Source organism: Adhaeretor mobilis, assembly GCF_007741515.1.
GTDB lineage: Bacteria > Planctomycetota > Planctomycetia > Pirellulales > Lacipirellulaceae > Adhaeretor > Adhaeretor mobilis.
Genome location: NZ_CP036263.1, coordinates 4,296,686 through 4,354,356 on the forward strand (window position 1 = coordinate 4,296,686; position 57,671 = coordinate 4,354,356).

The following is a 57,671-nucleotide window of genomic DNA, read 5'->3' on the forward strand; positions in this document are numbered from 1 at the left end:
TTGTCAGCCAAAGCCCAGCATCTCATCGCTGCTAGCGACACTAACAAATCGACGTTGCTCGATGAAGCACAGGCCCAGCTCGATCATTGTGTTGATCAAGCACGTAAGATTGGCGTCGCCGCAGAAAGCAAAGTCATCGTTGGAAGAAGTTGGTTAGAACTGATTCACCAAGTCATTCGCGGACAGCAAGACTTAGTCGTTATCGGCACTCGCCATCTGGGGGCCGTGGAGGGGGCATTGCTGGGAAGCACAGGAATGAGGCTCCTCCGCAAGTGCCCCTGTCCCGTTTGGGTGACCCAGCCGCTTACGGACGGGGCCTTTGATTCTATACTTGTCGCAGATGATCTGCGCCCCGTTGGCGATCTCGCTAGAGAGCTCGGCACTGCGATGGCACAGTTATACAACGCGCAGCTCCATATCGTGCATGCCGCAGATCCTCGTGAGCTAGGCCATGTACTTTTCGCGAACAGTTACACGGATAACAGCGAAGAGTATCGCCGCAATGCAGAGAACCGCATTCGCGCCAGCCTTGCGGGCGTTGAACTTGCTCTGCCGCCCCAGGTGCATGTTGTCACGGAGCGCCCCGACCTTGCTATTTTGAATTGCATCGCAAAGAACAATATCGATCTAGTTGTCATGGGTATGATCGGAAGGACTGGAATCCCAGGATTTCTCATTGGCAACACGGCCGAGCGACTGCTGCCAAAGATCCCCTGCTCCCTGTTAGCCGTCAAACCGGCTGACTTCAAGAGCCCTGTAGTACTGCCCTCTGATCGGTCCGAAGACGAATTGGCTAGCACATAAGATACGTAGTCCCCGCCTGAGAGGAGCGATCACAAATGCATCCGGAGCGGTTACGTAGTTTGCGTCTACACGTTAAAAGTCTACGACGAGACGGGCAGTCTCTGAACTATATCGCGCCGTTACGCCGAAGTTTAAGCGATTGCTTTAACCGCTGAGAGTCCCAAATTACATCCGACCCGATGGGGATGCTGCCAGGTCCAGCGACTGCGAACTGCGATCTTTCGGCTTTGCATACTGCCGTAAAATTCAGTTGGCCATTTTCCCAGAACTGCGTGTAACGCCAATTCGATAATCGCCATACTCTGCATCGGTCCTCCAGCGGTACGTTGGCTTCGTCTGCCTTATGTCCGAACTGGGGCCTATCGAATAAGACAAGATAGGCTAGGCTCCTTTCTACCTTTGACCTACTGCCCCAGATAAGGAAATGTTCGAGAGCACTCGCTGCGTCCTTAAGCATTACGAATCTCAACCAGGGGGAGACGGATTTCCGTTTGACTATCTCCAGAAACCAAACTACACTTCCTGATTCGTATGTCCCGAACAACCCTAAAACATGTGATCCTCTATTCAGTTGTCTGCCTGTGGGCAACTGAGTCGACGCGAATCTTCGCGAGCGACCTGTTCGCTACTTCAGACGTCTATTCGTCTGAAGCCGAAATGGACCTGGACCAAGACGAGCACGAAACTAAGTGCCTGCACGTCAGCTCGCCGAGTAGCATGAAGGGATTTGTGTCGTTCCTCGACGACGCGGAACAGTACATTTCGACTTCTCAACTGCTAAGCATTTCTCGCTGGCATCTTCGGGGTCCCCCGGTTGGCTAGTGCACTGTGTTCGGCAAGAGCCCTGCATACAGACGATCTTCGTCGGTATCCGAGGCTCAAACGCCGTTGTGGTGCGTTGCATCGTCCTTTGCTGACTAGCCTTACCCCATAGCGTTTGCCCTTCAGCCAACCGCCCACACGCAACCACCCTGCTAAGGGAGACTGCGCTTTCGGGCATTGACCATTGGAGTGCGCACCTGGGTTGACCGAGAGGGAAGAGTACCGGTCTTGAACACTAAAACCACGCCAAAGAAAAGTTCCCCGTCCGCATTGCCCGTTCAATTCGATCTTGAACGGTTACGAGAGACGATTGAGCATGCTGCGCACTTGCTGCCGGCCCAAGGTCCGATCACTGCTTTCGTGCATCACAACACCTTACATGCTTTCGAGGACTTGCCATTCAAGGAGGCAGTCGTGAAAGGCGCCGACACCTTCGGCTGTCATCCCTATCTGCCAGAGGAACGCTACCGTCAGAAACTTAGCCGTGGGCGAATTCTACCCGAGGACGTTGAAGCTGTCCTCATGGAAGAACTGGAGGACCAAGGCGACGATTTACTTGGATTTTTCGGAACGCGTTTCCAGTTGCGTATGGCCATGCTTGCTCATCCCTTGAGGACTGGTACCGCAAACGAGTTGCGCTGGATTATTGCAGAGACTGATGCGCTGACCACGGTGCGTGAGGAAGTCCCTTCGAATCTACGAGACCAGTTGTTGGCAGGCACGACTCGCTGGATCATGCGTGATTTTCGCAATGGGCAAGCACGCAACCAGAAAGGGCAACGGATTCGTGCGTCACTCGACCCATTATTCGAACTCTTTGATAAACAGAACATCGAATCCTGGAGCGAAGCGACTTGGGAATCATTTTCACTGCACGCACTCTGGATCGCTTGCCGCGATGGTGCCATGCAGTGTGCTGTTCAATCAAAGTCCCATCGAACGTACACACGGCACCGAGACTTGTTATTAGCTAAGACGGGGAGCGATACGGATGACTTGGTGCATGATGTTCTAATTCGCTTGACTGCCGCTTTTCTTGACCAGGGCTTCGCTGACTGGACGCTCCCAAGTAGGGAAGCAGGGCTGTATCAAGCGTTCTTGAGATTGTACAGCGATCATGCGGGTGTGACTGACCGCTGGACACGCGGGCTTGCAACGGAGGCGCGCCGTCTTATCGAGGCGGGAATAAGTCCACTGGAATCCATCGACGAATCGCTTCAAATGCTAGGAGTCGAGGAAGGGCAAGAACAAGTCTTCATTGCTGATACGCTGCTTGCTTTACGTGGCTATGCGGGCATGATTTGGCAGCTAGAGACACGCGGGGATCGCGCTGCAAGACAGATTCCCCCAGGAAGTTTAGTGGAGTTCTTGGCCGTACGACTCATTTTAGATCGCACGGCTTTAGGCTATGTCGCTCGTGAAGAATTCGATTTTACGGGCGCTCTTAACACGCTACTTCCTCAATTGCGAGCTCAGGAAAACAAAGGAACAACCACAAGTGTGGACCAGCGTGCTTTCGAAGTCTTCCAACTTGCACAGGTGGTAGGTTGGCTTCCAGAACATCTGTTCCGCCTATCGGCAGACGAGTGGACGCAACTGTTCGAAGAAATCGATGCGTTCCCTAGCCTAGAGCGACGCTGCATCTATCACCTGGCATTTGAAAGACGGTATCGCATCCAAGCTTTGGATGCTGTGGCGAATCACTGTCGTCGGATAGCCTCGGGCGATACTGCTCAGTCGCCGAATAAAGCTACGCGTCCTTCCATGCAAGTCATTACCTGCATTGACGATCGCGAGGAATCATTTCGACGCCACCTAGAAGAGGTTGAGCCTGCCTGTGAAACCTTCGGAGCAGCAGGCTTTTTTGCCATTGCCATGTATTATCGCGGGGCCGCTGACGCTCATTTCACTCCTCTTTGCCCAGTAAGCATCAAGCCTCAGCAGTATGTCGTGGAAAAGACGGTCTATTCGTTCGCGAAAGCAGGTCAACAGCGACGTAATCGTCGTCGTATCATCGGTACGGTGACACGACATGGGCACAATAGTAGCCGGACCTTTGCTGGTGGCTGGCTAGCTGCCTTGCTGGGATCTCTTGCTTCGGTTCCGCTGGTGATGCGAATTGTCTTCCCTAGAACGACAACCCAGCTTCAAAAGTTTTTTGGAGACTTTGTACTGCCACCAGTGCTGACAAACCTGCACTTGGAACGGACACAAGCTGAGCCAGGCCCAGAACCAGATCAAGTTGGCTATAGCGTGACAGAAATGGCAGCAATAGTCGAGCGAGTGCTACGCGATATCGGACTAACTCAAAATCTGTCACGAATGATTGTGCTATGTGGCCACGGCTCTTCCAGTTTGAATAATCCGCACGAATCGGCTTATAACTGTGGAGCTTGTGCTGGCGCACGAGGTGGACCCAACGCACGTGCCTTTGCCCAAATGGCCAATGATCCGCGTGTCCGCGAACTCGTAGTAGCCAATGGCATTCCGCTCCCTGACGATTCTGTGTTTGTCGGTGCCTACCACAACACGTGCGATGACAGCGTCGAGTTCTACGACCTAGATCGCTTGCCAACAACACACAGTAGTGATTTCGAGCAGGCGAGCGACGCTATTCAGACAGCCCGTGGTCGTAACGCCCATGAACGGTGTCGCCGCTTTTATTCTGCCCCACTCAGTCTGACCGACCAGGATGCGCTGAAACATGTAGAAGGGCGGGCGAATGATCTGTCGCAGGCCCGACCCGAATACAACCATGCAACCAATGCACTGTGCTTCGTGGGCCAACGTGAGTGGAGTCGAAATCTGTTCTTAGATCGCAGAGCTTTCCTGCAGTCTTACGACCCCGCTCAAGATGATGCCGATCACTCAATTCTAACTCGCGTATTACAGGCGGCCATTCCGGTCTGCGCAGGAATCAATTTGGAATACTACTTTTCGTGCGTCGATCCTGTTGGCTGGGGAGCAGGAAATAAGTTGCCGCACAATATCGCCGCTCTATTGGGCGTAATGGACGGTGCCTCCAGCGATCTGCGACCGGGACTCTATCGTCAGATGATCGAGATACATGAGCCCATGCGTTTGCTTTTTGTGATTGAGACGACGCCTGCGGTTCTGCTCAATATCATGGCCGCGAACGAAGGAATGGACAGACTAGTACGCGGCAGCTGGGTGCAAGTTGCGACAGTCGAGCCAGAGTCGGGGACCATCATGCTGTTCCAGAGCGGCGAATTCGTTCCGTACTATCCCTCCACGAACCCATTGCCTATCAGGACGACCTCGCTGGATTGGTACCGGGGTTGGAGAGACCACCTTGGCTTCGCCTCGATCTCAGCAGATGCGGTGTCAAACGACGAGCCCGTTGTTCAACATTTGAGAAAAGGCCACTAAGACGATGGAAGTTACCTGGGAAATATTTGTACTTGGGCTCGTTGTGATCGCGAGTCCCTTAGCGCTCGTCGCGGTGCTAGGGACGACAGCGCTCATCGGAAAGCCGCTGTCTGAATCTAAAACTCAAAACTGGACGTATGCCACAACGATCATTGGGCTTATTGCAGCGCTGGCTATCCTGGCGATGATGCTTGCCGACGATAAACGGTATATCCCAATTGAGCTGGGGAACTGGGTCGCCATTCCAGACCAACATTTTCACTTTAGTTTAAAATTTGTATTTGATCGACTCAGTGTTCCTTTCGTCATTCTGTCGTACGTCTTGTGTGGCACAATTGGCGCGTTTACAAGTCGCTACCTACATCGCGAACCTGGCTACCTGCGGTTTTACGTTTGCTACTCGTTCTTTGTGCTGGGAATGATTGTCAGTTCGCTGGCAGGCACGATCGAAGTCCTGTTTCTGGGCTGGGAGTTAGTGGGGCTCTCTTCGGCATTACTAGTCGCTTTCTTCCATGATCGCAAATCACCAGTTCGAAATGGGCTCCGGGTTTGGAGTGTCTATCGGGTTTCTGACGCTGCGTTTTTAGTGGCGGCGGTCGCCCTACACCACCTGACCGGTGGAGGCGACTTTGGCGGATTGATGGGAATTGGCTCTTGGCCAGACGGCATAGCAACCCTGACTAGTGAACAAGCCATGTTCGTTGGCCTGCTGCTGCTGGTCGCTGCCGCTGGGAAATCGGCACTCGTGCCGTTCTCCGGGTGGCTACCACGCGCAATGGAAGGACCAACTCCATCTAGCGCCATCTTCTATGGTGCGCTTTCGGTCCACCTGGGAGCGTTTCTCCTGCTGCGAATCAGTCCCATTCTCGAGTTGTCGTTGATCCTCTCTGTGACGGTCGTAGCAATAGGTTTAGTGACTGCGATATTCGCCTCAGTTGCCGCTCGAGTGCAGACGGACATCAAGAGCGCGTTGGCCTATGCCTCGCTAACTCAGGTAGGGATCATTGTTGCTGAGATTGGATTGGGACTACGGTACATTGCGCTTATTCATATTATCGGGCATGCATGTCTTCGCACATTGCAGCTACTACGTGCACCAACACTATTGCACGATTACCAGGTGCTAGAGAACGCCATTGGGCAACAAGATGCCACACCAACTGCGGCGGGAGGGCACTGGACACCCACTTGGCTTCGCGAGCGAGTCTATCGATTTGCCAGTGAGCGTGGGCACCTCGATAGCTTAATCGACTCCTATGTCGTTTACCCCATACGCCGTGTTCTGCTTCAATGCGATGCCTGGGAGCGTGCGTGGACCGATTTTCTGTCAGGAACTCAATCGCGCGAATCAGATGCCGTGCCAGTTCATGATGATGTGGTAGAAGAATTAAGACTCTAGCCTTCTCAGAAATCCTCTCAAACGCTGAAGCACCTGGAATCAATATGCTTGAGTTGCACTTACCTTGGCTTGAATTAGCCATCCTCACACCAATGCTGGGCGCAGTAGCTATTGCTCGCTCACGTGATCCCGAACGGGCACGCAGTTGGACGATTTATGCGACGGGCTTAACGTTGCTGTTTGCTCTAGCTGCCTGGGAAGACTTCAACACACTTGGTGCCTTTGAGGCTCACGATCATTGGGACGTAGTCTCGAGAGTACTCGGCCCAAACGCCATTGTCATCGACGAGCTGAGCGCTCCGCTGTTGCCACTTGCAGCTCTGTTGTTCTTTCTGACCACGTTATCCACTCTCCGAACGAAGGTGCGGCGGTTTCCTTTCGCATGGAACCTCGTTTCACTTACTTTCTTGCTTGCGATGCTGAGTTGCCGCGAACCTTGGGGCATCATCCTACTGTTGGGATTGCAAGCCATACCGCCAGCCATCGAATTGCATGCACGCGGCCGCTCGATAAAGGTATTCGGAATACACATGGCACTATTCCTAGCACTCTTAGCTGCTGGCTGGGCAATGATCGACGCCGAAGGAGACAAATCCAGCCATTCCATCGTGGCGATCAGCATGCTGATTGCGGCAGTATTGATTCGCAGTGGCTGTGTACCTCTGCACTGTTGGATGACCGACCTATTCGAGAACGCCACACTGGGAACGGCCTTGCTTCACGTTACGCCCATGGCCGGTGCCTACGCCGCAGTTCGGTTAGTGCTGCCAATCGCCCCAGATTGGGCTTTGCAGGCGATCGCCTTGATTTCACTAACGACTGCGGTCTATGCCGCAGCAATGGCTCTTGTGCAGCGGGAGTCAAGACGTTTTTTTGTCTACCTTTTTTTAAGTCATTCGTCACTCGTATTGATCGGCTTGGAAGTCGCTACGCCTATTGGGCTGACAGGAGGTTTGTGCGTATGGCTTTCGGTAGGTCTATCGCTGGCAGGCTTAGGGCTAACACTCCGTGCCCTTGAATCGCGCACCGGACGACTTTCCTTGGCTGACTATCACGGACTTTATGAACATGCCCCTGCATTGGCTTCGTTCTTCCTGTTGACGGGTTTAGCAAGTATCGGCTTTCCCGGTACTGTCGGATTCATCGGTGCAGAACTCATTGTCGAGGGAGCCGTCGATGTCTATCCGATGGTAGGCACACTGGTGGTGATTGCCGCAGCACTCAATAGCATTGCAATCATGCACGTCTACTTTCGACTCTTCACCGGAACACAACATACCGCGTCCATCTCTCTCAATGTTCGTACACCAGAAAGAGTGGCCATCCTAATTCTATCGGCTTTAATTATCGGCGGCGGGCTCTGGCCGCAGCCAGGAGTGGCATCTCGGTACCATGCGGCACAGGAAATTATGTCACGACGAGATCGAGTCTTGATAGATCCGGAAAACCTCGACCCTGCAACCAAGACGTCAGGCCCGCAGCAGCATACGCAGACAACTCAGCAAGGCGGTTAGTCGCTATCGAGTAACAGCCATTTTCCCAGGAGAGAAAAGTGTTAGCAGACAACAACGGTGCCCAATCAATGGCTCCAAGCGAGACACCGCGAGGAGATGTCGCGGGATTTAAGCAGTATTTCAAACAGGACGTTCTCTCTGGGTTTCTCGTCTTCTTGATCGCGTTGCCACTTTGCTTAGGCATCGCTTTGGCATGCGGCTATCCGGCGATCGCTGGAATTTTCACAGCCATTATCGGTGCGATAGTGGCCACTTTCATTAGCGATTCAGAATTGACCATCAAAGGTCCTGCCGCTGGATTGATCGTCATCGCAATTGGTTGTGTTGAAGCATTCGGAGGTGATGGGCCAATGGGCGGCTTTAGCGAAGCAGATATGAGCGCCTATAAGATGGCGCTTGCTGTCGGTGTAGCCGCTGCCATCTTGCAGATCATCGCCGGGCTGTTTCGTTCCGGCATTCTGGCGGAATTTTTCCCACTGGCCGCCGTTCACGGCATGTTGGCTGCGATTGGCGTCATCATCATGGTGAAGCAAATCCCGATCGCCCTTGGCGTGCGAGGCGCGAAGGGGGAACCGCTGGAAATGATTAAGGAAATCCCCCATTTCTTCAAAGAACTCAATCCTGAGATCGCCCTGGTCGGCGGGATAAGTCTCTTAATCATGTTCTTATGGCCGTGGGCAAAGAAGCTTCATCCCCTACTCAAGGCTATACCGGCTCCGATGATTGTGCTACTCGTAGCAGTGCCGCTCGGCATGTTATTTGACCTGCAACACACTCACATCTACACATTCCACGGGCACAAGTACAAAGTAGGCGAAGTCTACCTAGTAACCATGCCAGATCGAGTCTTTGGCATGTTCGACTACATTACCTATCCTGATTTCTCGGCACTCAAGCAGCCCACGGCATGGAAGTGGGTGTTTATGTTTTTCATCATCGGCAGTCTAGAATCGTTGCTCAGCGCCAAGGCCATCGATTTGCTTGATCCTTGGAAACGCAAGACGAATTTGAACCGAGACCTTGTCGCTGTTGGGGTAGGAAACTTAGCATGTTCCTTGGTGGGCGGTCTCCCAATGATCTCCGAGATTGTGCGCAGTAAAGCCAATATCGACAATGGCGCTCGCACTCGCTTCGCCGACTTTTGGCATGGAATATTTCTACTGCTTTGCGTGGCGCTCATTCCCACAATCCTGCATTTGATACCACTCGCAGCACTAGCCGCGATGCTCGTCTATACAGGTTTTCGATTGGCTCACCCAACGGAGTTCTTGCATGTGCTGAAAGTCGGTAAGGAACAACTGCTAATTTTTGTCGTAACGCTGGTCGCAGTGCTGGCAACGGACTTGTTGATTGGTATCGGCATAGGCGTAGCAGTAAAAATGATGATTCACCTAGTTAACGGTGTGCCGCTACGATCACTATTCAAGCCGTACCTAGACGTGGAGAACCAAGATGGCGAGACAGTTATCATTGCCGCTCAATATTCCGCTGTTTTTAGCAACTGGATTCTATTTCGCAAGCAGCTGGTCGACCTCGGATTGATGCAGCGAAAGAATGTCATTCTTGATTTGGCGCAAACTAAGCTTGTCGACCACAGCGTGATGGAAAAGCTGCATGAAATTCAAGCAGATTTCACTGCAGCAGAGCTCGACCTTCAAGTCGTTGGCTTGGAACATCACCACGGTCTTTCGAGTCATGAATTGTCAGCCCAGAAACTAAGCGCCATAGGCAACTAGCACAAGCGCAGACAAGACTTCCCTCCTAAAACCCTGAGTTCAATAGGCAGGCAAACCGCTCTAGCGACGTGCAAGCGATGGAACACAGCGAAGCAGGAGTCCATATGACGAAGGGCGCTAGGATCCCCCAGCCATCCCTGACGTCGATGCTCGACTTCTGGCTGCTTTCTGGCTACAGCAAATCGAACCACCGGGAGCCTACTAATTCGAATGCTATCACTGAGCAGCACGCGGGCACCGACAAGGTAGGTCTCGACAACACCACCGAGGTGGCTGTATTGGCAAACCAAAACCGCGATCTCTGTACTGAGCAAGTGATCATCAAAGCCCCTGCACTTTCTTGCCTTGTTTTATCAGGTAGCGGAGTGACAGGCGGAACTGTCGGACCTCTAGAGCAGTCGCATGAAGTTGTTCTTGAACCTTCTAGGGACTACCATCACCACAGAGGGTCTCGCCAAGTCAAAGGGTCTTGCGAAGTCGGAATGGTTGCTCCTGAAAGAAATGCTCGTGGTCAATGACGCTTTGAAACATCTTGAAGAACAGGCCATCCAGCGAACAATATCAGATACTGGTGCAGGAATTGAAACTGCAACAGGCCGACCAAATTCAGAAACAGCCCGATGCAGTCAAGCAATGTGCGGATGAAAATCTACAATTGCACATCTCGGTCAGGGGTGACTAGACAGTGCAAATCGCGAGATTTGACACCACGCAGGTCAATTTTGCTTGCCCTTATCAATCAAGTGGTCGACCCAAGTACTCAGCTTTCACAATCAAGCAAAATCGGTACAATCAGGAAGCAGTAGCCACCTTAGAGCTCCTCGAATTACTGATCTGGATTAGTAAATGCGCTTCTTACCAGAGTTAATAGAGAACAACCGCACCTGGGCAAGTGATGTTCTGGATGAAGACCCTGAGTTCTTCAATAAGTTGGCCCAAGGACAAAAGCCCGAGGTCCTCTGGATCGGCTGTGCAGATAGTCGAGTACCGGCTAATCAGATCATTGGGCTCAAGCCTGGCGACGTCTTTGTGCATCGCAACATCGCCAACGTGGTCGTTCACAGCGATTTCAATTGCCAAAGCGTAATCGAGTACGCTGTCAGCGTCTTGAAGATCAAGCACATTATCGTGTGTGGGCACTATGGCTGTGGTGGTGTCAAAGCAGCAACAGAAAATCATCACGTCGGTCTCATTGATGGATGGTTAAGACACATCCGCGATGTGCGTCAAAAGCACGATGCCGTATTGCGCATGATCAGTGACGAAAAGGAGCTGATTGATCGGCTTTGCGAACTTAACGTCGTTGAGCAGGCTTTGAATGTTTGTCACTCAACAGTCGTGCAAGAAGCCTGGGAACAAGGCTACGAGCTCGCGGTTCACGGCTGGATATACGCGGTAAAGGACGGGCTCCTACGAGATCTGAACGTCACCATTGGCAGCCCAACTGAGATCGCCGAAGCATATCGCGTCGCAGTGAACATAACTGCGTAGCGTCGGGTTCAGAGAGCGTTGCGTCAGGCACTTCTTACCGCAATTGCACCGATACTGTTCCTGCAGTTCGAAAGTGTTGCTTCATCGAAGAACTAACTTCAAGATTGTTGCCAGCTTTATTTTTTCTTGTAGCCAAATTCCCTGCGATGCTAGGCGGACCTGCAGGCTGAAACTCATTCGTTGGCAAGGTGCAGCGGAGTAGTCGCCCACCTGTAGAAATGGAAGCCAATTCGCAGAGGTGACGGTTGCCACTGCAGCTGCGCCTTCACATGCACATTCAAGTGGTCTTCTTCCTGAATGACTCACTCGAAGATAGCTTGGTGACCAATCACGGTGTGCTATTTTCCATTGGCCTAGATGTCACCCCCAACGTATTGCCAGTTCCTAAACCGCCTCAATCCGTCACTCCCAAAACAATCCGGAACACCAGCTGTGCCTGTCTCGGGTAGTACGCTAACTCCGGTTTTCACAGGCAATGAACCGCTCGGGCAGCACCAATACCGGGCAATGCGTCAAACCCACGATGCATTATTCCAGAGAATACCGACGAGTATTTCCACAAGCCTTACGACTCTTCCGGTTCTTTCTCAACAGTTACACCCTGAATAGGCTCCGCAGGAACATCTTTGATCTCCGGCGGATCCGGAGCACGCAATCGTAGAGCCATCGCTTGTGCTTGGCGGCTGTAGTCAATCGACTCGCCCAGGATGCGAGCCGCTTCCTGGTCGGCGTGAAAACCACGTGAGTTCTCGCTGCTGATGAAGTCGAGCCGCCACATCGCTTTGCGCTGTAGCTTCATCACCTCGGCGAGTTGGTCTTCGCTAACATCCGCAGCTTTAGCTTCTAGGATCGAGTCGAGCATGTCGGTCATTGCTAGGGCCGCTCTTTCCAGCAGGGCTGCATTGTTTGACTGGATCGTTTCTATTCGATCCCTGAGCTGGTCCTCGCTGCCACGATGGCAGTTCTGGCAGGCGGCGTTGAGATTCTCCATAGGCGAGCGAACATGGTGATTGCTCAATTTCGCCGCACCAACTCGTTCGTAGGGCATGTGACAATCCGAACAACTGACACCGCTGCGGGCGTGGATGCCTTGACTCCAAAGTTCGAACTCGGGGTGCTGTGCTTTGTAAACAGGTGCGCCGGTCTCGCCGTGGATGTAGTCGTAGAACTCGCTGCCGTCAGGGAAAGTGGTCTCTTCCCAAGTCTTCTCCAAGTCCTCCATCTTCAGGCCGTTCTTCCACGGAAAGGTAAGCGTCATTTTGTTCGCGCAGTAATACTCGACGTGACACTGTCCGCAGGCGAATGAACGCATCTCCTGACGGGTTGCAAGTAGGTTCGGATCGTACGCTTCGCTGCGATCTCCCTTGCGCCATTTTTCGATACTGGGTAGATGCGGTACTGGAGCATCACCCGCCGCAAGCGCTGCTATCCCGTTGACAAACCCTGGGCGAGTGACGCGAATCGCCATCGTATTCGGATCATGGCAATCGATGCACGTCACAGGATGTGCTTCGCCCAGATCCACATGGCCTTCTGGCAATGGTTGGCCCGCCATCTCGCTATCGAAGCCGCCAGCGGGTGCTGCTGGGAATACGGGTTGGTTCTCGTCCGGGGTGCCGTCAGGCATCTGTTTTAGTAGAGCAAGAACTTCCTGATAAGTCTTGGTACTGGCTTCCTCAAAACCTCTTTGCACTGCCGCCATGTTGAATTCAGCAGCCAGCGTTTCATCATCTGATTTCTGGCCCATCGCTACGAGTCCCAGCTTACGATAGAGCACAGTTGTTGAACCATGACAATGCAAGCACGCTCCAGCCTGTGGCTTCTTAGTGACCCGCTCGGTAACTCCTTGGTCATACAGCATGTAAGCGTGCCCGCGTGCTTCGCGGTAGTCGATGCTGAAGGCATACCCGGCGTACAAACGTTTAAGCCACGGTTGCGTTTCAAGCTTCGATTGCGGCATTGCGCTCGATCCACCGTAAAACTTGTCACCGGCTGTCGATTTCCATCCATCGAAGTGATGCGGCCAGTTCAATCCCCACGGTTCTGGGTCGGTCGAAATTTCAGAGACCTCAGCGATGCGGACGAACGGTGTCCGCGCCTCTTGCTTACGACCATAAATATTGATCAGTACATAAGCCACCAGAGCAGTAGCAACCGCGGCAGCTAGAAAAGCCAGAATTAAGATCCTGGCTGAGCCACTTCGACGTTTTGTGCGTTGGTAACCATCGATCGCATTCTTTATGGGATTACTCATGGCAAGTGACTCGAATTACGTTGGGGAGCAATCGATTGGGCGTGGCCGACACTCGCATGACAATGAACGCACGAGAGCATGTCGCCTCCCTTATCGACCGGAAGCATATGATTGACGAGATCCTGATGGCAGTGCAGGCAAGCGTTTTGCACCACTTGGCTATTGCGCGGCTTGATTTGGATTGGGTCTTTGAAATCGCCAGTGGTAAACGCTAGCGAGTGGAAGAAACCGTTGTCAGCCTTAGTAACCCACTTGCCGACGGGGTCGTGAGAAAGGTGACAGTCATTGCAAGTGGCGACATCGTGATGGCTCGACTTGATCCAACTGTCATACTGCGATTGCATCACGTGGCAATTGGCACAAGAGGCGGGGTTATTGCCAAGATAGGCATGACCTCCGCCATATCCGAAGGTGAAAAACCCCATGCCGCCACAGACTCCGCAAATCAATGCGACTGCCAGTGCGAGGCCCTTCGTGTGAGTCCGCATTGGCTTCCTGGTAGTCGCTTTGCCCACTGAAAGTAACTCCTAAGCACGGATCGGGTGCGGGTTTGCCGTGCCGTCAGTTTTAGTGTCTTCCCTGGCTATTATCAATATCTCCAAAAAGCAACTTAACTCACGGACGAATACGTTCGAATACACATAACTCGAAATGGGCTAGTGCCGCAGTACCAACACAGGGCAGTGTGCCAGGCGTAAAACGCGTTCTGCCACCGAACCGAGCAGGATACGCTTGATCCCCGTTCTACCGTGCGAGGGCATCACGATCACATCGGCTCCGATTTCCTCGGCAAGGCTGGCGATTTCATATCCTGGGTCGCCAAAGGAAACACGAAAATCGATTCCGCGATACCTTTCGTCCGCGAAGTTCTTCCAGAAAGCTTCTTTGATGTGTTCGCGTTGCGACTGCTCGGTAAGTGCTCCCCACACCGATTCTGGAGAAGTGACAGAAAGGTTCACTCCCACGTTCACAGCACATACATCCGTACCCATCCCCAACGCCGTGTCTAGGGCACGATGCGAGTTCTCGCTGAAGTCGATTGGCACCAGCAGTTTCTTACCTTCGAACCAGTTCATGCTATCCTTCCTTTCCTACTAGTCTTTGCCAAGCGCCAGTGCTTGACTATCAGAGATCGCAACTGCTATGAGCCACTACTGCTTTAAGGACGTCAAAAGTGCTGATGACTCCTGCCGGGCGTGAGCTGACGTCGACGACAACTAGGCGGTGAATATGACTTCCAAGCATGTACTCCGCTGCATCAAGTAGCGACAGTTTTGCACTAATCGTTTGCGGTGCTCTACTCATGTAACTTTCTACGAGGTCCTCTGCGCCGAATTCGGTCCAATAACGTTGGTTGAGATCCTCGCTCGTCAGTAGAGATTCTTCCGCCATTACACCGTTTCCGCAGGAGCCACCTCTTGGCCGGTCGCGCCGCATAAAGTCGTAGTTGCTAATGACGCCGACACAATGCCCAAATTCGTTCACGACAGGGGCACCGGTAACACCAGCCGTGGTCAGCAACTGTGAGGCCTCTGGCATGGTGGCATGCTCTGACACGGTGAGCACGTCGCGCGTCATGACGTCAGCAACGCGAATCTCCTGCAAGTATTTCGCAGCAACGTTCATGGCCTAGCTACCTCCACCTTCCCCCGCGATTGGTTCGTCTTCTAAGGCGATTGGCATTTTCACCGTCATAACCGGGCACTTCGCTTGGCGAACGAGAGATTCTGCAACACTACCCATCAGAACCCGAAACGCGCCGGTTCTCCCGTGAGTTCCGATAACAATGACGTCCGGCAGTTCTTGAGCAGCCAGCTGAAGAATCTGCTCGGCCGCTTCTCCACGCATGAACACATGCTCGTAGGGCACTTGAGGAGAGGCCGGTCGAACTTGCAGCAGTCGGTCGTATTGCTGACGGGCAATCTCATCGACTTTTGGCACGTAGCCATAGCCGACATTTCCGAACACCAACCCCGGTGTCTCATCATCAACATGGACCACCAACAACGTTGCCCCCGTAGCAGCCGCCAAAGTACTGGCGTACTCCAAGGCCAACTCGCTACTTGCGGAAAAGTCCGTAGCGTAGAGAATCTTGCCAAGTTTCATGACATTCACCTCTAGGAAGGGGAGGGTGGGCAAGCAAGCGAGAACTAGTGCAGGCTAAGCTTCGACTCGATGCCGGGCCCTCTATGAGTTGCCTGTTCTTGCTCTGCCTCGCTTTTTTTCGAACCTTCCTCAGAAGCCTCTGCAGGCGTAGGTTGCTTGACTGTCAGCACGGGGCACTTCGCATTGCGCAGCACGCCTTCAGCAATACTTCCCATGAGCAGACGAGAGAGACCAGTTCGCCCGTGAGTGCCCATCACAATCAGATCGACCTGCTCACGATCGGCAAGGCCAACGATTTCCTTCTCCGGTGGACCATTCAGGAAGCGGTGTTCCACTTGAACGTTTGACTTGGTTGGCTGGACCTGCTCAAGCAGTTTACGATTCGCTCTTTCAACCTCTGGTGAATAGTCCGGCATTGTCGCCATCCCAGCATATCCCGCCAGATAGATAGGAGTGTCGTTGAACACATGCGCGATGATGAGCTTCGCTCCTGTTTCAGCAGCCAACGTCGACGCGTAACCAAGAGCAGCTTTGCTTGACTCAGAGAAATCGGTCGGTAGCAAAATTTTAATAATGTTCATGGCTTTTCCTTCATGTTGATGTGGCAGTGACGACAAGGAGGGACTTGTCTTCCCAAGTCCGCCCTGCCTTGTTGACTACCAGAGCAAGAAACATGCCAAGCCACGCTGTACTCTTTCTACGAATTGGATCAGAATTTCCAAGAGCAAGAACGCACTTTGCACATCTATCCGCACAGTGCAGGTGTGCACTTCCGCACACATGTCCGAGTTGTGCTTAACTCGAAGTCGGATTTCCGCTGGTGTTTGGCAGGCTGCAGCTCCCTTCTAGGAATCCGTGCCAGTTGGAACACGGTTTGCCTTCTCTGTGGCTGTTCGCAACTTTGCAGGTACCATACAAGCCTCAGGAGCCACTGATGAAAATTGCTATAGCTGGGTTGGTCGCGTTTTCCTTTGCTTTCTTTACTCAGGTCGTGGGTCAGGATCAGCCCACCGGAGATGATGCGAAGGGGACGACCAAGGCAGTCACCAAAGAGATTGATGAGCCCATTGAGTTTAACGTCTGGATGGATGTGAAGCTCGAGCAATCTCAGCAACTTCTAGCTGGCTTGGCTCAAGGTGATTTTCCAGCGATTGCGAAGAGTGCTCAGCAACTTCAGGCGCTGAGCAAGATCGAAGGGTTTGTGCGTCGCGGATTTCCAGGCTACGGAACGCAACTACGTTCGTTTGAGTTCGCCGTCGAAGAAATCGAACGCCAAGCCAAGAAAGAGAGCATCGAGGGAGTTGCCCTAGGTTTTCAGCAACTCACATTGAGCTGCGTAAATTGTCACAAGCAATTAAGGCAGCCTGCAATGGATCCCAATGAAGTTACGGCCGAATGACACTGACCTGTTGTGACACTACGGTCCGTGGAGATGGCCTGGAGGTTGAGCGTGTAAGGCAACCGACATTCACCTGCAGGCCTGGCCATAAACATTTGTCATAAAACAACTTATGAAGTGGCGGGCATATTCTCTTCGCGGACGCATCCCTGTTGACGCCGATGCAAGAAATTTCTTGCTTTCCCTGCGGCATGCCGCTACAGTAACCCGCATGCCTTCAGCGGAAGGCCGCATGCCCTGCAGGCCATGAATTGAGGAATTGGTCATGACTCGTCTAATTGCAAGTAGTCTCTTCGTTGGTCTCTTCTCCGTCTTGGCGACCACAGTCGGCCTTAAATCGGCCACAGCGGACATCGTGATCGACGGCAGCCCGCCAGCATCTGCGCCGGGTACGGTACCTTTTGGACTCGCAGGAGGATCCGGGCTAGATGTACTGGACAATTATATAATCTCCTATACCGGGATCAATCTCGCGGCCACCGAAAACCTTTATTTCGGCATCGCTAACCACTCGGTCAAGACTGGATACTCAATGGATGGGGGAGGGATTACTGGCGATGAGATTTTTAGGTTTGTTTCAGCCAGCGGTAATTCGCTCGTTTACTCCGGGGAAACGACTATTAAGTTTGATGGCTCAAACCCGCCGGCAGACTATGCTTCGCCGACGCGATTTACACTTACTTTCACTGGAACAGGGTCGTTCGTAGAAGACGGCACAACCACTGGCTTGTCGAATCCAAACGGCGATGTGGGTGCGCTGTGGCATGTCCAGGGTGATTTCTCTGTCAGTCTCTTAATGGAGGCAACGGCGCCTCCTGGTGATACAAATGCCGGCAATTTCGAACCTGGCCGCGATCTATTCAACCGATTGGGGACATTGAGCACCACCGAAACTGATTCGTCAATCGATTTCGGCTTCTATTACGAAAGCGTCGCGGTCCCCGAGGCGTCTTCATTCCTTTGCCTAGGCCTCGTGGCATTGGCGGCAGGTGGTTGGCAACAAATGCGGCGAATACCTCTACCGCGTTAGTCGAGGAATAGAAGGGGCGTGCGGTGCCAGACGGATCTCTGGGCATCACACTCGGCCAAACCCTAGAATTTGGTCTAGGAGGAAGGCTTGCCAGTTACGTCGATACGGCTAAAGATGGTTAGCTGTGCAGTTTATGACTCGGGTCTAGACTGCTTCAGCTTGCGCATCTCTCCGATGTCGCGTTGTTTCCACCGACTGGCCAACTATGGACCCTTCCTCAACTGAACGAGAGTTTGGGCGCATTCTCGAAGAATCACTCAATGAGATCTTTATTTTCGATGCTGTTACTTTGCAGTTCTTGCAAGTCAATCGAGGAGGTCGAGAGAACCTGGGCATGACGATCCAGGAGCTGCGCGAGCTGACTCCGGTCGATATCAAGCCTCATATGACTCGTGAATCGTTTGAGGCACTGATCCAGCCGCTACGCAATGGCTCCCAGGAGACTCTTGTCTTTGACACACTCCATCGACGTAAGAATGGATCCGACTACGAAGTTGAAGTGCATTTGCAATTAGCGTCGTTTCATGACCTACCAGCCTTTGTCGCGACCATACTTGACACGACCAAACGCAACCAAGTGGCCAATGATTTACGCGTGCGAAACCGCGCTATTGAGTCCGTTGGCGTAGGAGTGGTCATCAGCGACGCTTCGCAGCACGACATGCCCATTATCTATTGCAACCACGCGTTTGAGAGAATTACAGGCTACGGAACTCAAGAGGTGATCGGTCGCAATTGTCGATTTCTACAACAAGACGACCGTGACCAGGAAGCTCGGCATACGATCCGTGAGACTCTACACAGTGGCGAAGAGTGCCGCGTACTCCTCCGTAACTATCGCAAGGATGGCCAACTTTTTTGGAATGATTTACTGATCTCTCCAGTAAAAAACTCGGCGGGTGTCGTCACTCACTACGTCGGTCTCTGCAATGATCTCACTCAGCGAATTAGAGCCGAAGTAGAAAAGTCCGATAGAGAAACACGCCTGCAGGCGATCCTCAACACGGCAGTCGAGGCGATCATTACCATCGACGAGTGGGGAGTCTGCGAATCACTCAATCCTGCAGCAGAGACTATGTTTGGTTATAGCGTGAAGGAGGTCATTGGTCAGAATATTTCTATGCTCATGCCTTCGCCCTACAGGGAAGAGCACGACCAATATCTACAGAACTATCTGCGTACTGGTGAAAAGAAGATCATCGGAATCGGTCGCGAAGTCGTTGGGAGGCGAAAGAGTGGCGAAGAGTTTCCTATGGAGCTGTCCGTAAGTGAAGTGCGGCTTAAAGAAACGCGACTGTTTACAGGGATGGTCCGCGATGTCACAGAACTCAAGCATGCGCAGCAACAGCTTATTCAAGCGGAACGACTTACTGCCCTAGGTGAAGCGACGGCTCGCCTGGCACACGAGAGCCGCAATTCATTACAACGCATCCAGATCGCCGTTGAGACGGCACGGCTCCACTGCGACGAGCATCAACTGCTCGTAGACCAACTCAATTCTATTGAGAATGCTAGCGATAGACTTCATGCCTTACATGAAGAGGTGCGCAACTATGCGGCACCGTTAAATCTTGAGTTTGAAGAGACGACCCTCGCGAAGGTATGGCGAAGCGCCTGGAGCGCAACCCAACACCTCAGGCAAGGCCGGCAAGTCCATCTCATAGAGCAAATTCCCACAGACCAAATATACTGCCGCGTCGATCGGTTTCGATTCGAGCAGGTGTTTCGCAATCTATTTGAGAACGCTCTTGTCGCTTGCTCCGACCCGGTGGAGATCGCCATTAGTGTGACAGAAACGCACACCCCACTGGGCGATAAATGGCGCCTCTCGATTCAAGACAACGGCGTTGGCCTCGATGAGCAGCAAAGGCGTCGGGTCTTTGAGCCCTTTTTTACAACGAAGGCAAAAGGCACAGGGTTGGGCATGGCAATTGCCCAACGTATCGTCGAAGCTCATGGAGGCACGATTTCCGTGGGCTCGGGTTTCCTGGGCTCTGGGCAGCGGAACGGGGCAGAGTTCATCATTGAAATTTCTCGATAGTCGCCACCACCATTCTCTTCAGAAATGTGCAAGTCCCTAAGAATCGCCATTGCAGACGACGAGCCGGAAGTACTGGAGTACTTTTCCGGGGTCTTGCGTAGCCTAGGCCATCAAGTTGTGATTCAGGCGTCCAACGGACGTGAACTATTAGATGCCTGCCGGACAGACCGGCCACAATTGCTAATCACGGACATCGGGATGGACAAAATTCCAGGCATTGAGGCGATGCGTGCACTATCAGCGAATGTTCCCATGCCAACCATTCTTATCTCAGCCCTCTCGGAAGGGGACGAGTCACTATCAGAATCTGACGCTCAGGTTCTCGCATTCCTCAGTAAGCCCGTCAAACTTGCCACTTTCACAGGTGCTGTCAAAGTAGCGGTTGATCACATACTGCAGTAGACGATCCTCTGCAATGTTGCCCGAGTTTCTGTGCTCAATCGCTCAGAGTTACGCGATATCGCACATCTTCTTGGGTACTGCGATCCGGGAAATCAGCAGTCATAGCCATCTCGTGGGCAATCGTAATTGGCGCAAAACTTGCGATTGTTCTGGACGGCCTACCTGATGGTCCTTCTGGGTCGATTAGCCATATTCGGCTCACACAAACAGATTGCCGAGCGAAAGGAACTTGCCGTATGATTGCCCAATCTAGTCAAACTAAAATTGCTGTAGAGCCTAACGTTCCCGCCTCCCCAGTCGAGGACCGGTGCTTGATTTCGGAAGTGTTACGTCGAAACGGTCACCACGGCCTAATCGATGTTAACTGCGACCTTCGCGAAGGCATGGCTATCCTGCACGGTAGAGTGTCTCGCTACTACCTCAAGCAAATGGCACAGGAGATCGCCAAGCATTCAAATGGAGTGGAGGCTGTCGTGAACCGAATTCAGGTGTGCTCTGCCTGACGATTAGCGGCCATGAATATCATCCCTCCATTACTCCTGCGAAGGCTACAACGGAGTAATGCCTTATCGTGAACCTAACGAGAAGAGAAATGTCGAAGAATCTTTCCCTCCTTATCGTGGATAGTAACCGCCGTACCCTCGACACCATGACAAAATGGTTTCTGCAGCGTGGCCACCAGGTGACGGCAGTAATGCACCCACGCCAGGCGCTCGAAGCGGCCACATTTCGGGATTATGATGCTGCCGTAATTGAGCAGGCGCTCCCAGAAAAAAGCGGGCTGCAATTGATGCGTAAACTGAGAGGCTTAGTCGGTGACCTGAGAGTAATCCTACTTTCTAGCGACCCCAACAGCCTAACGCGACAAGAGGCCTTGCAGTGCGGAGCTCATGAACTCCTTTACAAGACTTGCCAACTGCGAGAGATCGACAGTTGCCTAACCGATACTGCTCCGGCTGTTGAAGAGTTCGAGGTCACTTAGGACAACATCAACTTGCTGGTGGTTTAAAAGCCTGACCGGAGGCTGCAAATAACATTTACTCCAGCATAACCCTCTAGGCGATTCCGCCGAGTAACAAACCGACTCCATAAGCCAGCACTGCTGCTCCGCCTCCGATCGCCAACGTTTCGATTCCAGCTCGATACCAAGATTGGTCGACAAACCACGATTTGGACGCACCAACTAAAAAGAACGCAAAGGCGGTCAGAAGCGTACTTGCCGCGTAAGGGTTGGCAATTTCAACGGAAGACACCGAATTAAAGATAAATGCTAAGAGAGGTATCAATCCCACTACGATGAAGGCTATGAAAGTCATGATTGCTGCTCGAAGCGCTGAGGGTCCTTCCAATGGCAGGCCTAGCTCCTCAACTAGCATCGTATCGACCCACCGCTTTCGATCCGCGGTGATCACATCAACGACCCCTTCAAGTTGATCTCCTTCGAACCCCTTGATGGCGAAGATTTGACGGATCTCTTCGCGTTCTCCTTCGGGGTAATCCGTGATGTGACTCTCTTCAACACGGCGAGCTTTCCGACGAAGCTCTTCTTCCGTCTTGGTACCTAGGTAATTGCTGGCTGCCATACTGAACCCATCGCCAACAAGGTTAGCCAGACCTAGGACAATGATTACACCAGTCGATAGCCCGGCCCCAGCGACTCCAGAGACGACGGCAAAAGTAGTCACCGCCCCATCAATCGCGCCATACACGAAATCCCGCAGATAACTATGAGTCGCAGGTGCTGCGAGACGTTCGTGAATCAGCTCGGGGGTGTGCGAGGCTGCCAAGTCGTCGGACCCTGGCGCAGTCGTTGAGGGCACCATTAGTGACTCTCGCTATGAAGTTCGCTCGGCTTGATATTGTACTTTTCAATCAAGCGGTACAAGCTGCGGCGACTCACGCCTAACGTTTTGGCAGACTGCAGCTTGTTGCCGTTTTCTTCCTGGAGCGCCTGAACGACGCGAGCCCGAGTGAGCGAAGCAAGATCGGCATCGGACCGAACTGCCGCTGATTGCAGAGAATGCGGTGCGTTTAGCACTTCTGGCGGAAGATTCTCCTGCCTTAGAATTTCATCGTCCGCTAACAGCTTGGCACGATCGATGGCATTTATGAGTTGCCTCACATTTCCCGGCCACGAGAACTCTGTAAGGATCTTGCAGAACTCGGGTCCGAACTCCCAACCGTGCCCGGCGAAATGGTTAGCCAGCAGAAGCACATCATCGCCGCGCTCTCGCAGTGGCGGCAACACGAACGACATCACGTTAATACGGTAGTAGAGATCTTCTCGAAACCGCTTCTCCGCGACTTCTGTGGCCATGTCACGGTTGGTTGCTGCAATAATCCTCACATCGACACGTCGCTCCTTGAGCGAGCCTACTCTTCTTAGTGAGCCGTCTTCCAAGACACGCAGTAGCTTGGGTTGCAACGCTGGTGCAAGCTCTCCGATCTCGTCAATGAACAACGTCCCGCCATCGGCGACCTCAAACAAACCTGGCTTGGTGTTCGCTGCTCCCGTAAACGCTCCCTTTTCATGACCAAAGAGTTCGCTTTCCAAGAGTTGCTCTGGCAACGCAGCGCAATTGACCACGACGAGCGGGTGGCTGGCTCTGCTACTGGCTTCGTGCAGGGCACGGGCGACCAACTCTTTGCCAGTGCCACTCTCACCTTGGATAAGAATAGGCTTGTCACTGGGGGCAACGCGGGCAATAAGCCTAAAGACTTCCTCCATTGCAGCCGATTCACCAACCATGCTGCCCTTTGGCGCATTCCGTTCGATGAGTGTGCGTAGCCGTCGGTTTTCGTTGCGCATTCGACCTGCTTCTGCCGCCTTGCCTATCACTGCCTCTAGTTGGCTGAGCTTGGTAGGTTTGGTTAAAAAGTCGTATGCACCCATCTTCATCGCGTGGACAGCCTTTTCCACGGTTCCTTCGCCAGTCAGTAAGACGACTTGCGTTTCGGCACTGTCTGCACGAAGCTTTTCTAATAGCTCAATACCCGTCATCCCCGACATGACCATATCTAACAGCACCACGTCGAAGGCATGATTCTGCAACTTCTCCAGGGCAATCTCTGCGCTCTCCGCTTGGTCAACGTGATGCCCGAGTTGGAAGAAATAGTTAGCGAAACCTTGGCGAAGTTCGTCGTCGTCATCGACGAATAAGAGATCAAGACTAGCACTGCTCATGTTGGAATTTCAAATGACGTAGATTGGTTCTGGGAAGGACTACCGAACGGCGACCCCTTCATCGATGTACGATGCAAGTGTCGCCGCATAGTTGGCTCGTTCGAAAACGGCTGATGATCCACAGGACTTCCTGCTCATGGTTCCGATCAGCTGTCGAACTTGCTTGTACTCATGATACGCTAGCCAGGCGAGCATCTCATCCCGAAATTCCTGCATGAAATCCACTCCATTCTGTAAGAGCGTCGAAGCTAACATGACAACATTCGCACCAGCGGCCATGGCCTTGAGGGCATCGGTCCCGTTGTGAATGCCACTAGAGGCTGCTAAGGAGAGCTGTAATTGGTCGTGAAGAACCCCCAGCCAGCGTAGTGATAGACGTGCTTCACTAGGATGACTCAGTTCAAGGTGCGGCGCGACTTTGTGAGATTCCAGGTCGATGTCCGGTTCTAGGAATCGATTGAATAGCACAAGACCGTCCGCGCCAGCTTCCTGAACCTGCCGAGCAAAGTAGGGGAGGCTCGAAAAGTAGGGCCCGATCTTCACGGATAGCGGAATCTCCACTTTCTGCCTGACTGCAGCAATCACATCGAGGTACCGTGCCTCGACCGTTGTGGACGATGCACTCGGATCGATTGGCACGAAGTAGAGATTGAGCTCGATCGCATCGGCACCGGCATCGCGGATACGACGAGCGTATTCGATCCAACCGCCCAGTGAGGCCCCATTCAGGCTGGCAATGATCGGCATAGTGACCGCCGCTCGCGCTTTCTCAACTAACGAGACGTAGTTCTCGGGACCCGAGTTGTAGTGGTTGAGCGTTGGAAACTCTGCCATTGCTTCAAGTGCTTCGTGAGTTTTTGTATCCCGGGCTACCTGTTCTTCGAACAGCGAAGGAAGTACAGCAGCCCCAGCACCAAATTCCTCCATGCGGCGCAGCACATCAGGTTGCCCTGTGCAGGGAGACGAGGAGGCGATGATCGGACTGCGGAGTGTCATCCCTAGGTATTCCGTGGAGAAGTCAACAACGGACATGGCTCTTCCTCATTGCAGGTGGCGTGGAAAACTGATCAAACTGTGAAGCAATTTACGGGCCAATCGTGTCGTCTCTCAAACCAACAGGTAGTCGAAAGGAAGTTCACGACGGATCCTTGATGAAGTGTGCGTTCCTATCCGCAAGTGTGCGGATCCGCACAAGGTACTCCCTGTGCAATACAACCTTTCTAACCAAGCCTGCCGCTAGAGAGCTCTGCCACTTCGGCGCAATTGTTGCCCCATATTTGGGAAGAGGCTTGCTCACAAGGCGTTCCTTGCTATGCACCTACCATAAACCAAGGTATTCCGATGCTTTCGATCGACGACACCAAAAAGCAGTACGAGTCAGATGATCTTGTAGCACTTCTTAGTAATCCTCAGACCTACTCCGATGGCACCAATCAAGCTGAGCTCATTGAAACGCATATTTCTTGGCTATTCCTCACTGACCGGTATGTCTACAAGCTCAAGAAGCCCGTGAAATTTGAGTTTCTGGACTTTACAAGCCTACAAGCACGCCAGCGAGCATGTGAAGAGGAAGTACGGATTAACAAGCGATTAGCCTACCAAGTCTATTTCGGCGTCCTACCAATCACCGTGGAGCAGACGGGAGAGCTCGTTCTAGGTGGGGAGGGTCGCCCGATAGATTACGTCGTTAAGATGAGGCGTTTGCCGAGCAAATTGGCTTTGGACACTACGCTTCGCCAAGACCAGTTCTCCGCACACAAGTTGAATGAGTTGGTCAGCTACCTTGTTTCGTTCTACTGCAATTTGCCTCCACAAGTCTTACAGCCAGAGGAGTACTACGAGCGAACAGTTCGGCATTGCCACTCGAATCTGCAGGATCTCTTGAGCGCAGCCGACCCACTGCACCACCCCATCATTCGCAGGATCCACAACGCCCAGCTACTCTTTGCTTGGCTTCAAAAAGATCTCCTACTGAATCGGGCCCGCGACGGCCGCATTGTTGAAGGGCATGGTGACCTGCGTGCGGAACACATTTTTCTTGAAACTCCGCCAGCGGTAATCGATGGACTAGAGTTCTCCGAAGAACTGCGGAAAAATGATGTCCTCGATGAACTTTGCTTTCTAGCTATGGACTGCACGCGATTAGGCAATAGCGAAATTGGTGCCAAGTTACTTGACGCCTACGCCAAGCTTAGCGGCGATGCTAGTCCGCCCGAACTCCAAGATTTCTATAAGAGCTACCGCGCTTCGGTACGTGCCAAAGTGGCCTTACTCGGGGTATCACAAGCCAACGGTCAGGCTCGCAAGCATCGTCTGCGCGAATTCCACCAGGTACTCCAATGGGCAGATCACTACGCCGCGAGAATTGGCGGACCGTACCTCTTTGTCATCGGTGGTCTGATGGGGACTGGCAAATCAACTCTCGCTACTGCTGTGGCTGAAAAGACCGCTGCACAGGTCATCAGCACGGATGCAGTACGCCTCACTCTTTTCGGAGCAAGCGACAAGCCCTCTGACTTTGGCAAAGGAACCTACCGCCCGGAACTTCGCCAGAAAGTCTATGAGGAGATGTTTGCTACAGCCGAGGAGGCTTTGGATTTTGGTCAGACTGTGGTGCTTGATGGCACATTTCTCACCAATGGCTTGCGTGAACAAGCCACAAAACTAGCACACAAGCATGGCGCAACTCCTATTCATATCGAATGCGAATGTCCAATAGAGGCAGCCCGACTCAGAGTTATTGAGCGTATCAAAGAACTTGAAAGCAAGTCGGAAGGAAGGCCGGAACTCATACAGCAGCAAGTTGCCGAACGTGAGGAGCTATCCGAGTCCCATGGCTGCCTTACTATTGATTCGACGCACCCGATGGGGATGATGCTCGACCGAATCGCAGAAAAGTTGGCAGAACCACTCATTGACGTGTCGCGACATGACGATATATTAGCGTAATGGCTGCGAAATCCCATCCAAAGAAGAAACCAGTGAAAAAGAAGCCGCAGGGCGACCCGGCGGCGTTTGCCCAGGCAGCAGAATGCCTGAAGACGCTGGCACACCCAGTACGGTTACGTATGGTGCAATTGTTGCTGCAGGGGAGGTACACGGTTGGTGAACTGGCTGATGATTGCAAGGTGCCCGACAATGTGGCCTCAGAGCACCTGCGATTGATGCAGCGGTGTGGTTTTTTTACAAGTGAACGTGAAGGTCGACGAGTGTACTACCAGGTCGCCGAACCTCACCTGAAAGACATCATGGCATGCGTTGAAAGTCGATTCCTGAAATCCTGATGACGCTTACTCCACCTTTTTTTATTCAACATATCGCCATACTTCGAGATGACGAGGCAATCATGAGCAAAAACAGAACCATCTCCGTGCGGCAACTCGCCGAAAACAATAAGCAAGGCGATGCGGATATCATCGATGTTCGAACGTCGGTGGAATTTCGCGAAGTTCGTGCCGCAGTTGCACGAAACGTTCCGCTTGATTCGCTTGATCCGCACGTCGTAATGCAAGGACGCAACAGATCGGCCGATGAACCGCTCTACGTGATCTGCAAAGGCGGTACACGTGGTGCGAAGGCGCAGCAGAAGTTTATCGACGCTGGATTCACAAACGTAATAAACCTCGAAGGGGGCACGGAGGCTTGGCTCGCGGCGGGGCTGCCGGTCGTGCGCGGCAAGAAAACGATGTCGCTCGAACGGCAAGTAAGAATAGCTGCCGGATTTCTCGTGCTAGTTGGCGCCCTAGCCGCCATTATCACAGGCAATGTGTTTTTTGCCGGCATACCGGCATTCGTCGGCGCAGGACTAATGTTTGCTGGCATCACCGATAGTTGCGCAATGGGCATGCTAATTGCAAAGATGCCGTGGAATCAGGTCAAGGATGGATCATGTTCGGTCTAGCTGTACTCTTTGGATGCGGAGTTGGATTCGCGCTGGGACTGACCGGCGGAGGCGGCGGAGTTTTCGCAGTTCCCTTATTGGTGTACGGACTGTCGGTCGCACCCAGGGAGGCGGTTGGCATTTCCTTGGCGTCGGTCGGTGGTACCGCCCTCATAGGCGTCGCGCCTCGTTTGTGGCGAGGTGAAGTGGAGCTGCCTACCGGGCTAATGTTTGCCATCGCAGGGATGATCGGCGCACCAATCGGCACGTACCTCACGTCGCTGTTTTCAGAGACGGTGCTATTGGTAATGTTTGGTTGCTTGATGCTGATTGTGGCGTGGCGGATGTGGGCAAAGACACGCGATCCGCAGTTGGCGACCAGCGTTCTTGCGACCGAGATCGGTATTATGGAGAGCCAGGCCGGAGAGGATAGTTCGGCGTGTAAGCGTAGTGTGGACGGCACGCTTCAAGTGACCTCAAAGTGTGCCCGATTGTTGGTACTTGTTGGTTTATTGACTGGTATCTTGTCGGGGTTGTTTGGAGTTGGCGGGGGCTTCATTATTGTACCTGCCCTTGTGTTGTTTAGCGGCATGGAGATTCATCGAGCGGTAGGAACGTCGCTCCTGGTGATCTTTCTCATCAGTATCAGTGGAGTCACGTCTTATTTATTGGCTGGAAGAGAGTTGTCACTCGATACGACGATTCTGTTTCTCGTGGGGGGCTTGGTGGGTATTTGGCTCGGTGGCTTAGTCGCTACAAGGCTCAATGGGGCTACTTTGCAGAGAGTATTCGCGTCTGCGGTCGTGCTAGTAGCTGTTTTCGTGATCGCCAAAACGATTGTTTTTTAAACCAATGGAGACCGAAAGATGTTACTCAAATACTTTTATGACGAATCCCTTGCACACGCTTCCTACATGGTGGGCTGCCAACGAGCTAAGTTAGCAGTCGTTGTCGATCCCGGGCGTGACATCGATCAGTATCTGCAAATGGCCGACCGCGAAGGTCTCAAGCTGATCGCGGTTGCGGAGACGCACATTCACGCCGACTATGTGTCTGGCGCTCGGGAGCTGGCGGACCGCATTGGCGCGAAGCTGTACGTGTCGGACGAAGGTCCTGTAGAATGGAAGTATCAGTTTGCCAACCAGTACGACCACCAACTGCTCAAGGACGGCGACTCGTTCATGATTGGGAATATCAAGCTTGATGTCCTGCATACGCCGGGCCATACGCCGGAAAGCATTTCGTTTCTACTGACCGATCAGGGCGGGAGCGCTGACAAACCCATGGGCATTTTTACGGGCGACTTCGTATTCGTGGGGTCTATCGGACGGCCTGACCTACTCGAAGAGGCAGCCGGGCTGGAGAATACAGCAGAACCGGGTGCTCGTGATTTATTCCGCTCAGTAGCGAAATTCAAGCAGCTTCCCGATTTCCTACAAGTCTGGCCAGCTCACGGTGCCGGTAGTGCATGCGGGAAAGGGCTCGGTGCGATTCCATCGTCTACAGTTGGCTATGAAAAGTTATTCAACCCAGCACTGCAGTTCACTGAGGAGGATAAATTCGTCGTGTACATCCTGTCGGATCAACCGGAAGCTCCGAAGTACTTTGCGGTGATGAAACGTGTTAACAAGGAAGGGCCGGCAATCATCGGTGACAAAGGACTGCCCGAGTCACGACCAATTAGTGAGCTAAACTCAGCTCTGGATTCCGCTACGGTCATTGATTTATCGCCATCGAGCCAATTTGCAGATGGCCATGTACCGGGGAGCATCAACATTCCAACTTCAATGCTTGCCGGCTGGGCAGGCTGGGTCGTTGATTACTCAAAGCCTGTCTACTTGATCGCCAACCCTGAACAGCTTGCCGAAGCAACTCGTGTATTACGCAAGATCGGACTCGACGATATTCGTGGCAACTTCAATGCGTCGCAAGTTCGAGAGGCAGGATTGGCATCCGAGAGTTTCCAGCGCAGTACTCCGAATGAACTAGCACAGCGGATCAGGACGGGCGACGTAACGCTCATCGACGTGCGCTCGGATACAGAATGGAGCGCTGGTCACATCCCGTGCGCCGAGCATCATTTTCTCGGACGCTTACCCGACGAAGTAGACTCGCTGCGTGATGGAAAGACATTCGTCACGCAGTGCCAAAGTTCTGCCAGGTCGGCGATTGCCGCCAGTCTTCTTCAAGCAGCAGGCGTTGCTGTGATCGATATGAGCGGCGGTATTGCTGAGTGGAAGGAAGCCGGGCTACCTGTGAGTACCGCAGCCGAATTCATTCCTTGTGAGGCTTAAGCTCTCCTGGCAAAAACCAAGGTAAGGCAGAGCTAGAGATACGAGAGTTACCGCGATTTTAGTCGAGTGGTATGTGCTCCGCACGTGGGTGCTAACCAGAGTTTGCGTCAAGATCGGACTTCCAGCTAGCTACGCGGTGAATCCGCGTTCTGACATCCAGAATAAAAATGCCATTCTCGAAGGAACAGTCGTGCCGACGATGAACGGCCAAAGAAGGGACTAGAATGATGAAAATAGTGATTGTCGGTGCCGTAGCTGGTGGCGCTTCCGCGGCGGCCCGCGCGCGGCGACTAGACGAAGATGCTGAAATCATCCTCATTGAGCGCGGCGCCGAACCGTCGTATGCCAACTGCGGTCTGCCTTACTATGTCGGTGGTCAGATTGAATCGCGAGACAAGTTACTAGTAGCTCCTGCTGCGCACCTGCGACAAAGGCACGCCCTGGATGTGCGGACTCGACAAGAAGTCACTGCGATAGACCGCACGGGTAAGTCGGTAGCCGTGAAGAATCTGGAATCAGGCGAAGTCTACGACGAGACGTACGACCGTCTGATTGTTTCTACCGGGGCATCCCCGTTGCGGCCCCCGATTCCCGGCATTGAAGGTCCAAACGTCTTGGGACTAAGAGACTTGGCGGATGTCGATCGCATGCACGAACACGTCACATCTGGCAATTGCCGTCGGGCCGTGATCGTGGGAGCCGGATTCATTGGAATCGAAGTCGCGGAAAACTTAGTGCGTCGGGGGATTGATGTCACCGTGGTCGAACTAGCCAATCAAATTCTCCCACCATGGGACGAGGAGATGGTTCGTCCACTCGAAGCGCACTTGCGTGATCAGGGCGTTACTTTACGATTGGGAGATTCGGCTGAGGCCTTCGCAGAATGCTCTACGTCCGATGGTAAGCTGACGGTGAAACTAAAGTCAGGTGAAGAATTGCGGGCAGACTTCGCAGCTGTCTGTATCGGTGTACGGCCTGAAAGCAAGTTGGCGCTCGACGCCGGAATCGAGTGTGGTCCACGTGGCGGTATCGTCACTAACGATTTCCTACAGACCAGCGATCCAAACATTTACGCTGTGGGCGATGTTGCACAAGTGAAAGACTTCGTGACGAGCGAACCAACACAGATTCCTTTGGCAGGACCAGCCAATCGGCAGGGCCGTATAGCCGCCGACCACATCTTCGGCCGAAATTCAAGGTATCGCGGCACGCAAGGAACAGCGGTTGTCGGAATTTTCGGAAAAACCGCCGCCATGACCGGCCACAGTGAGAAACTTTTGCGGCGAGACAGCCGTCCTTACGAAAAAATCTACATCCATCCCAACGATCATGCAGGATACTATCCGGGCGCGACTCAAATGACACTGAAGCTCTTGTTCGATCCCGACGTCGGCCGAATCTGGGGTGCTCAGGCTGTCGGTACGAACGGAGTCGACAAGCGCATTGATGTGATCGCGATGGCGATGCACGCGGGGATGACCGTCTACGATTTAGAAGAAGCGGAACTCTGTTACGCACCCCAATATGGCTCGGCAAAAGACGCGGTCAACATGGCTGGGTTCGTTGCGTCAGGCCTGCTTCGCGGAGATCATCCTCACGTTCACTTGAGTGAACTGACTACAGAGTCAGAGTCAGGAGAGCATGTCCTGCTGGATGTTCGCACGGAGCAAGAGTTTGCCAATGGGCATCTGAATAATGCGCAGAATATTCCACTGGAAGCACTTCGTAATCGGATTTCGGAGCTACCCAAAGACTGTAGGATCATCTCATACTGTCAAGTTGGCCAACGTGGATACATGGCGACCCGACTGCTCCAACGAAAAGGTTTTGACGCCGCAAATCTAAGCGGTGGCTATCAACTTGTTCAAAAGTCAGGCAATCTGCTTAATACTTAATTAGCAATTGATAGTATTTAGATCGAAAGCATGTTTTTTTTTAAAATGCCCAACCAAGAAGAGGAATGAATCAAAATGGCAACTAACAAGTCAACAGAGAACTTACAAACCGCTCTCAGCATGGAACTAACTGCAATGCACCAGTATCAACTGCATGCCGGAGTCCTTGATGACTGGGGTCTGAGCTTGCTGGCAACCCAGATGCGAGAAGAGATGACGGAAGAACTGGGACACTCCGATGAATTCATGACGAGAATTCTTTTCCTGAATGGCTCGCCTGAACTGACTATGGCGAGAACACCTCTTCGTGCTGCGTCGCTGAAGGAGATGTTCGAGTCGGACCTTGCGGACGAGAAAGAAGCAATCGAGTTCTACACGAAAGCATCCGTACAGGCGTCAGAAGACAGTGACATTGGTACTCGGACGCTCTTTGAGCGAATCGCGTTAGACGAGGAGCAGCACATGAGCTGGCTGGAACTTCAACTCGATCTACTCGAACGTATGGGCGAGCCTGCGTATATTTCCAAGCACATGCCGACACCGAGTCAAGCTTAACCACAAGCGTAAGGTTTAAGCAAATGAGCAATGTCCAGAAGCGGACGAAACAATGGCATTGGCGCTCACTGAAGGTGATTGCTGTGCTGTTGATAGCTGGCGGCGTCATGTACTGGATAAAGTTCGCACCGGTGCCCGTCGTTTCGCATAGGGTTGAGCGTGGGATGATCGTTGCCGAAGTGATGGGCACGGGAACCTTGGAAGCACGTGTCCAAACAACAATCAGTCCCAAAATCTCCGGTCGTATTGTAGAAGTGCTCGCCGATCAAGGAGACCGAGTAGAAACGGGCGAGCTGCTCGTCCGACTTGACGATGAGGAACTTAACCGGCAAGTTGCAATTGCGGAGGCCAATGTGGATGCCGCCACCGCTGCGATTGTTCTCCTGACTGCGGACAAGAATCGCGCCGCAGCGATCCATGACCAAGCGAAGAAAAATCACGACAGGACCCAGTCTCTGGTAAGTCAAAACGCCGTGAGCGGCGAAGTCGTGGACAGAGCGGTAGAGTCCCTCACTGTCGCTGCGGCGGGCAATTCAAGAGCAGTGGCGGCTATCACCGAAGGTCAGAAAGAACTGGTGGCAGCAGAAAAGACACTAGAGTACCACCGCACAATATTGCATGACACACACATCCATGCCCCGTACGAAGGACTGATCGTTGGTAGGAATCGAGAACCAGGTGATGTCGTGGTTCCTGGCAGTGATATCCTAACGTTGATCTCGACCGATGATCTGTGGATCAGTGCCTGGGTTGACGAAACAGAAATGGCACGTCTGCAGATGGATCAGCCTGCAAGAGTTGTGTTCCGCTCTGAGCCCGCAAAGACCTATCCCGGCCAAATTGCTCGCATCGGGAAAGAAGCAGATCGAGAGACTCGCGAGTTCATCGTCGATGTGCGTGTGCTTGAACTCCCCACAAACTGGGCGGTCGGGCAACGTGCGGAGGCCTACATCCAGATTACAAATAAGGACGATGTGCTGCTATTGCCACCCAGCGCAATTGTTAGACGCAAGGATGTTGAGGGCGTATTCATCAATCTCGATGGAGTTGCCAAATGGCGTCCCGTCAGCCTCGGAGTGCGCGGTCGGGATGCAGCGGAAGTACTGGAAGGGCTTGCGGCAGGAGACTTGGTTATCAGTCCCGAGCAACCGACGGCCGTTTTGACCGACGGGCGAAGGGTCGTGTCACCTTGAATCTCGCTACCAAAGATATTCGACGCAGTCTCGGTCGCTTCGCATTGACAGCAGTCGGTATCGGCATGTTGCTCATGGTTGTCATGGGGATGGGCGGCATTTATCGGGGTATTGTCGAAGACGCAACGCTGCTCATCGACCGTGTTGGGGCTGATCTATGGATTGTCCAACGTGACACGCGCGGCCCCTTTGCCGAGCAATCCCGCGTTCCATCCAATTTAGTTTATCGAGCTGCCGCGGTTCCCGGGGTGCAATCGTCGCGCGAATTTGTGTATCACACCATCCAACGAGAGCGTGATGGCCGACCACTCCGAATGGCTGTGCTGGGGTTGAGCTGGCCAACCGACAAGGGCCAATGGCTGCCGCTGACCTCTGGGCGACTACTCAGGCAAGCACACTATGAAATGATCGCTGATGAGACTCTTGGTCTCATAGTCGGCGAGCAGATTAGGCTTGGCAAAGAGTCGTACTGCGTCGTGGGAACCACCAGTAACATGATCAGCTCAGGCGGCGACGGCATCGCATTCTTCTCGGTCGCCGATGCACAGGCGATCCAGTTTGACGTTGCCGGCGAATCCGTGCGACTCGAGCGGGCAGCAAGAGACTCCCGCGGCGAAAACTTTGAGGTCGCAATTCAGCAACCGATGATGCTTGACAACGCTTGGAGGCCGACCTCACAACTCCCTGCAATTGGTCCACCCCAGATTAGCGCAGTAATGGTGACGTTGTCACCGGGAGCTGAAGTGAACCAAATCAAAGAAACAATCTCTGGTTGGGGCGACGTTTCCGTTTTCACTGCAGAGGGCGAACGTGAATTGCTGTTAACAGGCAACGTCGAGAAAGTGCGCCGTCAGATAGGGCTCTTCCGAGCCCTCTTGACCCTCATCGCAGCGATCATCATGGCCCTCATCCTCTATACCTTAACGCTCGACAAGATTCACTCGATCGCACTTCTCAAATTGATTGGTGCCCCTAATACAGTCATCCTCGGAATGATCCTCCAGCAAGCGCTCATTCTCGGTGGCGCCGGATTCGGGATTGCATATCTTGTTGGTGGGCAGTTGTTCCCGATGTTCCCGCGCCGTGTCATTCTCTCTGACGAAGACTTAATGCAACTGGCCGTAATCGTTGTCGCAATCTCGGTGCTTTCCAGCATGCTGGGCATTTGGAAAGCCATGAAGGTCTCTCCGAACGAGGCCCTCGCATGACCCTGGAGAACATAGCTAGCACGATGGACATGACAGTGAATGGCGCTCCAAATGCCATCGAAGCCGACAACCTGACAAAGATCTACGGCAGTGGCAATACTGAAGTGGTTGCCATGCGTGACGCTACGATGCACGTCAAGCAAGGTGAAGTCGTTGCGTTGCTCGGTCCAAGCGGCTCTGGAAAATCTACTTTCCTAACTGCCGTCGGGCTCATCAACCCGCCGTCCTCCGGCAAAATCACAATCGACGGCAAGCTGGTGCTGGAAGGCGATACGCCTCACACGAACCTGGGTTCATTTCGTCGTCAGCACATTGGATTCATCTTCCAAAAATCCAACCTAATCCCATTCCTGTCAGCGGCAGAGAACATTCAGATTGCGATGCAGCTGAATGGCGAATCAAGGCGGGCCGCTCGGCAGCGAGCGATGGAACTGATGGACTATCTTGGCGTTGCCGACCGAGCGGACAATTTGCCATCGATGCTTTCAGGGGGACAGCAGCAACGTATTGCCGTGGCTCGCGCTTTAGCAAATCACCCCAGTGTCATCCTAGCGGACGAACCGACCGCGGCGCTAGACGGCCAGCTTGGCCGTCAAGTCATGGAATTGTTCGCCCAAGTTGCCCACGAACAAGGTGCAGGCGTGATTGTCGTGACGCACGACCAACGAGCGCTCGACGTATTCGATACGATTTACGAAATGGAAGACGGTCTGATGTGCAAACAGACGGTCAACTCGATTCAGACTACCAGATAAATTCAAGGGAGATGTAATATGGATTGGATCATACAACCCTGGCCTTGGTGGATCTCGGGCATTCTCATTGGCCTGACGGTTCCACTTCTGTTTATTCTTGTCGGCAAATCTTTTGGAATCTCGACCAGCCTGCAACAGGCAGGCGCCATGTGTGCTCCTAATAGTAAGTTGGAATATCTAAGTAAGCACGATCGCAGGGCAAACCTGTGGACGATTGTGTTTGCAATAGGCATTGCCGCTGGCGCATTCATTGCGACTCGCTTCCTGTCAAACGAACCGGTTGAGTTTCTCCCGGAGTCCTTCAAAACTCCCAGAGGTGGCATCAAGCTGCTTATTGGAGGCTTTCTCATCGGATTCGGAACGCGCTATGCCGGTGGATGCACTTCCGGGCACTCGATCACGGGGATCTCTAATCTCAACTGGCCGAGTCTGGTCGCCACGATATTTTTCTTCGTCGGCGGGCTTGCGGTAACGTGGGGCCTGGGCCACCTAATTTTCTAAGCGACGTACTCAAGGGGTATTCTAATGAGCGAAACATCGAAACCAGAAGAAAAGCCATACGGAGTGTCGATCCGGGGCTACATCAGCGTTCTCCTAATTGGAGCCTACCTTGGAATTCTATTCGTCAAGTCAGAAGTCGCTAGCTGGCAACGGATCCACGATATGTTCCTCTTCCGTGAAGCCCACATGTACCTCATTATCAGTCTTGCAATTATCGTTGCCATGATCTCGATGTTGGTTATCAAGCGTCTTGGCGTCAGGAGCGTAGACGGCAAGCCAATCACCTACAAGCCCAAGCCGTATCACACCGGAGTCATCATCGGAGGGATGCTATTTGGAGCCGGCTGGGCTATCACCGGAGCCTGCCCGGGTCCCGTCTACGCTCAGGTTGGCGCGGGCGAATGGATGGCTCTGTTTACGCTCGGCGGAGCGATGCTGGGCATGTTTGGTTATGCGGCATTGAAACCGAGACTACCTCACTAGAATTCGGTTGGTTCCAACTAAGAGTTGTTCTAGGAAGCAGTGGAGCTGTTCAGCAGAGACCGTTTATCCTGTTTTGGTTCTTGAACCGTAACTGCTTCTCAACTAAGCGGAGGTGCGAGCTACTGCAGAGATTGTGCAGTTAAGCATGTTAACCTTACCACTGAACGAAGCAAATGCCACGTCGGCAGCATCGAGGCCAATCGCGATCGGGACGAAGCCGCCGAGCGAGGCTAAGCGGGTGGCATCGTAAATTTGCCAATGATCGCCAATAAACACCTCGACCGCCGCATGAAAATCGGGCGGCTGGAGCTCGACTAAATATCCTGAGGTGTAGCGGGCAGGTATACGTAGAGCGCGACAGAGCACGATTAGCAAATGGGCGAAGTCGCGGCAAACTCCTTCCGTACTCAAGTAGGTGTCAGTGGCGGTCGTCTGAGCGTTGGAAGAACCCATCGTGTAACTGGTGCGATTGAAGACCATATTTTCCAAGGCTTCGACCAGTGAATCGTCACGTTTTAGGCCGCCAAATTGATTCTCTGCTAGTTGCAAAAAGCGATCTGACTCGCAATAGCGGCTCGGATTCAGAAAAGGCAACGCCTCAGCGGGCAGGCTCGTGATGGGACTCAAACAGTGAGAGCCGGCTTGTAATTGCGATATCTTGGTAACCGCAGCGTCATAATCAATACGCCATTGGCCTGGTTCGGCACGAAAACGATAACAGCGATTCTCAGTGGCGGGGATCGCTACCTCGCTCCACTGCGAATCATCGATTTGCTGATCATTATGATATATCTTCACGCTTTCAGATTCGATCGATTGCTGAGACAACGGTCGCACCGCGATCTGAAGCTGAAATTCGGCTGCATTCGCCACTTCGTAAATTAGCTGTGAGTGGACGTCGATACACGTCGTCTCGCATTCGGTCTCGGTAATCGTCATTGATTATATCGCACAAGGTTGTGGAAAAAGAGAGCCGCTCCACATTGGCACTTGAAAAAATTCATCGTGCCCCAAATCCAGTACCTCAGGAAGCTACTGAGATTACTTCGCTGTCAGTCTCGATCGGTGCCACATCGACGGAAACATCCAACGCATGCTTCCCGCCTCCCGTGTAAATACCCTTAAGAGGGGTGACATCTCCGTAGTCGCGTCCCCAACTGAGTGTGATATGCTCTTCGCCCGCCCGTTTGTCATTGGTTGGATCAACGTCGATCCAACCTAAATCGCCACAATAAACGGACAACCAAGCGTGCGACGCATCTGCACCAACCAGCCGCGGCTTGCCAGCCGGCGGATAGGTGCGGACGTAACCGCTGACGTAGCGTGCAGCTAACCCCAAGGAGCGCAGCATGGCGATCTGCACATGGGCGAAATCCTGACAAACGCCTCGTCGTTTTCTTAGCACCTCAGCTATTGGAGTCGTAACCGTTGTTGCTTTAGGATCATAAGTAAAATCCTCATTGACGCGTGAGGTCAATTCAAGAACTGCCTCATAAACTGGTCGACCCTGCGAAAAAGTCTCGCGGGCATAATCCGCAGCCGCTAATGAATAGTGGCTGCGAGGCGAATCGAATTTGAACTGCAACGCGTCAAGATCGGCTACTGTGCTGTGCACCTGTATCCGCTTGACGATGCTCTCCCAAGGTGTAGTATCGGTTGGCATCGGTGCCAGCGGAGCAACGCTCACTTGGCTGGTCGCCTTGACTTCGAGCTGTTCATAACCTTCATTAAGTGAAAAATGTGTCACGTGATTGCCAAACACATCTTCGCGGACACTATAAATTGAAGGAGCAGGTTTGATGGTGATTTCGTGGTTGGAAACCTTTTGACGCCCCGTATCGCGCGGTGTAAGCCAGGCAGCATTGTGGCAAACAGAAACCCGATTCGTGGTTTTGTAGGTCGTGGTGTGAGTGACTCTATAATTCATGGGGAGTGGCGATCAGGGTCGTGTGAGCTCGTCCTGAATACGTCGCGGGGTACCGGAATGCACTAGATACTTTCGGCTTATCGCTGCAGTCAGCTCTTTCATCGCATCTTGCTGATTCTGCAGGAGTTCAACAAGATTGAGTTCAAACTCCAAACCTTTGTTCACAGAATCGACATCGGTCGTGTTCCAGTTTTCGGGCATGTCTTTGCTCAAGTCCACCATTTGCAGTTGATGCAAGACATCGGAAACGATCTTTTGCTCATCGCTAAGTCCAATCTGCTGGGCGTCGGCGGGTAGCAGGTGGATCAGCGATTGCAGTTCGCTCAGTTGATAGAGCAGCGACCGAGGATTTGATTCGTCGACCAATAACAAATCAAACACCGGCGCGGGGCGAATAGCTGCGAGGTATCTTGCGCGGTAAGTCATTTGCAGGTCCATCACGTCGAGCACTGCGTCAAGCACACTTGACGAGGGCAGCGGAGGCTGCAGGAGTACCAACAATAAACCGCTCGTCAGCTGTGCCCGCTCAGTTCGTCGGCCCATAGTCAGAAATCGCCAAGCCGGGCCGCGCACCATGCCGTCGTTAATAAGTCCACCGCAGACCGCCAGGTCGATGACCAGTTGATTAAGCAGACTAAGCGCTTCGTCTAATGGCACTTTATCCTGAGGACTTGCTGGGTGGAAACGCTCGTCGATTCGATTCACTGCGCGCCACGTGTCGTTGGAAAGTCGATCTCGAACCGTGGATGCCAATCTCGCAATTTCGTTGACAATACTGCGCAAACTGCGTGGTTCAGTCAAATCGAAAATGGCCGCTGGTAGACGCTGCTCGATTTCGGGCAAGGAACCTTGCATATCCTCAATAGCATATTCGGGATCGATCTGACCACCTTCGGCCAGCAGGTGAATAAGCGCCGGAAGTTCGGGGACCTCGTCCGCGTCGCGCTCGCCCGAGAGGCGGTCGATTACGACACGCAGTAGCCGGGCCGATACTTCCGCACGATCAAGGTGCCGGCCCAACCAAAATAGATTATCTGCCACGCGACTAGGTAGCTGCGGTGAGTTTCGGCGCAGCTCGGGTACGTCATCAGCCGTGGGTAGTAGCGATACTTTTTCAACGGGCTTTTCGGATACGATCCAAGCATCCTTGCTACCGTCGCCAGCGGAAATTGACAGCTTCATCGGGTCCGCTGACAAGGCTACTCGCACCAACGCTCCTGGCATGACTTCGTAATGATTGGCATGGCGCATTGCGAAAGTTCGTAGTGCGGCATGTCCGACTTGCATTCCCTCGGACTTCCAGACCGGCGATGCCGAGCGGGCGATCGTCTCCTGAGCGACATAATCAGCTGGCGCTTGGCGGATTTTTCCGGCAAGCTCTTGCTGCTCGGAATTGGAAAGATGTTCGCCAAAGATCTCGGTGCCGCCACTTGGTTCGAAAGCGGGCTTGATCACCAGCTTGGCTAGGTTATCAAGGACATACTGTTGCGAGGACTCATCGCCACACCACCACGTGGCGATAGAGGGTAAGATTAGTTCGGTTTTTAACACGGTGCGACAAAGCTGCGGCAATTTCGCCATAATGGCTGGCGACTCAACAAATCCGCTGCCAGGAGCGTTCACCACTACGACATTGCCTTCGCGAATCGCTTGCAAGAGGCCCGCAGCGCCATTGCGGTTAGAGCTTCTAATTTCCAGCGGGTCGAGATCCGACTCGTTGACTCGACTGACAATCACATCGATCTGTACCAAGCCATCGAGAGTTTTAATAAATACGCAATTGTCACGAACCGCTAGGTCGCCTCCTTCGACAAGCGTGTAGCCCAGGTATCGCGCGAGATACACATCCTCAAAGTAAAACGGCTGCGTCGACCCCGCGGTAAGCAGTACGATACGTGGGTTCTCGGTTGCTCGAGGCGACAGTTCTGCCAAGGCTTGCTGCCACCGCATGAAAAACGGTGCTAAACGTCGGATATGACAGTCGTGAATCAGTCGCGGCCAGGTGCGGGAAATGACAATGCGATTTTCCAAGGCATAGCCGGCCCCCGCTGGCCCCTCCGCCCGATCGGCCATCGCCCACCAGCGCCCATCGGGTGAACGCGCAACTTCGCATCCAAAGAACATTAGTCGGCGTTCAGGCCCGACCGGCAGCTTATGAAATGAGTGATGGTAGTTCGGGTGTGCGTAAACCATTTCCGGCGGCAAGTCGCCGGATTTCAACAGTTGTTGCGGGCCGTACAAATCGTCAAGCACTAGCGACAGCAACTTCGCCCGCTGGGCAATTCCCGCGCTGAGACGATCCCATTCTTCGGCCGCGATCAGATACGGCAGCAGATCAATTTGCCACGGGTGATTGTTCTCTGGCTTCTCGTCAAAGACATTGTACGTAATGCCGTTCTCGTGGACGATCTGGTTGGCGTGTTCCCATCGACGGGCAAGCTCTGACTGCTGCTCCCGCGCAAATCCCTTAGCAAAAGTTCGCCAATGCGGCCGAATCTCGCCAGTTGATAAGCGCAGCTCATCATGCACCGTCTCAGGTGGCATGTAAGGATCAAACGTGCTGGCGGGCGTGTCCGTCTCGATATCCACAGATGGTCTAAGCTTTGAGAAGCACTGCTATCAGCGAGTGGTTCGCAAATCGAGGGTGTGAGTAAATAGTGGGTTTGGCGACTCCTGCGTCACCTCTATTCTACCAGGAGTGTGGCCCAGTTTCATGAACCGTGCGGCACGGCGACTCTCGGCTTCGAGCGCGTTGACCGGAAGCGAAGATGAGTTTACACCGCCTGGATGCTCAACGTAATACGTAACGCCTCCTAATGAGCGCGAGTTCCAGAGATCAACGACATCGAAAACCAAGGGAGCGTGGACCCCGATCGTTGGTTGCAAGCAACGCGGGGGCTGCCAAGCCCGAAACCTCACCCCCGCGGCCTTCACGTCCTGAATTCCGGTCGGCTTAAGAGGAAGCATCCGCCCTCCAACGGTGACGGCAAAGCGATCGCTCGCGAGGCCAGAAACCTTGACTTGCAATCGCTCCAACGACGCATCAACAAATCGTGTAGTTCCACCACCTCCTGGTTCTTCGCCCAAGACGTGCCACGGTTCGATGGCTTGACGCAATTCAAGATGCAACCCGGCAATGTCTGCCTCGCCCACTAGTGGAAAGCGAAATTCGAAGTGCGTATCGTACCAGCTATTTTCCACAGGGTAGCCAGCCTCGTTCAGTTCTTCGATGACATCGCGAAAGTCTTCGGCAAGGTAGCAAGGCAGCATAAAGCGGTCGTAGAGGGTATTACCCCAATCGATCAGACGTTGCGTGTAGGGTTGTCGCCAAAAGCGGCTAACCAGTGCGCGTACTAAAAGCTGCTGTGCGAGGCTCATCCGAGCGTGTGGCGGCATCTCAAAACCGCGAAACTCGAGCAGCCCTAATCGACCAGTGGCGGAATCTGGGGAGTACAGCTTGTCGATGCAGAATTCGGCCCGATGAGTGTTGCCAGTTAGATCGACCAATAGATTGCGGAATAGCCGATCGACTAGCCACGGGGGGGCGTCCGTACAAGGAGAGCTAATCTGCTTCATAGCCATCTGAAGTTCGTACAGATTATCACCCCGACCTTCATCCACCCGCGGTGCTTGGCTCGTTGGGCCGACAAACAGCCCGGAAAATAAATACGACAACGACGGATGATTGTTCCAATACGCAAGCAAGCTCTTTAGCAAGTCGGGACGCCGTAGGAGAGGGCTATCAGCGGGGGACGGTCCACCTAGCACAATGTGATTGCCGCCGCCGGTGCCCGCATGACGACCATCGTTTTGGAATTTTTCAGTTCCGAGACGGCATTGCCGGGCGTCCTCGTAGACGCCTGTGGTGATCTCCGTGAGGTCCTTCCAGTTGGCAGCAGGCTGCACGTTGACTTCGATCACCCCCGGGTCTGGCGTTACCTTCACCTGCTGCAAGCGATGATCAGGTGGAGGAAGATAACCCTCGATCACAACCGGGACTCCTTGGGCTTCTGCTGTTTGCTCAATACGTGCGATTAAGTCCAAATAATCTTCCAAGCTGCCGACAGGCGGAACGAACACGTGCAGCCGACCAGCACGTGGTTCGACGCACAGGGCCGTTGCTACGACAGACTTTGACTCCATGCTCGAATGCCGTTTCGATGATTCATCCTCGTCTGGATGGTCCCGTCCGTCGCGGTATTGGTGGGCAAGTGAAACCTCAGGGACTGTCCCGATCGATTGCTGTGCGGCGTGCCGGATCTCGGTGTAGCCCGGCAATGGCCCGCGGCCTGCAAATGTATCCACCGAGTAAATATTCCCTCGCTCGCCAGCACCTGCCGCAGGCAGTGAGTCGAACGGTAGCCTTAGTCCCAATGGCGAATCGCCGGGGATTAACAAAATCCGATCTGTCCGCAGTGGCCAAGGGCCACTCGTCCAACTGGCCTCCGCCTGCCACCATGCGCGCGTCAGGGGCATTACATAGCCGGTCGGCGTGGTGACTCCGCGCTCAAGAATTCCCGCCAACCGTTGTCGCTCTTCCGGATCGTCCAGTTCACACTGGCTTGGATCAACATCAACAGGCAGGGTTCGTTCCTGTTGCAGAATGTGGTACACATCCTCGATAGCCGGGCGAATGTGCTGATCATCTACTTCGAGTCGCTGAGCAAGTTCGTGGACAAAATGCTCTGCTTGTTGGGCATCGGATACTTGAGGTGTACGGAGATCGGCTAGCAATTCATGATTGGTCCAAATCGGCTCGCCATCGGTCCGCCACATACATGTATAAGCCCACCGCGGCAGTGACTCGCCAGGGTACCATTTGCCCTGACCAAAGTGCAGAAGACCCGCGGGCGCAAAGCGATCACGCAGTCGGTAAATCAAATCAATCGACTTTTGTTGTTTGTCGGGGCCAACGGCATCGGTAGTCCATTCGGGTCCTTCCATGTCATCAATGGATACGAATGTTGGCTCGCCACCCATGGTGAGACGCACATCGTCTTCCTGCAAGCACTCATCGACCAGTTGCCCCACTTGGTCAATCTGCTGCCAAGTTTGCTCGTCGTACGGTTTGGTGACACGCGGGTCTTCACGGACGCGAGTCAGCGACATCGCAAAGTCGAACTCTACCTCACATTCGTCAACCGCACCGCTGATCGGCGCGGCCGTCTGTGGGTGCGGCGTACACGCCAACGGTAGATGGCCTTCACCGCAAAAGAGGCCCGACGTTGGATCGAGCCCAACCCAGCCCGCTCCGGGCAGATAGACTTCGGTCCACGCGTGCAAATCGGTGAAGTCCTCTGTGGGGCCCGAGGGACCATCGAGCGATTTGACATCCGGAGCAAGCTGGATCAAATATCCTGATACGAATCGAGAGGCTAAACCGAGATGTCGACAAATTTGAACAAGCAGCCAAGCGGAGTCGCGACACGAGCCTGAGCGCTTCTTCAAAGTTTCTTCGCAGCTCTGCACACCTGGTTGCATTCGTATCAAATAACTAATGTCGTGCTGCAAGCGTTGATTGATGTCAACAAGCAGATCAATCGTCTTGCGAGGACTCAGGTCGAGCGACTCAACGTATTTCGGCAAATACTTAGTGTCGCTATCACGTTCCAGAAAAGGTTGCAGGTCCTTGACCAATTCGGGTTCGTATTGAAACGGAAATTTTTCAGCCGCTTCGGCGACGAAGAACTCGAACGGATTGATGACGGTCATTTCAGCGACCAAATCAACCTCGACACTCAGTTGCTCTGTCTTTTCGCGAAAAATCAATCTGGCATGGTAATTTCCGTACGGATCTTGTTGCCAATTGAGATAGTGGTCTTCAGGCGTAACACGCAGCGAATACCCGGTCACAGGGGTGCGGCAATGCGGAGCCGGGCGAAGTCGGACCGTCTGCGGCCCAAGTGATATGGGACGATCGTAATTGTAGGTGGTTACGTGATTGAGCGCGACGCAAATCGGCATGCTGCTGATGCTTTCTCAAATATCAACTAAAACCCAGAAGCGATTACTGCGACTGTGCTTGAGTTTGCTGCTGGCTGGGACGAGAAAAAAAAGTGTTGTGCGTTTCTTCGCTGATGCGGTCGAGCCTTACCTGTATCGAGTCGACGAATTGGTGCATGCCCTGCGAGATGACATCCTCGATACTAAGAAACGTCAATTCGTAACGCAGCTTCCCCAGGTATTGCTCCGCCGGATTGCTGAAATAATCGGTTGAGACACCAGTGATATCATGGACGGCTCGTTCCGCCCCGGTAACGCAATGGTGAATTGACCGCGGAAAAGATCGATCCAAGATCAGAAACTCCGCCACCTGATTTGGTACGATGATGCCATAGCGACGTCGGTACATGGTCAAAGCGCTAGTCGAGTCTAGCAAAGCGGTCCACTGCACCGCGTCCAGCTGGGAACCAACGTCATTCGTAGCGGGCAATAAAAGGTAATACTTCACATCCAAAATACGAGACGTTTTATCAGCGCGCTCGAGCAGTCGACCTAAACGCATAAAATTCCACATCTCGCCTTGGGAGATCGTAGCGTGTTGGACCCCTAACAAATGATGACTCAACCGATTGACTTCACCTAAGAATTGGTGCGGTCGCTGGAGGATATCCTCGCGACTGTCCGTCGCCTCGCGCACACGTATATAAAAACGATTGAGCGCCTCCCACATGGCAGTCGATAGGGTCTCGCGTACCATGCGCCCGTTCTCACGAGCTGCGAGTACGCAGGAGCGTATAGAATTGGGGTTCCGCTCGTCGAATATCAGAAATTCGAGGACGTTGCGCTCAGTTGGCTCGGAATAATGCTCGGCGAATAGTTGTTCGTCGCCGCTCGCTTCTATAAGCGGTTTCCATTGAGCCCGCACCCCACCGTGACCTCCCAAGGAAAAGCCTTGATTCACGCTGACGAAGCGTGCAACGTTTTCTGCCCGTTCGACGTAACGGTTCATCCAGTAAATCGAATCTGCCACTCGGCTCAACATTTGTTTTTCTCACGTCGCGTTGTGATTGTTCCGTAACCATGATGCATTGTCATTGCGTGAGAACCCACGTATCTTTGCTGCCACCTCCTTGCGAAGAATTAACCACCATCGAACCCTCACGCAGTGCAACACGAGTCAGGCCCCCGGGCATGACTCGGATCTCTTTTCCGTAGAGAATGAAGGGCCGAAGGTCCACATGGCGTGGTGCCAATCCCGCGTCGGTGACCGTCGGCACGGTCGAAAGGCAAAGCATGGGCTGAGCGATAAAATTACGCGGGTCGGCTTGGATCGCCGCCGCGGTTTCTGCGAGTTCCGCTTTCGAGGCGATTGGACCAAGCACAATGCCGTACCCCCCCGATTCGTTCGTCGGCTTAACAACCAATTCGTGGATATGTTCAAGCACATATTGCCGCTGTTTAGAGTCATCGCAAATGTAAGTGGGGACGTTAGCCAACTTCGGTTCTTCCGAGAGGTAATAGCGGATGATCTCAGGCACGTAGGCGTAGATCGCCTTGTCGTCGGCAACGCCGTTCCCGGGAGCATTGGCGAGTGTCACGTTGCCTGCCTGGTAGACCTCCATCAAACCGGGCACACCTAACAGCGAATCTTCACGAAAGCATTCAGGATCTAAGAAATCATCATCGATGCGTCGATAGATCACATCGACTTGCTCCAAGCCCTTGGTCGTTCGCATTTTGACGGTGCCATCTTGGACGATCAAGTCGTCGCCGCAAACAAGCTCGACTCCCATTTGTTGAGCTAAGTAGCAGTGCTCAAAATAGGCTGAGTTGTAGACCCCTGGAGTGAGCAGGACAACGGTCGGTGCCTCGCGACGCTCTGGGGCTGTCTCGATGAGCGTTTTGAGAAGTAGCTCAGGGTATTCCTCCACTGGTGCCACACCCACGCCGCTAAACAACTCCGGAAGTACCCGCTTCATAACCTCTCTGTTCTCCAACACATAGGAGACACCCGATGGACAGCGCAGATTGTCTTCCAACACATAAATGGTGCCATCACTATGGCGAATTAGGTCGGTCCCGGTAATATGTGTCCACACGCCATGCGGAGGTCGCTGTCCACGACAGACATCGCGGAAAGAGTCTGCCGAGGCAATCAACGATTTTGGAATCAAGCCTTCAGCGATGATGCGTTGCTCACCGTAAATGTCATCAAGAAAAAGGTTGAGCGCCTGAATGCGCTGCTTGAGACCCGCCTCAATGGTGCCCCATTCATCGCCACCAATCACGCGGGGGAGAATGTCTATCGGCCAGACCTTTTCAACTCCGTCGTCGTGGCCGTAGACATTGAAAGTAATGCCCAGTTGGTGAAGATGTTCCATCGCCGCCTGTTGCCGCATGCGGAGCACGTCGGCAGAGAGGTTGGCTGAAACTTTCTCTACAAAAGCTTCAATTCGCTTTCCACCGCTGGTGTACTCGTCAAAATTACCGTTGGTTTCATAACCTTCCAGACTCCTCACGAGGGGTACCGCCATTATAGGGAGATTGATTAGTCGTTAGCACCGGCTATCCATTAGAGTGCATTGCCAAACAGCTAAACAGTGCAAATGGCATGCCCGATTACTACAGAAGTGCGATCATCGAATATTGGCAACATTTCCAGCTTTTTGTTGCCTTCAACGAGAATCACAAACCCAATTCGTAGCTAGGGCTGCACAAATCAGTGGCGTCGTTGCCCTCATTTTGGACTCGACTGGATCGCAGGAAAGATTTCACAGAAACAGCCCCAAGAGGCGCCTTTCGTGGAAGACCATGCTTGACGTCGACACGCGAAGCCAACAGGCGAGCAGGCTGGATCCCTCGGGACTATTCTTGGGAACAGTGAGGTGGGAACGCTGTTTTTTTGCTGCACTCTGTTCCGCTCCCATGGTAAGACAGCCTCGGCAATCGCCACCAATCCTTCTTTTGCCTTCATGCCTTACGCAAAATGTCATATTCACACTTCGTTAGTTGCCTAAAGTGCACTGCGATCTAGCCTCGTACTCTACAAGTCGTCGCTCTGGGAACTATCGCTATCGAGCGTAAATCGAACTTTCGTCGCGTGATCTCGCTCGACTTCAATTATCTCTGCCATGGCTCCGTCAAAGGCCACTTTATCACCTTCTGTAGGTAGTTTACCTGACCTAGACATCAAGACTCCCGCCACAGTATCGACATCACCTTCATCTAGCTTCAGTTCTAACCTCTTCTCAATCTCCCGTAGCAACGTGCTGCCAGATACAACAAAGTTCCCAGGACCTTCTTCCTTTATCCGAGGCTCCTCCGTGTCAAACTCGTCCTCCACGGCGCCAACGATTGACTCCAAAACGTTCTCGAGCGTTACGATGCCGATAACGTTCCCATACTCGTCGACGACGAATGCCAGCAATTGGTGGGTAGCTTGGAAATGTTTTAGCAACTTGCTGATTGGCATCTTCTCCGGCACTTTGTGGACAGGGCGCTTGATAGAATCAATTTTGAAATCTGTATCCGCTGCTGACACACCAAGTAAATCCTTCATGTGAATGACTCCACGTACGTCGTCAAGTGAACCGTTGCAATACGGATATCTTGTATGCTTGGTCGATTTCGCAACCGCTAAACACTCTCCTACAGATTGCCCTTCGTCAAAGAAAACGACATCCTTGCGTGGCACCATAACCCGTCTGCATATCAAATCTTCAAACTCAAAGACTGCGTTCAGCAGTCGGTGCTCAGCCCGCGACAAATTACCTTGGACGTGTGATTCGCGCAACAGGTGTCGAATCTCACTTACCGTATGTGGTGAGCCGTGCTCGCTCGCACCATCGATGCCCACTTTTTTGAGCAGCCAGGCAGTCGTCTTGTTCAGCACGACCAAGAATGGATAAAGGATAATGTAAAAGAACTTCATGGGAGCAGCACACCAGAGGATCATCTGCTCCGGGCGACGGATCGCAAAGATTTTTGGAGCTTGCTCACCAATGACGAGGTGGAGAGTTGTAATTGCAGAGAATGCCACGATAAATGAGGCGATGTGCAAAGCTTCTTCTGATTGAACGCCAACGAGCTTGAAGAGTGGCAGCAACAGATGGGCGAAGGCCGGCTCGCCAACCCACCCCAAAGCGAGGGATGCCATGGTGATGCCGAGTTGGCAGGCAGAAAGCGATGCGTCCAGGCGTTCGGTGAGCCAACGTGCCGTTTTGGCAAATGGTCGTCCAGCCTGAACGAGGGCATCAATTTGGCTTAGCCGCACTTTGACAAGTGCAAACTCAGCCGCGACAAAAAAACCATTGAGGACTACAAGCAGCAAGGCAATGGAAATGAATAAGGCATCGTGCAGCCAGCCATCCATAGTCAGAGTCTTTCAGTGAGGTGTGGAAAATAATGGAAAGGCCGCCAATTCGTAAGGATTGCAACTCACTACTTCGATTTCGCTTTGAGCATGCTATTTCAAGCGATTGAGTTCACTTGACTGGAGCATTGCGGCCATGTGGATGCCAGCGGTTTCCAGTATAGCTAAATTGAGATTCATGCGTTGACCTTCTGCCGCTGCGGGGGATGATCTCCTGGTTCAAGCGGCAGGGCAAGAAGCCTAGTGCCGACGTAGAAATGTTGACCGAACACCTGTCGGTAGATCAGCGACTATACTGTCTAGTAGGAGGTCGCCGGCTACTGAATTGGATCGCAGAGTAGTACGATCCAAAAAACTTGCCATCACGCTCGCTGGCAATCGCTGACCTTGAGCACGCAATACCTGTCGTCGGAATATCCTCCCTCCCAGCAAGGCGTGCGGTCATGGTGGCTGAGGGTAGGTTCATCTTGGCTCTGCCTTGGTGCGGAGGCTGCCAGAAAGCATACCGTCTTGCTGTGCAAGACCCTTGGCGAAATCAGTGATTACACTCATCGCTTCTCCTTCCGACAGTATGCCTTCGAAGCCTCCAAGGAATATCGGTTCTCTAAGTCGATATCGTTGTAGCTACTCTCTTTGCCCCAGCCAAATATCTTCTCGAATAGCGGGAGCAGTCGGTTGGTCTCTAAACTTTTTTGGAAATAAATTTCATGCTCTTTTTCCTTCATGCCCATTTCGTACAGCGCGGCGTCATGCTCCGTGATGCCCAGATCGTTGAAGTAGTGCATCATCACGAAGTACTCGCACACGTTGCCGCTTTCGAGACGACCAGCAAAGTAATACGGCATGAACCAGCCGATGACGTAGCAGCTGATGGAAATGATCTTACCGATCACGTGGTACTTCACTTCGTAGTAGCGTGAAATCGGAATATCGTACTGTTCTAGTATGGTGAGTACGGTTTCGCGATGTCCCCACTCGTCATCTTCAATCTGCTTGATGGCCGCCTTCTCTTCCTGGCTCTTCACTGAGCCCGCGTGCCCAATGTAGGCGAAGGCAGCGGCCTTTTCTGCTGAATAAGCCAATCGAAGCGATTTCACTAGCTGCGGATGATCTAGGGTCATAGTTCACCTGGTTGCGGATGTACTTAGCTGCAACATAATTCTGGTACCCGAGGCGCCTACCGCTGGGCACTTGGCTTGTTAACTGGGAAAATACACCGGTGTAAACATGGCTGCTTTCATAAGTTTTACTAGCGGGCACTTGCCCATGCAGCAGGGATGCGGTCACAATTTCTTAGGCGGTAGAACGACCTCCAGGACGGAATTAGGTTTAAGAAACCCATGGCGAAAGAAACTCGCATGATTGATGACTCACAATCTGTGCCACCTGCTACTCATGCTTCAGAACGACTGGTGAGCCTCGACGCGCTACGTGGATTCGATATGTTCTGCATCATTGGCGGCGATCAGCTCGTCCGTCAAGCTGCGAAATTGAACGATTGGCCCTGGCTCGATTGGATGAGTGAGCAAGCACACCATCCCGAGTGGCACGGCTTTACTTTCTACGACCTCATCTTCCCGCTTTTTCTGTTCCTCGCCGGTGTTTCAATGCCGTTTTCTTTTGAGAAACGGCTGGGGCGGGGGGAAACGAAAGGTCAGCTCTATCGCCACGTGCTGATACGCTGCCTTACGCTGGTCGTGCTCGGGCTCATTCTCAACGGCTTGTTGAAACTCGATTTTCAGAACATGCGCTATCCCCACGTGCTAGCGCGCATTGGGCTAGCGTATGCGTTTGCTGCTGTGATCATGCTGAACACCAACTGGTGCGGGCAATTGCTGTGGATCGCTGGGCTACTGGTGGGTTACTGGGCGGCACTCAAGTTTATACCTGTACCTGAGTTCGGAGCAGGAGATCTCGCCCCGGGGCACACGCTAACCGATTACCTCGATCGGCTGCTACTACCGGGTAAATTGTACAAGGAAGTCCGCGACCCTGAGGGAATACTATCCACGGTGCCGGCAATAGCTACTGCCCTCTCTGGGGCACTTGCGGGGCAGTTGCTCAAGAAACCGGACGTAACGGGCGCGATGAAGTCGTTGCTCCTAGCTCTTGCAGGAGTGGCGTGTTTGGCTGCAGCTTGGATGTGGAATCACGAATTCCCGATCAATAAGAATCTGTGGAGTAGCTCCTTCGTGCTGCATTGCAGTGGCTGGAGCTTGTTGCTCCTAGCAACCTTCTATCTCGTCATCGACGTGTGGAAGCTTCGGAGCTGGGCGTTTTTCTTCGTGGTGATCGGCAGTAACTCGATCCTAATCTACGTCGCCCAAAGAGTTTTTGACCTGGGACACACGCGGGACTACCTGTTTGGAGGTGTGCTCTCGTTGACAGGCGACTGGCAACCTATGTTGTCGGTTGTCGCGTACATTGTTGTTGAGTGGCTGCTGCTCTACTTGCTCTATCGGAACCGCATTTTCCTACGCGTGTGAATTGTTGCGTGCCTTAGATCACCGCGTCCAGCTGAGCCACAAGCCCATGAACCACTTCACTAGCGGTGTGAGTCGAGTCTTGTTGTACTGGTCGCCCAGCTTTCGCAAGCCTTCTGCCTGCGTCGGATAGGGGTGAATAACATTGGCGAGTTTACCAAGGCCGACTCTTGTAGTCATGGCGAGGGTTACTTCGCTAATGAGATCACCGGCGTGCGGGGCGACGATCGTAGCGCCGACGATTGTGTCCTTGCCAGCAAGCGTGTGAACGCGAGCAAAGCCCTCGGTATGGCCTTCGAGGATGGCTCGATCGAGTTCATCAAACTGCTGGGTGTAGGTGTCGATCTCGATGCCTTGCTCCTTAGCGTCACTCGAGTAGAGCCCCACGTGGGCGATCTCAGGCGAAGTGTAAGTCGCCCAGGGAATCGTCAGTGCGGTGGCTTTGGATCGCCCCATAAATAGCGAGTTGCCAATGACAATGCGAGCCATGAAGTCGGCAGCGTGTGTGAACTGGAACTTCGAGCAGACATCGCCCGCCGCAAATATGCTGGAGTTGGTGGTACGCAGGTGATCGTCCACCGTGACGCCCTTCCTCTCGTCGAACTCCACATCGGCTGCTTCGAGGCCTAGGCCTTCGACATTTGGCTTTCGTCCCACAGCAACCAGTAGCTGGTCGACCGTTTCGCTGTAGCTCTTGCCGTGCGAATCAACGGTGAGGCGGATTCTTCCACCATCCGTTGAGCAAACCTGCAATTCCCTGCCACAGCACAGCAATTGCACGCCATCTGCGGTCATGGATTCTTGCACAATTGCTGCAGCGTCGGGATCCTCCTTGGGTAGGACTCCGTGAGCGGCTTCCACCAACAGGACTTCGGAACCGAGATTGGCAAACGTTTGGGCCATTTCGCAGCCGATGGGCCCGGCACCAATGACGGCTAGTCGCTGGGGAAGCTCCGTTAATGAGAAGAGCGTTTCATTGGTGAGATACTCCACGTCGCTCAGGCCAGGAATCGGCGGCGCGGCAGCACGGGCACCGGTGCAAATGGCGGCTTTCTTGAAATGCAGCGATTGACTGCCATGTTGCCCGTCAACTTGCACATGCGAGCTATCTGTAAACTTCGCCTGGCCGAGAAATACGTCCACGCCCAGTTCACGAAACCGGGCCGCCGAGTCAACATGGCTGATCCCGGCGCGTAGCTTGCGCATCCGCTCCATGACCCCTGGGAAATCGACTTCTGCATTGCCCGTGGCAACGCCCCAAAGATTCGAGTTACGGGCCGACCTTGCAGCGCGAGCGCTGGCAATCAGCGCCTTGCTAGGCACACAGCCGACGTTTAAGCAATCGCCGCCCATGAGTTCGCGCTCCACGAGCGCGACCTTCGCCCCCAACCCGGCCGCCCCCGCTGCGGTCACTAGGCCTGCGGTGCCAGCTCCGATCACGACGAGGTTATATCGCCCATCAGGAGTGGGGTTGGCCCAATCGGGCGGGTGTACACGCTCTTCAAGTAGTTGATTGTGAATATCGAAGGGCGAAAGAGCTTCGGACCGTGGCATGGCATAAGGCTTTCTTGGAGAATGTGTGAACCACGAAGATCACAAAGAACACTGTGCACTAACTCATACCTCGTGTCCTACGTGGTTAGTTTCTTGCGTCGGTGCCTTTCCAGCGTTTCATGGCGTATTTTACTACTAACGGAAAGGTGCCTAAGACTATGAATGCAATGATCAGCTGTCGCGACAGGATGCCGCTTGCTCCCTGTTCAGCTAGCTCGGTAATGCTCGGGACGGTGTGGCCCGCGTAGACATAGACAATCGTCCCTGCCAGCATGCCGAGTTGGCTGACCCACCAGAACGTGACCACTCGGATCGGCGTCAGCCCCATCACGATGTTGAGTACGAAGAACGGCACGGCTGGGATGAGGCGGAGGGTAAACAGGTAGAAAGGACCCTCACTTTCAAGCGATTCCTCGAAAGTAGAAAGTCGCTCGCCAAACTTCGACTTCACGATGTCTCGAAGCAAGTAGCGACTTACCAGGAAGGCAATGGTAGCACCCGTGGTCGAGGCGAAACTGACAAGGATAATTGCGGGCACAAGATCGAAAAACCAACCGTATGCCAACGAAAGCGGCACCGCCCCCGGTAGGGACAGGCCTGTTACCATGGCATAGAGCCCGAAGGCCAGGACGTAAACGAGCACGGGATGTGCTTGGCGGTATTCCTGCAGGGCCGACTCTTTCTCAGCAATTGCCTTCAGAGACAGCTGATCAGCAAAAAAGTAGTATCCAACTCCGATGGCAGCGAGAAAACCACATAGTGCCAGCCCCTTCAGCCACCAGGAGCGTGCGCTGCCCGATTGGCTGTCACCCTGTTCATCCGTAGAGCTTTGCTTTGTCACTAGAGGTGAGTCCTTCGCGTTTTGGTTCTCTTAAGAGCCACATCAGGTGCTGCCATGTTAAACTTAGGGCTCGGCTTGACGCTACCAGTGTATGCAGCTGTCAAACGAAGTTTGGTTTGCTAACTCACACAACGATCACTCTCGCGATAGACAATGGCTGCCGTAACGCTCGATAAACTCTGCAAGACTTACGACAGCATTGCGCTGGCTGTCGACTCTGTCAGCTTGGAGATCAACGACGGGGAATTCCTCGTCCTCGTCGGCCCCTCTGGCTGTGGCAAGACGACAACATTACGAATGATCGCCGGGTTGGAGTCAATTACCTCCGGTACGCTGCATATCGGCGAGCGTATTGTGAACGACGTCCACCCCAAGGACCGCGACATCGCGATGGTTTTCCAGAACTACGCGCTGTACCCGCACATGACGGTACGGCAGAACATGGCGTTCGCCCTGAAAATGCGAAAGACGCCCAAAGCAAAGATCGCCGAACAAGTCGCCTGGGCCGCCGGGCTGCTAGGATTAGAGCCGTTATTGGATCGCAAACCGAAGGCGCTTTCTGGCGGGCAACGCCAGCGTGTGGCACTTGGTCGAGCCATTGTACGGCAGCCGGCAGTGTTCCTGTTTGACGAGCCGCTCTCCAATCTCGACGCAAAACTTCGTGTCGAGATGCGCGCGGAGCTGAAACGGCTCCATCGACAATTAAACACGACGACCATTTACGTGACGCACGACCAAGAAGAAGCGATGACACTTGGCGATCGCGTGGTGGTCATGGAGGGCGGGATCGTGCAACAGTGTGCCGCGCCGCTAGAAATCTACAACCAACCAGCGAACCGTTTCGTAGCTAGCTTCTTGGGCATGCCACCAATGAATTTTTTCGAGGGGACGATTCAGCGCAACGGCACGGGGGTCGATTTTGTTTCGCCTGCAGGTACGTTGAACCTGGGTGAGAGGGCAGGGCACTTGCTCAATGGAAGTGGCCTGCGAAACGTGGTCGCCGGCGTTCGGCCTGAAGCTTTTGGGCTGCAAGCCAACGGTGGCGTCGCGGGACTGCCCGCCACGGTGAGCGTCGTCGAACCGCTGGGCAGTATGATGGATGTCTATCTTGAGCTACCCAGCGGGCAAACCATTGCAACTCGAGTAGCAGCTAAGCCGCAAGCGGAAGGGGTGGCCGTTAGAGCAACGGTTGCTCCGGAGGATGTGTACTTGTTTGATGCAGAGGGACCGGGTCGAAACTTACTGTGCGGGAACAACTAGGTGGTTTCCATTTCACCCTGAATGTAGCTTCTCTCTCGGTACCGCACGGCCACAAAGACGAAGGCGACGGCAGCTACGAGCATCACGGCGGTGAAAAACCAATAGTAGCTGGCGCCTTCTAGCAGCAATGTGCCATCTTCATTCTGAATGAAAAGGTTCACAACGGCAGTGAACTCATTTCCAAGTGCGACGCTCAACAGGAAGATAGACATAATAAAGGACTTCAAGCTGTTTGGAGCTTGGGTGTAGCTGAATTCTAGACAAGTGATGCTAACCATCACTTCAGCCGCAGTAAGAACCGCATAGGCAAGCACTTGCCAACCGATGCTCGGCAATCCTCCGCCGTCTATCGAAGTTTGAATCAACGCGCTAATTGCGAAAGCCGGCACAGTGAGAAACATCCCGATGCCGACTTTTCGCAGTGGTGTAAGCGCAACGAGATTGCCCAGTGCCGGATAGACAACGTAGGAGAACAATGGAACGAGGATGAGTATGAACAGCGGATTTGCAGCTTGCAGTTGGCTTGGTAGCCATTCTGTCCCAAGCCAATTCTTATTCATGTCCTCTGCTTGCAAAACCCAAGCGCTAGCCGTTTGGTCGAATAGGCACCAGAAGGCCGCCACACAGATGTAGATCGGCGTGAGCCGTTTCAATACGCCCCAGCTTTCCGCAGAGAAAGCTTCTTTGATGAAGGACTCCCCCTTGGGGGGGATGTGAACAAAGCGATTGCGCCCCAGCCAAAAGACAAAGGTAGCGAGCGCCATGAGAACTCCTGGAACGCCAAAGGCTAGTGATGGCCCTGGGTGAACTCCCAGCGAAGTTAAGGTGTCTGCAAAGCTTCCAAACGTGTCATGAAATTGTTGCTTGTCGAGCAAAATGGGAGTGAGCAGTGAGGAAGCAAACGCCCCAAGATTGATCGAGAGATAGAACCATCCGAATACTTTGCTCATCAAGTGCTTGTTGCCCGGTCCAAACTGGTCACCCACGTGAGCCGAAACGCACGGCTTGATCGCTCCCATCCCAAGCGAGATTAGGACCAACCCAGTAACAAGTCCGACACGAGTTTCATCCAATGCAAGTGCAAGATGTCCCAGGCAGTAGACGATGCTCAATACGAGGATGGTCGGGTACTTGCCAAACAACCAGTCGGACACAATCGCTCCCAGCAATGGGAACGTGTAACCAGCGACAATGAAGGTATGCACCCAAAACTTCGCATCCTCGTCGCTCATCGTGGCTAGTGCCCCCGACGAATCGACAAGATACTTGGTCATGAATACGGTCAGAATCGTGCGCATCCCGTAGAAACTAAATCGCTCGGCCGCCTCATTTCCAACAATGTAGGGAATTCCCCCAGGCATCTTGTCCGTGGGGGGCGGGCTGGTGAGGTAGCCAGAAGATTTTACGGCGACGGTACCGGCGGCTTCGGTCATGGGGGAGTGTGCTTTGATCGCGAATGTTGGAGGCTGATTAGTAGCGGCCCAGTCTAACCGAACTGGCTGGATTGCCCTACCGAGTCTCTGCAAGCACACCCGGTCCGGCTAGACGTGTTGTGTTCCTATCACGTTGCCCCCAGACAGGGCCATGGGAAAACGCTAAACTGCGTATCTGCGCCTAGGCGAGTTCTTTAGACACCCAAAGTGAGAGAGATTGACGATATGGCAGATCAGGCACTGAAAACCGATCCGTTCTCCGCACGCGACACCTTCGATACCGGTTCCGGCCAGGCAGGCATCTATCGCCTATCGGCGTTGGAAAAAGCGGGGCTTGCCGAGATCGACAAGCTGCCGTTTTCGATTCGGGTACTGCTGGAATCGTGCCTGCGAAACTGCGATGGCTATGTAGTTCGCGAGCAAGACGTGAAGAATCTGGCTGCCTGGTCTCCCGCCACTGCCGCTTCGGGCGAGGTAGAGGTCCCCTTCAAGCCGGCCCGCGTGGTTCTGCAGGACTTTACCGGTGTGCCTGCAGTTGTAGACCTTGCCGCCATGCGATCCGCTATGGAACGACTGGGCGGCGACCCGAAAAAGATCAATCCGCTGGTTCCAGCCGACTTGGTGATCGATCACTCTGTGCAGGTTGACTATTTTGCCAGTGATGCGGCACTTGATTTGAACATCGAGCTTGAATTCTCGCGCAATCAAGAACGCTACGAGTTCCTACGCTGGGGACAAGAAGCATTCGACAACTTCCGCGTGGTTCCTCCAGGCACGGGCATTGTTCATCAGGTGAATCTCGAATATTTAGCGAAGTGCGTATTCCTGCGGGAAGATCATGCAGGCACGGTAGCCGTGCCCGACTCGCTCGTCGGCACCGATAGCCACACCACGATGATCGATGGCCTGGGGGTCGTTGGTTGGGGGGTTGGTGGCATCGAAGCGGAAGGCGTCATGCTCGGGCAGCCTATCTATATGCTCATGCCGGAAGTAGTCGGCATGAAACTCACCGGCGAATTGCCAGCCGGTGCCACGGCGACCGATATGGTTCTCACCGTCACAGAAATCTTGCGTGGCCAGGGTGTCGTCGGAAAGTTTGTCGAGTTCTTTGGCGATGGCGTGGCGAAAATGTCGCTCGCAGACCGGGCAACGATCGCGAATATGTCGCCGGAGTACGGTGCCACGATGGGGTTCTTTCCCATTGATGAGGAAACGCTCGCCTATCTGCGACGCACAGGTCGCACGGAAGAAGAAGTGCAGTTGGTCGAACGATACACCAAGGAGCAGGGGCTGTTCGTAACCGAAAGCACGCCACCCCCCACCTTCAGCGAGGTAGTTGAACTCGACCTTTCCACCGTCGAGCCAAGCCTCGCAGGGCCGAAACGGCCACAAGATCGCATCAGTTTGAGTGCCATGAAAAGCACTTGGCGTCACGACTTGGGTGAGGTGTTCAATAAATATCCTGCCGACGGTTCACCCCAAGGACGTTGGGAAGGTGAGGGTGGACAGCCCATCGAGCCGG

Annotated in this window: 48 protein-coding genes (2 of these 48 running past the window's edge); 28 read left to right on the forward strand and 20 right to left on the reverse strand. The window is 53.4% G+C overall.

Annotated elements, in window-relative coordinates:
• From HG15A2_RS16935 to can, 7 genes are all read left to right on the forward strand, one after another.
• Positions 1 to 804 carry the 3' portion of a universal stress protein gene (locus tag HG15A2_RS16935; RefSeq protein ID WP_145061605.1) on the forward strand. 159 nt of this gene lie to the left of the window's left edge, so 804 of the gene's 963 nt are visible here — the last part of the coding sequence; its start codon lies beyond the left edge, outside the window; the stop codon is at positions 802 to 804.
• A 531-nt stretch (positions 805 to 1,335) separates the two neighbouring features.
• Positions 1,336 to 1,626, forward strand: a complete 291-nt coding sequence (locus HG15A2_RS16940; RefSeq protein WP_145061607.1) for a hypothetical protein — start codon at positions 1,336 to 1,338, stop codon at positions 1,624 to 1,626.
• A gap of 228 nt (positions 1,627 to 1,854) precedes the next feature.
• On the forward strand, positions 1,855 to 5,016 hold the full coding sequence (locus HG15A2_RS16945; RefSeq protein WP_145061609.1) for a DUF2309 domain-containing protein: 3,162 nt from the start codon (positions 1,855 to 1,857) through the stop codon (positions 5,014 to 5,016).
• 4 nt (positions 5,017 to 5,020) lie between these two features.
• The gene (locus HG15A2_RS16950; protein ID WP_145061611.1) at positions 5,021 to 6,415 is read left to right on the forward strand and encodes a proton-conducting transporter transmembrane domain-containing protein; all 1,395 of its coding nucleotides are present in this window, start codon (positions 5,021 to 5,023) and stop codon (positions 6,413 to 6,415) included.
• Between the two features lie 44 nt (positions 6,416 to 6,459).
• Positions 6,460 to 7,929 (forward strand): proton-conducting transporter transmembrane domain-containing protein, encoded by a 1,470-nt coding sequence (locus HG15A2_RS16955; protein WP_145061612.1) that lies wholly within the window; start codon positions 6,460 to 6,462, stop codon positions 7,927 to 7,929.
• A gap of 38 nt (positions 7,930 to 7,967) precedes the next feature.
• Positions 7,968 to 9,665, forward strand: coding sequence for a SulP family inorganic anion transporter (locus HG15A2_RS16960; RefSeq protein WP_246117769.1), 1,698 nt, complete (start codon positions 7,968 to 7,970; stop codon positions 9,663 to 9,665).
• A gap of 846 nt (positions 9,666 to 10,511) precedes the next feature.
• The gene (gene can, locus HG15A2_RS16965; protein ID WP_145061614.1) at positions 10,512 to 11,156 is read left to right on the forward strand and encodes a carbonate dehydratase; all 645 of its coding nucleotides are present in this window, start codon (positions 10,512 to 10,514) and stop codon (positions 11,154 to 11,156) included.
• A gap of 565 nt (positions 11,157 to 11,721) precedes the next feature.
• Here can and HG15A2_RS16970 read toward each other — a convergent pair.
• The 6 genes from HG15A2_RS16970 to HG15A2_RS16995 all read right to left on the reverse strand — a co-directional run bounded on the left by HG15A2_RS16970 (position 11,722) and on the right by HG15A2_RS16995 (position 16,097).
• Complete coding sequence (locus HG15A2_RS16970; protein ID WP_145061616.1) at positions 11,722 to 13,410, reverse strand: ammonia-forming cytochrome c nitrite reductase subunit c552; 1,689 nt, start codon at positions 13,408 to 13,410, stop codon at positions 11,722 to 11,724.
• Complete coding sequence (gene nrfH, locus HG15A2_RS16975) at positions 13,407 to 13,898, reverse strand: cytochrome c nitrite reductase small subunit (protein WP_145064122.1); 492 nt, start codon at positions 13,896 to 13,898, stop codon at positions 13,407 to 13,409. The genes HG15A2_RS16970 and nrfH overlap by 4 nt, the downstream gene beginning before the upstream one ends.
• A gap of 168 nt (positions 13,899 to 14,066) precedes the next feature.
• The gene (locus HG15A2_RS16980; RefSeq protein WP_145061618.1) at positions 14,067 to 14,486 is read right to left on the reverse strand and encodes a universal stress protein; all 420 of its coding nucleotides are present in this window, start codon (positions 14,484 to 14,486) and stop codon (positions 14,067 to 14,069) included.
• Between the two features lie 49 nt (positions 14,487 to 14,535).
• Positions 14,536 to 15,036 (reverse strand): CBS domain-containing protein, encoded by a 501-nt coding sequence (locus tag HG15A2_RS16985; RefSeq protein ID WP_145061620.1) that lies wholly within the window; start codon positions 15,034 to 15,036, stop codon positions 14,536 to 14,538.
• Positions 15,037 to 15,039: 3 nt separating this feature from the next.
• A complete protein-coding gene (locus tag HG15A2_RS16990) occupies positions 15,040 to 15,516 on the reverse strand; it encodes a universal stress protein (protein WP_145061622.1) in 477 nt (158 codons plus the stop codon).
• A gap of 44 nt (positions 15,517 to 15,560) precedes the next feature.
• Complete coding sequence (locus tag HG15A2_RS16995; RefSeq protein WP_145061624.1) at positions 15,561 to 16,097, reverse strand: universal stress protein; 537 nt, start codon at positions 16,095 to 16,097, stop codon at positions 15,561 to 15,563.
• 353 nt (positions 16,098 to 16,450) lie between these two features.
• Between HG15A2_RS16995 and HG15A2_RS17000 the strand changes: the two genes are divergently transcribed.
• The 6 genes from HG15A2_RS17000 to HG15A2_RS17025 all read left to right on the forward strand — a co-directional run bounded on the left by HG15A2_RS17000 (position 16,451) and on the right by HG15A2_RS17025 (position 21,370).
• A complete protein-coding gene (locus HG15A2_RS17000) occupies positions 16,451 to 16,915 on the forward strand; it encodes a hypothetical protein (protein ID WP_145061625.1) in 465 nt (154 codons plus the stop codon).
• 265 nt (positions 16,916 to 17,180) lie between these two features.
• The gene (locus HG15A2_RS17005) at positions 17,181 to 17,945 is read left to right on the forward strand and encodes a hypothetical protein (protein ID WP_145061627.1); all 765 of its coding nucleotides are present in this window, start codon (positions 17,181 to 17,183) and stop codon (positions 17,943 to 17,945) included.
• A gap of 205 nt (positions 17,946 to 18,150) precedes the next feature.
• On the forward strand, positions 18,151 to 19,986 hold the full coding sequence (locus HG15A2_RS17010; RefSeq protein ID WP_145061629.1) for a PAS domain S-box protein: 1,836 nt from the start codon (positions 18,151 to 18,153) through the stop codon (positions 19,984 to 19,986).
• A 24-nt stretch (positions 19,987 to 20,010) separates the two neighbouring features.
• Positions 20,011 to 20,388, forward strand: a complete 378-nt coding sequence (locus tag HG15A2_RS17015) for a response regulator (protein ID WP_145061631.1) — start codon at positions 20,011 to 20,013, stop codon at positions 20,386 to 20,388.
• Positions 20,389 to 20,624: 236 nt separating this feature from the next.
• The gene (locus tag HG15A2_RS25170; protein ID WP_145061633.1) at positions 20,625 to 20,891 is read left to right on the forward strand and encodes a BON domain-containing protein; all 267 of its coding nucleotides are present in this window, start codon (positions 20,625 to 20,627) and stop codon (positions 20,889 to 20,891) included.
• A gap of 89 nt (positions 20,892 to 20,980) precedes the next feature.
• On the forward strand, positions 20,981 to 21,370 hold the full coding sequence (locus HG15A2_RS17025; RefSeq protein ID WP_145061635.1) for a response regulator: 390 nt from the start codon (positions 20,981 to 20,983) through the stop codon (positions 21,368 to 21,370).
• Positions 21,371 to 21,443: 73 nt separating this feature from the next.
• On the opposite strand, the gene HG15A2_RS17030 is transcribed toward HG15A2_RS17025, so the two are convergent.
• From HG15A2_RS17030 to HG15A2_RS17040, 3 genes are read right to left on the reverse strand one after another with little or no spacing between them, the layout of a single operon-like run.
• Positions 21,444 to 22,211 (reverse strand): VIT1/CCC1 transporter family protein, encoded by a 768-nt coding sequence (locus HG15A2_RS17030; RefSeq protein ID WP_145061637.1) that lies wholly within the window; start codon positions 22,209 to 22,211, stop codon positions 21,444 to 21,446.
• Positions 22,211 to 23,572: a sigma-54-dependent transcriptional regulator gene (locus HG15A2_RS17035; protein ID WP_145061639.1), complete on the reverse strand. Its 1,362-nt coding sequence runs from the start codon at positions 23,570 to 23,572 to the stop codon at positions 22,211 to 22,213. The genes HG15A2_RS17030 and HG15A2_RS17035 overlap by 1 nt, the downstream gene beginning before the upstream one ends.
• A gap of 39 nt (positions 23,573 to 23,611) precedes the next feature.
• Complete coding sequence (locus HG15A2_RS17040) at positions 23,612 to 24,604, reverse strand: dihydroorotate dehydrogenase-like protein (RefSeq protein ID WP_145061641.1); 993 nt, start codon at positions 24,602 to 24,604, stop codon at positions 23,612 to 23,614.
• Between the two features lie 309 nt (positions 24,605 to 24,913).
• Here HG15A2_RS17040 and HG15A2_RS17045 point away from each other — a divergent pair, with 309 nt between their 5' ends.
• The 12 genes from HG15A2_RS17045 (at position 24,914) to HG15A2_RS17100 (ending at position 36,336) form a co-directional block, all read left to right on the forward strand.
• Positions 24,914 to 26,521 (forward strand): bifunctional aminoglycoside phosphotransferase/ATP-binding protein, encoded by a 1,608-nt coding sequence (locus tag HG15A2_RS17045; protein WP_145061643.1) that lies wholly within the window; start codon positions 24,914 to 24,916, stop codon positions 26,519 to 26,521.
• Entirely contained in the window at positions 26,521 to 26,856 is a 336-nt protein-coding gene (locus HG15A2_RS17050; RefSeq protein ID WP_145061645.1) for an ArsR/SmtB family transcription factor, read from the forward strand. The genes HG15A2_RS17045 and HG15A2_RS17050 overlap by 1 nt, the downstream gene beginning before the upstream one ends.
• Positions 26,857 to 26,918: 62 nt before the next feature.
• Positions 26,919 to 27,473 carry a rhodanese-like domain-containing protein gene (locus HG15A2_RS17055; RefSeq protein WP_145061646.1) on the forward strand — a complete coding sequence of 185 codons (555 nt, stop codon included), beginning with the start codon at positions 26,919 to 26,921 and terminating at the stop codon, positions 27,471 to 27,473.
• On the forward strand, positions 27,461 to 28,300 hold the full coding sequence (locus HG15A2_RS17060; RefSeq protein WP_145061648.1) for a sulfite exporter TauE/SafE family protein: 840 nt from the start codon (positions 27,461 to 27,463) through the stop codon (positions 28,298 to 28,300). Before HG15A2_RS17055 ends, HG15A2_RS17060 begins: the two co-directional genes overlap by 13 nt.
• 18 nt (positions 28,301 to 28,318) lie before the next feature.
• A complete protein-coding gene (locus tag HG15A2_RS17065) occupies positions 28,319 to 29,746 on the forward strand; it encodes an MBL fold metallo-hydrolase (RefSeq protein WP_145061650.1) in 1,428 nt (475 codons plus the stop codon).
• 224 nt (positions 29,747 to 29,970) lie between these two features.
• Positions 29,971 to 31,641 (forward strand): FAD-dependent oxidoreductase, encoded by a 1,671-nt coding sequence (locus tag HG15A2_RS17070; protein ID WP_246117770.1) that lies wholly within the window; start codon positions 29,971 to 29,973, stop codon positions 31,639 to 31,641.
• Between the two features lie 75 nt (positions 31,642 to 31,716).
• Entirely contained in the window at positions 31,717 to 32,196 is a 480-nt protein-coding gene (locus HG15A2_RS17075) for a bacterioferritin (protein ID WP_145061655.1), read from the forward strand.
• Positions 32,197 to 32,219: 23 nt separating this feature from the next.
• On the forward strand, positions 32,220 to 33,389 hold the full coding sequence (locus HG15A2_RS17080) for an efflux RND transporter periplasmic adaptor subunit (RefSeq protein WP_145061657.1): 1,170 nt from the start codon (positions 32,220 to 32,222) through the stop codon (positions 33,387 to 33,389).
• Positions 33,386 to 34,597, forward strand: coding sequence for an ABC transporter permease (locus HG15A2_RS17085; RefSeq protein ID WP_145061659.1), 1,212 nt, complete (start codon positions 33,386 to 33,388; stop codon positions 34,595 to 34,597). The genes HG15A2_RS17080 and HG15A2_RS17085 overlap by 4 nt, the downstream gene beginning before the upstream one ends.
• The gene (locus HG15A2_RS17090; protein ID WP_246117771.1) at positions 34,594 to 35,352 is read left to right on the forward strand and encodes an ABC transporter ATP-binding protein; all 759 of its coding nucleotides are present in this window, start codon (positions 34,594 to 34,596) and stop codon (positions 35,350 to 35,352) included. Before HG15A2_RS17085 ends, HG15A2_RS17090 begins: the two co-directional genes overlap by 4 nt.
• Before the next feature lie 18 nt (positions 35,353 to 35,370).
• Positions 35,371 to 35,853 (forward strand): YeeE/YedE family protein, encoded by a 483-nt coding sequence (locus HG15A2_RS17095; RefSeq protein ID WP_145061661.1) that lies wholly within the window; start codon positions 35,371 to 35,373, stop codon positions 35,851 to 35,853.
• Between the two features lie 24 nt (positions 35,854 to 35,877).
• The gene (locus HG15A2_RS17100) at positions 35,878 to 36,336 is read left to right on the forward strand and encodes a DUF6691 family protein (RefSeq protein WP_145061663.1); all 459 of its coding nucleotides are present in this window, start codon (positions 35,878 to 35,880) and stop codon (positions 36,334 to 36,336) included.
• Between the two features lie 102 nt (positions 36,337 to 36,438).
• Here HG15A2_RS17100 and HG15A2_RS17105 read toward each other — a convergent pair whose 3' ends face one another.
• From HG15A2_RS17105 to HG15A2_RS17140, 8 genes are all read right to left on the reverse strand, one after another.
• Positions 36,439 to 37,275 carry a transglutaminase-like domain-containing protein gene (locus HG15A2_RS17105; protein ID WP_145061664.1) on the reverse strand — a complete coding sequence of 279 codons (837 nt, stop codon included), beginning with the start codon at positions 37,273 to 37,275 and terminating at the stop codon, positions 36,439 to 36,441.
• 85 nt (positions 37,276 to 37,360) lie between these two features.
• Complete coding sequence (locus HG15A2_RS17110; RefSeq protein WP_145061666.1) at positions 37,361 to 38,263, reverse strand: transglutaminase family protein; 903 nt, start codon at positions 38,261 to 38,263, stop codon at positions 37,361 to 37,363.
• Positions 38,264 to 38,275: 12 nt separating this feature from the next.
• A complete protein-coding gene (locus HG15A2_RS17115) occupies positions 38,276 to 40,852 on the reverse strand; it encodes a circularly permuted type 2 ATP-grasp protein (protein ID WP_145061668.1) in 2,577 nt (858 codons plus the stop codon).
• A gap of 30 nt (positions 40,853 to 40,882) precedes the next feature.
• The gene (locus HG15A2_RS17120) at positions 40,883 to 44,227 is read right to left on the reverse strand and encodes a transglutaminase family protein (RefSeq protein WP_145061670.1); all 3,345 of its coding nucleotides are present in this window, start codon (positions 44,225 to 44,227) and stop codon (positions 40,883 to 40,885) included.
• Between the two features lie 43 nt (positions 44,228 to 44,270).
• Complete coding sequence (locus tag HG15A2_RS17125; protein WP_145061672.1) at positions 44,271 to 45,248, reverse strand: alpha-E domain-containing protein; 978 nt, start codon at positions 45,246 to 45,248, stop codon at positions 44,271 to 44,273.
• Positions 45,249 to 45,297: 49 nt separating this feature from the next.
• Positions 45,298 to 46,740: a circularly permuted type 2 ATP-grasp protein gene (locus HG15A2_RS17130; protein WP_145061674.1), complete on the reverse strand. Its 1,443-nt coding sequence runs from the start codon at positions 46,738 to 46,740 to the stop codon at positions 45,298 to 45,300.
• A 509-nt stretch (positions 46,741 to 47,249) separates the two neighbouring features.
• Complete coding sequence (locus tag HG15A2_RS17135; protein WP_145061676.1) at positions 47,250 to 48,578, reverse strand: hemolysin family protein; 1,329 nt, start codon at positions 48,576 to 48,578, stop codon at positions 47,250 to 47,252.
• A 548-nt stretch (positions 48,579 to 49,126) separates the two neighbouring features.
• Positions 49,127 to 49,699, reverse strand: coding sequence for a hypothetical protein (locus tag HG15A2_RS17140; RefSeq protein WP_145061678.1), 573 nt, complete (start codon positions 49,697 to 49,699; stop codon positions 49,127 to 49,129).
• A gap of 219 nt (positions 49,700 to 49,918) precedes the next feature.
• Between HG15A2_RS17140 and HG15A2_RS17145 the strand changes: the two genes are divergently transcribed.
• Positions 49,919 to 51,064: an acyltransferase family protein gene (locus HG15A2_RS17145; protein WP_218932040.1), complete on the forward strand. Its 1,146-nt coding sequence runs from the start codon at positions 49,919 to 49,921 to the stop codon at positions 51,062 to 51,064.
• Positions 51,065 to 51,082: 18 nt separating this feature from the next.
• On the opposite strand, the gene HG15A2_RS17150 is transcribed toward HG15A2_RS17145, so the two are convergent.
• On the reverse strand, positions 51,083 to 52,615 hold the full coding sequence (locus HG15A2_RS17150) for a mercuric reductase (protein ID WP_145061680.1): 1,533 nt from the start codon (positions 52,613 to 52,615) through the stop codon (positions 51,083 to 51,085).
• Between the two features lie 85 nt (positions 52,616 to 52,700).
• The gene (locus tag HG15A2_RS17155; protein WP_145061682.1) at positions 52,701 to 53,456 is read right to left on the reverse strand and encodes a TVP38/TMEM64 family protein; all 756 of its coding nucleotides are present in this window, start codon (positions 53,454 to 53,456) and stop codon (positions 52,701 to 52,703) included.
• Positions 53,457 to 53,609: 153 nt separating this feature from the next.
• Between HG15A2_RS17155 and HG15A2_RS17160 the strand changes: the two genes are divergently transcribed.
• Positions 53,610 to 54,716, forward strand: a complete 1,107-nt coding sequence (locus HG15A2_RS17160) for an ABC transporter ATP-binding protein (RefSeq protein ID WP_145061684.1) — start codon at positions 53,610 to 53,612, stop codon at positions 54,714 to 54,716.
• On the opposite strand, the gene HG15A2_RS17165 is transcribed toward HG15A2_RS17160, so the two are convergent.
• Entirely contained in the window at positions 54,713 to 56,149 is a 1,437-nt protein-coding gene (locus HG15A2_RS17165) for a POT family MFS transporter (RefSeq protein WP_145061686.1), read from the reverse strand. The genes HG15A2_RS17160 and HG15A2_RS17165 overlap by 4 nt on opposite strands.
• A gap of 225 nt (positions 56,150 to 56,374) precedes the next feature.
• On the opposite strand from HG15A2_RS17165, the gene acnA reads away from it, so the two are divergent.
• Positions 56,375 to 57,671: the beginning of an aconitate hydratase gene (gene acnA / locus HG15A2_RS17170; protein WP_145064126.1), read on the forward strand. Its footprint extends 1,514 nt past the window's final position; only the first 1,297 of its 2,811 coding nucleotides appear in the window; its start codon is at positions 56,375 to 56,377; the stop codon falls past the right edge of the window.

Coding starts and splice junctions, on each gene's coding strand:
- HG15A2_RS17050 (WP_145061645.1), top strand. CDS start 26,521: ATGGCTGCGAAATCCCATCCAAAGAAGAAACCAGTGAAAAAGAAGCCG.
- HG15A2_RS16985 (WP_145061620.1), bottom strand. CDS start 15,036: ATGAACGTTGCTGCGAAATACTTGCAGGAGATTCGCGTTGCTGACGTC.
- HG15A2_RS16990 (WP_145061622.1), bottom strand. CDS start 15,516: ATGAAACTTGGCAAGATTCTCTACGCTACGGACTTTTCCGCAAGTAGC.
- can (WP_145061614.1), top strand. CDS start 10,512: ATGCGCTTCTTACCAGAGTTAATAGAGAACAACCGCACCTGGGCAAGT.
- HG15A2_RS17000 (WP_145061625.1), top strand. CDS start 16,451: ATGAAAATTGCTATAGCTGGGTTGGTCGCGTTTTCCTTTGCTTTCTTT.
- HG15A2_RS17165 (WP_145061686.1), bottom strand. CDS start 56,149: ATGACCGAAGCCGCCGGTACCGTCGCCGTAAAATCTTCTGGCTACCTC.
- HG15A2_RS17100 (WP_145061663.1), top strand. CDS start 35,878: ATGAGCGAAACATCGAAACCAGAAGAAAAGCCATACGGAGTGTCGATC.
- HG15A2_RS17010 (WP_145061629.1), top strand. CDS start 18,151: ATGGACCCTTCCTCAACTGAACGAGAGTTTGGGCGCATTCTCGAAGAA.
- HG15A2_RS17075 (WP_145061655.1), top strand. CDS start 31,717: ATGGCAACTAACAAGTCAACAGAGAACTTACAAACCGCTCTCAGCATG.
- HG15A2_RS17015 (WP_145061631.1), top strand. CDS start 20,011: ATGTGCAAGTCCCTAAGAATCGCCATTGCAGACGACGAGCCGGAAGTA.
- HG15A2_RS17145 (WP_218932040.1), top strand. CDS start 49,919: ATGGCGAAAGAAACTCGCATGATTGATGACTCACAATCTGTGCCACCT.
- HG15A2_RS17105 (WP_145061664.1), bottom strand. CDS start 37,275: ATGACGATTACCGAGACCGAATGCGAGACGACGTGTATCGACGTCCAC.
- HG15A2_RS17035 (WP_145061639.1), bottom strand. CDS start 23,572: ATGAGCAGTGCTAGTCTTGATCTCTTATTCGTCGATGACGACGACGAA.
- HG15A2_RS17160 (WP_145061684.1), top strand. CDS start 53,610: ATGGCTGCCGTAACGCTCGATAAACTCTGCAAGACTTACGACAGCATT.
- HG15A2_RS17095 (WP_145061661.1), top strand. CDS start 35,371: ATGGATTGGATCATACAACCCTGGCCTTGGTGGATCTCGGGCATTCTC.
- HG15A2_RS16980 (WP_145061618.1), bottom strand. CDS start 14,486: ATGAACTGGTTCGAAGGTAAGAAACTGCTGGTGCCAATCGACTTCAGC.
- HG15A2_RS16950 (WP_145061611.1), top strand. CDS start 5,021: ATGGAAGTTACCTGGGAAATATTTGTACTTGGGCTCGTTGTGATCGCG.
- HG15A2_RS17120 (WP_145061670.1), bottom strand. CDS start 44,227: ATGCCGATTTGCGTCGCGCTCAATCACGTAACCACCTACAATTACGAT.
- HG15A2_RS16955 (WP_145061612.1), top strand. CDS start 6,460: ATGCTTGAGTTGCACTTACCTTGGCTTGAATTAGCCATCCTCACACCA.
- HG15A2_RS17030 (WP_145061637.1), bottom strand. CDS start 22,211: ATGGTGCCCTCAACGACTGCGCCAGGGTCCGACGACTTGGCAGCCTCG.
- HG15A2_RS17140 (WP_145061678.1), bottom strand. CDS start 49,699: ATGACCCTAGATCATCCGCAGCTAGTGAAATCGCTTCGATTGGCTTAT.
- HG15A2_RS17110 (WP_145061666.1), bottom strand. CDS start 38,263: ATGAATTATAGAGTCACTCACACCACGACCTACAAAACCACGAATCGG.
- HG15A2_RS16940 (WP_145061607.1), top strand. CDS start 1,336: ATGTCCCGAACAACCCTAAAACATGTGATCCTCTATTCAGTTGTCTGC.
- HG15A2_RS16970 (WP_145061616.1), bottom strand. CDS start 13,410: ATGAGTAATCCCATAAAGAATGCGATCGATGGTTACCAACGCACAAAA.
- HG15A2_RS17005 (WP_145061627.1), top strand. CDS start 17,181: ATGACTCGTCTAATTGCAAGTAGTCTCTTCGTTGGTCTCTTCTCCGTC.
- HG15A2_RS17090 (WP_246117771.1), top strand. CDS start 34,594: ATGACCCTGGAGAACATAGCTAGCACGATGGACATGACAGTGAATGGC.
- HG15A2_RS17040 (WP_145061641.1), bottom strand. CDS start 24,604: ATGTCCGTTGTTGACTTCTCCACGGAATACCTAGGGATGACACTCCGC.
- HG15A2_RS16995 (WP_145061624.1), bottom strand. CDS start 16,097: ATGAACATTATTAAAATTTTGCTACCGACCGATTTCTCTGAGTCAAGC.
- HG15A2_RS17125 (WP_145061672.1), bottom strand. CDS start 45,248: ATGTTGAGCCGAGTGGCAGATTCGATTTACTGGATGAACCGTTACGTC.
- HG15A2_RS17070 (WP_246117770.1), top strand. CDS start 29,971: ATGATGAAAATAGTGATTGTCGGTGCCGTAGCTGGTGGCGCTTCCGCG.
- HG15A2_RS17025 (WP_145061635.1), top strand. CDS start 20,981: ATGTCGAAGAATCTTTCCCTCCTTATCGTGGATAGTAACCGCCGTACC.
- nrfH (WP_145064122.1), bottom strand. CDS start 13,898: ATGCGGACTCACACGAAGGGCCTCGCACTGGCAGTCGCATTGATTTGC.
- HG15A2_RS17065 (WP_145061650.1), top strand. CDS start 28,319: ATGTTACTCAAATACTTTTATGACGAATCCCTTGCACACGCTTCCTAC.
- HG15A2_RS17080 (WP_145061657.1), top strand. CDS start 32,220: ATGAGCAATGTCCAGAAGCGGACGAAACAATGGCATTGGCGCTCACTG.
- HG15A2_RS17045 (WP_145061643.1), top strand. CDS start 24,914: ATGCTTTCGATCGACGACACCAAAAAGCAGTACGAGTCAGATGATCTT.
- HG15A2_RS17060 (WP_145061648.1), top strand. CDS start 27,461: ATGTTCGGTCTAGCTGTACTCTTTGGATGCGGAGTTGGATTCGCGCTG.
- HG15A2_RS25170 (WP_145061633.1), top strand. CDS start 20,625: ATGATTGCCCAATCTAGTCAAACTAAAATTGCTGTAGAGCCTAACGTT.
- HG15A2_RS17150 (WP_145061680.1), bottom strand. CDS start 52,615: ATGCCACGGTCCGAAGCTCTTTCGCCCTTCGATATTCACAATCAACTA.
- HG15A2_RS17130 (WP_145061674.1), bottom strand. CDS start 46,740: ATGGCGGTACCCCTCGTGAGGAGTCTGGAAGGTTATGAAACCAACGGT.
- HG15A2_RS17055 (WP_145061646.1), top strand. CDS start 26,919: ATGAGCAAAAACAGAACCATCTCCGTGCGGCAACTCGCCGAAAACAAT.
- HG15A2_RS17135 (WP_145061676.1), bottom strand. CDS start 48,578: ATGGATGGCTGGCTGCACGATGCCTTATTCATTTCCATTGCCTTGCTG.